Origin of the sequence: Streptomyces sp. CY-1, from assembly GCF_047218265.1 — a bacterium.
Lineage (GTDB): Bacteria > Actinomycetota > Actinomycetes > Streptomycetales > Streptomycetaceae > Streptomyces > Streptomyces niphimycinicus.
This window is the reverse complement of record NZ_CP178393.1, coordinates 8,286,029-8,342,478: the sequence shown is the minus strand read 5'-3', so window position 1 is coordinate 8,342,478 and position 56,450 is coordinate 8,286,029. Positions and strand designations below refer to the sequence as shown.

Sequence of the window (56,450 nt, the reverse complement as noted above, 5' to 3'; positions counted from 1 at the left end):
GAGCGTCGCCACGGTGACCACGAGGTCGGCGGCGGTGACATCGGACCGGATCGAGCCGTCGTCGATGCCCCGCTTCAGAACCGCGGCCAGCGACCGGGAGATCCGCGGACCGAGGGGGTCGGCCCCGTTGTGCGGATACGGGCCGAAGGGGTCGGCTCCATCCTGCGGATACGGGCCGAAGGGATCGGCTCCGTTTCGCGGGCGCGGGCCGGGGGCGCTGAGCAACGGCAGGGCGAGATGGCGGCGTTCGGCGAGGAGCCGGTCCAGGAAACCGGCCAGCGCGTCCAGCGGTGGCGCCGGGCTGGCCTCGGCCTCCTGGGCGAGGTCGGCCACGAGCTGGTGGGCGCGGTGGACGACGGCCGCGTATAACTCGTCGCGGTCGGCGAAGTTCCGGTACAGCGTGGCGATGCCGACCCCGGCCTCGCGCGCCACCACGTCCAGCGGCACGGCGGGCCCGTCGCGGAGCAGGACCCGCTCGGCGGCGTCGAGGAGGGCGGCGCGGTTGGCGACGGCGTCCGAGCGGCGGCGCACGGGCTGGGCGGGACTCATGGGGCCATCTTCCCGCTCTGGGCGCCGTGGGAGGGCGACGGACGCGAGAGTCCTACCGCGATGCCCAGATTTTCAGCCGTCGGTCGTCCGTCGCCGCCGCACCGCCTCATCCGCCTCTCACGCCTTCATCGCCTCACCGCTTCACCGCTTCATCCATTCATCCTCGTACTTCTTGTACGTACCGTCGTGGGTGGCCAGATGGACCCACTGGTCGACGTACTCCTTGAACTGCGCATCGCCGCGCGGCAGGGCGTACGCCTTCTCGGAGAAGGAGAACGGCTCGTCGGGGTGGACCGCGCACAACTCCGGGTGGATCGCCGACTGGTAGCGGGTCTCGCTGGCGTCCGTCATCATCACATCGGCGCGGCCCGCGATGATCTCGTCGAAGATCGTGGTGTTGTCCGGATGGACGGTGAGAGTGGCCCGTTTGACATGGGCCCGGGCGAACTCCTCGTTGGTGCCACCCGGATTGACCACCACTCGCACGCCCGGCCGGTCGATGTCCTCCAGCGTGCGGTACCTGTCCTTGTCCGCGCAGCGCACGATCGGCGTCTTGCCGTCGGTGAGATACGGCTCGCTGAACCACGCCTTACGGGCGCGGGCCAGGGTCACCGACACCCCGCCCATGCCCACGTCACAGCGTCCGGCGGCGAGGTCGTCCACCAAAGTGGCCCAGGTGGTGGGCACGAACGCCGGTTTGGCGTCCAGGCTCTTGGCGAGGTCCCCGGCCATCTTGATGTCGATGCCGGTGTAGGCGCCGGACTTGGGGTCGCGATGGCTGAAAGGCCGGTAGTCGCCCGTGGTGCACACCCGTAGCACCCCGCGCTCGGGCACCCGGTCGAGCAGGGTGCCGCGCTGCTGCCGGGTGTGGTCGGCGGCGGACGCCCGCGGCGGCTCGGACTTGGCCGTGGAACCGACGGCCAGCGCCGAACCGGCGGCGGTCGCGGCGAGCACGGCGGCGAGGGCGGACAGCGTGACGGTACGTCTCACGGCACCTCCTGGGCGCGAACGGGCGGCCGGTACGAGCCGCATGATCACAGCGCGCTCAGGGTGGCAGAACTCCCGGCCCACGGGAAGCGGTTGACCGCCGACTGGGACAGGCGGACGTACGCTGGGATACGCGGACGTACGGCCCCACGCGCCGCCATTCGCACGGCCCGCGCACAGCGGTCAGTACGACCCGGGCCCCCGCCGTCCGCACAGCCCGCGCACAGCGGTTCAGTACAACTCTGGCGCCGAGTCCAGCGGTGGTGCCACATCCGCGAGGCGGGCCAGCAGCTCGGCGGCGCGCTTGCCCACGGTGTCCCGGTCGCCCTCGGAGAGCGCCGAGCCCATCCCGCAGGCGACGGCTCCGGCCGCGATCCAGTCCGGGGCCTCGGCCAGCGTCACCCCACCGGTGGGGACCACGGCGGCCTGCGGCAGCGCGGCCCGTACGTCGCTGACCCAGCGGGGCCCGTAGGCGGAGGCGGGGAAGAGCTTCAGGGCGTCCGCACCCAGCTCCATCGCGTGCACCGCCTCGGTGGGCGTGGCCACGCCGGGGAAGACCGGCAGACCGTAGCGGTGGCCGGTGCGGATGACCTCGGGGTCCAGGCTCGGCGAGACGAGGAAGCGGGCGCCCGCGTCCACGGCCATCCGGGCCGAGGCGGCGTCGAGCACCGTGCCCGCGCCGATCACCGCGTCATCGCCGACCTCCCGGATCAGTGTGGTGACCGCCTCCAGGGCGAAGGGCGTGGTCAGCGAGATCTCCAGGCTGGTGATACCGGCGGAGAGCAGACTGTCCGCCGTGGCATGGGCGTGGTCGTAGCTGTCGCTACGGACGATGGCGAGAACGCGCTGCGCGAGCGCGGCCCGGGTGATCTCCCAGCGGTACACGGCGGTCGCCGCCTTCCTCTCCCAAGTGCTGCTGGCGATGCCGCCCCGGATTGCCTCCGGGATATGCGGCGATTTCGGTGTGCGGTGGACGATGTGCGGTGCTGTGCTGCGCTTGGTGGATCGATATCTGGCTTGTCGGTGTTACCGGCGCTGTCCGCGCTTTCTGTACTGCCCCCGTTATCCGTGGTGCCTGTGTCGGCTCTGCCGCCTGTGCCGGCTCAGCGGTACACCGCGTCCCCGCCCTTGGACAGCTCGGCGAGCGCCCGGTCCCGCGCGGCGGCGGTGGGCAGCCCGTCCGTATCGGTGGCGGCCTGGACGACGAGGGCGGCCACGCACACCGCCTCGGCGAGCGCCTGGTGCTCGTGCAGCCCGCGCAGACGGGCCGACAGATACCCGGCCGCGAAGCCGTCACCGGCCCCGATCGGGTCGACGACCGGCACCGCGTGGGGCGCCTGGTCCCAGCCGCCGTCCGCGGTGAGGACGGTCGAGGAGTGGTCGGCGCGCTTGATCACGACCTCACCGGCCCCGCCGCGCAGCAGCTCCCGCGCGGCCTCGTCGGCGGGTTGGGCGGTCAGCAGCTCCAACTCGTCCTCGCCCGCGAGGACGATGTCGGCGTCGCGCAGCAACGGGCCCGCCGTCTGGGCCCACTGCGCCGCGCCGCCCAGCTTGTGGCGTACGTTCGGATCGAAGGACACCTTGGCCCCGGCGGCACGGGCCAGCTCCACCAGGCGCCGGCTGGCGGCCGCCGCGGTCGGCGAGAGCATCGGTGTGATCCCGGACAGATGCAGCAGCCGGGTGCCTTCGAGTGCCTCGGGGCGTATCTGCTCGGGCGTCAGCCGGGAGGCGGCCGATCCCATGCGGTAGTACTGCACATCGATGGCGCGGTGCGCATGGCTGTCCCGCATCAGCAGCCCGGTGGGGGCGTGGTCGTCCACGATCGCGTGGGCGACGTCCACACAGTCGGCGCGCAGCTCGCGCAGCACGGCCTCCCCCGCGGGGTCGGCGCCGACCCGGCCGAGCCAGCGCACCCCGTGGCCGAGCCGGGCGAGGCCCACGGCCACATTGGACTCGGCCCCCGCCACCGACCGGCGGAAATGCACGGCCCGGTCCAGCGGAACCCCGGGCTCGGCGAGCAGCAGGAGCATCGCCTCCCCGCACGTGACCACTTCCGGACCGTTCGCCACCATGCCTCCCCGCACGTCCGCTGCTAACCGAGACGGTATCGGGAAGCAACGACAATGACCCCCGCGGGGTTCCCGGGCGGTGACCGTCATCGGCGCGGCGGGGCGGAGGGCGGGTTGGACGGTGCGTCCGAGGACGGGCGCGGACAGCGCTGCGGCCGCTGCCCTGATGAGGGGCAGCGGCCGCGGTGCGGGGGGTGGCGGTCTTCGGTGGGGCCGCGTCAGCAGCCGCGGTCGACCAGGTCGAACGAGGCGTAGTGGTCCGAGGTGTAGTAGTCCTCGTCCGTCTGCTTACCGGTGACGATGCGCCGGGCGCCACGGTCGTCGGAGCCCGGGGTGATCACGGTGTACTCGTGGTAGTAACCGGAGGACTGGGACGGAAGGACGCCTTCACGGTTCTGGAAGACGGTGCCGTCCTGGGGGAACGGGTAGGGGCCACCCTGCTCGATCAGGTCCAGGGTGTCATGGGCCTGGGACGGCAGATCCGAGTAGCAGATGTCGCCGACGGCCGCGATGACCTGCGACGACACAACGGTCTGCGATGCCGACGGGGCGAGGGCGGTGGCCGCGGTGGCCGTACCGCCGATGATCAGCGTCGAAACGAGGGCGCCGAGGGCACCGATGCGAGCGATCCGTGGGGGGATTGTCATAGACATAGCATGACGCGCGTAGACGCTGTCGTGTCAATGCCAAGTGACCGCCGTTCGCCGGGAGTTCACAAGAACTGCGCGAAGCGCCAGAAGAGGTAACGAAAACGTAACCCCCCGCCCTCCTCGGCGCGCTTCTTGCCTCTCAGGCAAAACTTTTGCCCGAGAGGTCAAATCTGGCTATACCGGAGACATGCACCCGCTCCCCCACGGTCCCGACGAGGGGCCCACGGACGGACCGGCCGACGGTCACCCCGGCGGACCGTCCGCCGAGCTGCCCACCGTCGCCCCCCGCCTGCGTGACCTGCGGCGGCACAGTGGTCTGACGCTCGAGGCCGCCGCCCATCGCGTAGGGCTCTCACCCGCGCATCTGTCGCGGCTGGAGACGGGCCGCCGCCAGCCCTCGCTCCCGATGCTGCTGGCCCTGGCCCGTACCTACGGAACCACGGTATCCGACCTGCTCGGCGAGGGGACCTCGGAACGGGACCCGGTCGTACGGGCCGACCGCATGGAGGCGCAGGAGGCGGGCGGCTGGACCTACTGGCAGGCCGGCGGCTCCGGCCGGGCCATGCAGGCGCTCCGGCTGCATGTGCCGGAGCGCTCCGGCGCCCAGGAGGGCCTGGTGCGGGTCCACCCCGGCGAGGAGTGGCTCTACGTCCTGGCGGGCCGGCTGCGGCTGACCCTCGGCGAGACCGTGCACGCCCTCTCCCCGGGCGACGCGGCCCATTTCGACTCGCTCACCCCGCACCGCATCGCCGCCGCCTCGCCCGGCGGCGTGGATCTGCTCTTCGTCCACACGCTGCTGCAAAGCGGCGCGGCCGAGCTGTGCCTCGGCGACGCCGCTCGCCGAGGAAGGCCCGGTACGCCATGAAGGAGGACGGGAACGACATGACCACGAACCAGATGAGCCCGAGCGACACCCGGACGAACCCGCCGGCGCGCGCCAGGACCGGCCCGAACGAGGAGGACCGGGCACCGATGAGCTTCACGGTCCGGGTCTTCATCTACCTCGTGGGCGTCCACTTCATCGCCGCTTTCCTCTTCTTCCTCTTCTACGTCGCGGGCGGGTAAGCGAGGGGGCAGGACCCGGGGGCTCGTCACCCCGCGTGGGTGGAGAACATCCCGCCCGTCGGCCCCTGCTTGTCGCCGCCCTGCGCCTTCTTCAGGGCGTTCGCCAGGCCCTCGATGGTGAGCGACTGGAGGATCACCCGCCCATTGCCCTCCAGGGTGGCCAGCGACAGCCCCTCACCGCCGAAGACCGCGTTCATCAGCCCCTGGCGGTTGAGCCCGCCGATGCGCTCCACGCCGTACCGGATGCCTTCCTCGAAGGCCACGATGCAGCCCGTGTCGACCTCGATCCGGCCGCCGAAATCGGCCGGATTCAGGTCGATGAAGTTGCCCGCACCACAGATGATCACGGTGCCGTGCCCGGTGAACTTCTCCAGGATGAATCCCTCGCCGCCGCTGCGCCCGGTCTTCCCGCCCTGGAAGGCGATCCCGAACTCCACGGTGGACTCGGCCGCCACGAAGGCGTCCTTCTCCGCGAACCACGCCCGCGCCCCGTCCAGCTCCAGCGCCCGCATCTCACCGGGCAGCACCCCCGCGAAGCCGACGGTGCCCTCGCCGCCGGTGGCGGTGAAGTACTGGAACGCCAGCGACTCCCCGGCCAGCGCCCGCTGCCCCACCTGCATGGCGGTGCCCATGGCCTGGCGCAGCATCCCGCCCATCCCGCCGCCCCCGGCGCTCCCGCCGTTGCCCCCGGCGGCCTGACCGCCGCCCCCGCCGGGCCCGGACAGCCGGGTCTCCATCGTCACGTTCGCCGTCTTGAACAGGAACTTCCCGGCCTCGCAGTAGACGGTCTGCCCCGGCTGGAGGGTGCAGACCGCCATCTGCATGGCGTTGCCGACGATCTCTTGCCGCAGGGTCACAGCCGATCTCCTCGATGGTCGTATCAGGCGCCGGTGATGCCAGATGGTGTCAGTTGATGCCGTAATCGGACATCCGGGTCAACGTCCGACCCCGATGTCCGGGTTCCGGGAGCTTGGCACAATGCCGGTCGTGGTCCGACCCCGGGGGCGATGCTGAAGGGAGCATGACGATGAACACCAGTGCCGCGACGACGGCCCGCACGATGTGGGCCCTCTTCGAGCCGATCCACGCGGTCGCGTACTTCGCACCCGAGGCCGAGGCCGCGTACGAGGCCGTGGGGCTGCGCGGCTTCTGGCGCGGCTACTTCGCGGGCCGCGCCGCACCCCTCGGACCGGTCGGCCCGGAGCCCGTCGTGGCGGCCTTCTTCACCTTCGCGCCCGCCATGGTCGCCCGCGCCCTGCCCGACGTCTGGTCCCTGACCACGCCCGAGCGGGCCCTGGAGCTCCGCCGCACGGGCGCCGCGGCCGCCCTGGCCCGGCTGCTCGCAGGGCACGAGCGCGCGGTGGAGCGCGCCGCCGAGGCCCTGGTCCCCCGCGCGGCGGGCCTGGAGGGGTCCGGCCGGGTGCTGGCCGCCGCGAACGGCGCGCTGGACTTCCCCGACAAGCCGGTCGAGCGGCTGTGGCATGCGACGACCCTGCTGCGCGAGCACCGCGGCGACGGCCATGTCGCGGCCCTGGTCGCCGCCGGTCTCGACGGCTGCGAAGCCCTCGCCCTCCGTTCGGCCGTCGACCTCCCCCGCACCGAACTCCAGCCCCACCGCGGCTGGACCGACCAGGAGTGGGACGCCGCCGCCCGGCGCCTGACCGACCGCGCCCTCCTCACCCCGGACGGCACCGCGACACAGGCCGGACGCGACCTGCTCCAGGCGGCCGAGACCACGACCGACCGAGCGGCGGAACGCCCTTGGCGACCGCTGGGCCCTGCGGAGGTGGCAACCCTGGTCCGCCTCCTCACCCCACTGGCCACCGCCTGCGCCACCGCCCTGCGCTTCCCCAACCCGATCGGGGTCCCGAAGCCGACGGCCTGAGCGGTCACGGGTGGCGGCCCGCGCGTTCCGGGCGAGGGGCCCAGCAACCTGGGCGAGCCAGCCGGTTGGTCGCGTCGGCCAGCACGCCCGGGAGCTTCCGCAACACCGCCGACAGCTCGGTCCGGTGGCGGTGCTCGTTCAGCTCGGCCAGGCTGCGCGGAAGGTCCTCGGGGTGGGTCGGCGGTGTATCGGGGATGTCGAACCGTCGAATGACGTAATTCAGGGCGGCAAGGCTCTTCTCCTCGGTGCGCTCGACGGGGGCCATGCCCAGCAGCTCATCCAGCGTCAAGCCCATGGTCTGAGCGAGAGCGGCGGCAATGCCCGGGGTCAGTGCGCGGTCGCCCACCTCGATCTTGCTGAGCAGCGAAACCGACACGCCTGCACGCCGAGCAAGGGCAAGCCGGCTGAGGCCACGCGCCTTGCGGCAGACGGCCACGTTCGCACCGGGTCCGGGAATCCTGGTCGCGCTCATAGTGTGCGTCCTCCCCGCTCGACTGGCGTTACCTCTGATCCATCGTCTCACTCTCAGCACTCATGTGCTTGCTCCTTGTGCAAGGGGTGTGCAAGTCCGCTTTGCACGGCGGCAGTTCTCTTGTGTGAGACACGTACGCGCAGGTGGGACGAGGGATCATGACACAGACAGAAGAGAAGCCACCGACGGTGCTCAGCCACGGCGACCTGCCGTACCCAAAGGGCACACTCGTCGAAGACACCGCGACCGGATGCACAGGCGAGCTGCAAGGCGTAATTGAGGAGCGCGTCAAGGGCACCGGAAAGCTGTTCAGCCAAACGGCGTTCATGCGGCCGAGGGGAGGTGGCCTTGAGTGAAAAGCCCCTTTGGACCGCATCAGGCCCGCCGACGAGAACGGTTGAGCCACCCCACCAAGCGGGCTGCCCTGATCAGCCCGGTGGACGTGATCGGCTACGAGGGCGAGTGGCGCACGGTCAAGACAGCCAGGGTCGACCGGGGGCCGATGGGCGGGTTAGCCGTCGTGGTCACCTGGGAGGAAAACGGAGCCGCCCGCTTTCCGGCCGCTGATGAACTGCTGGTGCGAGAGCCCGACGCCGACTGACCAGAAACCGAGCCCCACCCCGAGCAGAACGAGGTGGGGCTAGGTACGTTCCAGCAGCATCCCGTCCCGCACTTGGTCCGGCTCGGCGCAGAAGCGGTCCGGCTCGGCGGTCAGGAACTTCGCAGTTCATCCGCCGAGTGGCCCTCATCGCTACCCTGTTCAGGGGGGCTCGAAGTCCGCCACTTTCTCTGTGGAGAGCCCAAGCAGGTTGGGAACCAGGAACCCGCCGGGCCGTCGGGCGGCGCCGGGCGGCCGGAACCGGGTCGGAGCCGGTGTGGTGCGGCCAGAAGGGGTGTGCGGAGTGAGTGCTGAGGCAGCTTCCATCAATCTCGGGCGGATGGTCGCAACCCGCGTCGTGCGGTTATGGCTCGAACCGCGTCGGCGCGAGCAGGAGAGCCGGATGGAGATGTCCGCTCTGGTCCGGCGGCGGGTGCCGGGGCTGCGGGCCCAGCGGGGCGTGGAGCGGCAGTTCGAGCAGATCGCGGACGCGGTCGCGGCGCGGCTTGAGCCCATGTGCGGACATGAGTTCCGCGGTCTGGAGGAGGGCGGACGGCAGGCGGCGCTCGACGCCGTGACGGCGGCGTTCGCCCACGCGGACCTGTCCGATGAGGCGATCCTCGGTTCCGACGCCAACCCCGCCGAGCTGGCCCGCCGGGTGCGGGCCTCCGCTCCCCCGCCCGCCGGGCTGGGCGAGGCGGCCATGCACTTCTACGAGCTGCTGCTGGCCGAGTGCTGCGACTGCTATGTGCGGATCCTGCAACGGCTCCCGGTCTTCACCGAGCGCGGGATCGCCGAACTGCTGGGGCGGGTGGGCGAGCTCGGCCCCGAGCTGAGCCGGGTTCTGGAGCGGCTTCCCGCCAGATCGCTGTACGCACCGCAGGGGGCGGATCAGGACGCCGCCTTCCGCAGGGAGTACCTGGAGTTCCTCAGCCGCACCCTGGACGAGGTGGAGCTGTTCAGCTTCACGGCCGGTCAGGCACCGCGCACCAGATTATCCGTCGCCTACATCAGTCTGCGGGTCAGCACGGACGGAGACGGCCGGGCGGCGTCGAGGTCGGCCGGTGGGCCGGACCATCTGCTGCGGACGGGCATCAGCTCCTGGAACGGCGCCGAACAGGAGTCGTCGGCGAGCGTACGGGTCGAGGCGGCGCTGAAGGAGTCGGCTCGCATTCTGCTGCGCGGGGAGGCGGGTTCCGGCAAGACGACGTTGCTCAACTGGCTGGCTGTCACGGCGGCGCGCGGCGCCTTCAGCGGGGATCTGGCCGAGTGGAACGGCCTGGTCCCCGTCCTGGTCAAACTGCGGCATCACGCCTCGCGCGAGCTGCCACGCCCGGAGGAACTGCTGGACGCCACGGCAGGGCCGCTGACCGGCCATATGCCCCGGGCATGGATGGACCGTGAGTTCCAGGCGGGGCGGGTGCTGCTGCTCGTCGACGGCGTGGACGAACTCGTCGCGAGCGAACGGCGCAAGGTCCGGGAGTGGCTGCGGCTCCTGCTCAACGCCTACCCGCAGACCCGTACGGTGGTGACGTCCCGGCCGACCGCCGCGCGCGGCGACTGGCTGCGCGCGGAGGGCTTCGCCCCGGTGGGGCTGGAGCGGATGACGCCCGCGGATCTGCGGGCGTTCGTACGACAATGGCATCAGGCGGTGGGAGTTCAGGGCGGTGATCTGCCGTGCGCCCTGGAGGAGTTGCCGCACTACGAGCGGGCATTGCTGGCGGCACTCCAGGATCGCCCTCATCTGCGGACGCTCGCAGCGAGCCCCCTGCTGGCCGCGCTGCTGTGCGTGTTGCACCTGGGGCGGCGCCGGCGGCTGCCGCGCAACCGCATGGAGCTGTATCGCATAGCTCTGGAACTGCTGGTGCAGCGCCGTGACGCGGAGCGCGGGGTGCCCAGCGCGCTGGACATACAGCTCAGCCTGACCGACAAGCTGTGCGTGCTACGGGATCTGGCGTGGCGGCTTTCGGACAACAACCGCAGTGAGATTTCTACGGAGAAGGCGCTGGTCCATGTCACCGTCAAGGTGGCGTCGATGCGCCACCTGGACGCCCAGGGCGAGGCAGTGCTGGATCACCTGGTGTCGCGTTCGGGGGTGCTGCGCGTCCCCGCCGAGGACCGCATCGACTTCCTGCACCGCAGCTTCCAGGAGTACCTGGCGGCAGAGGAGGCGGCGGCGGAGGACCGCATCGGCAATCTGGTCGAGCGGGCCCATCTGGACACCTGGCGGGAGACCATCATCATGGCCGCCGGACATGCCAACCGCAGTCAGCGGCAGGAACTCGTCACCGGCATCCTCGACCGTGCGGAGGCCGAACGCCGCCATGCGCGGAACTTGCGGCTGCTGGCGGCGTCCTGCCTGGAGACGATGGAGTCCGTGCCGGAGGGGCTCGCGGCACGACTGGACGAGAACCTCGGGGTGCTGGTGCCGCCGAGGCGCCGGAAGGACGCCGTGTCACTCGCGGCTGTGGGGGATCCGGTCCTCAGCCGGCTGCCGCGCTCTCTGGACGGTCTGACGGACGCGGCCGCCAAGGCGGCCGTGCGGACCGCCGCGCTCATCGGTGGCGAGAGTGCGCTCGATGTGCTGGATGCTTACGCGGCGGCGCAACGAGACGGTGCGTACCAAGAACTCGCCGACGCCTGGGAGTATTTCGACCCGGACGATTACGCCCAGCGCGTGCTCGCCCGGTTTCCCTTGGAACGCGTCACGCTGAGGCTCTCCCACCCCAGCCAGTGGGCCGCGGTCAGGAAGCTACGATCCGTACGGAAGATATTGATCAGCCATCCGCTCACTTCCGGCCTCGCGACGCTCACAGATCTCCCCGGACTCTCCTCGCTGTGGATCTCACGGCTGGTGGGCGACAACGACCTGAGTCCGCTCGCCGCCCATCCCCGGCTCAGCGCGCTTTCGATCAACGGAGACGCTGCACTGGAGGACGCCTCACCGTTGAACGCGCTCACACACCTTCAGGAATTGAGCCTCACCGGCTGGTCTTCTCTCCCTCCCGTGAGCGAGATCCCCATGCCGGGGACCTTGACAACACTGAACTTGGGAAATCTGCCTCGTGATCCTGACCTGGGGTTTCTTCACGATCTGCCGTCACTCGACAAGCTGTATCTGGCGGGCTCGGGGACTCCGCGCAGCCTCGCGAGCCTTTCAGCGGTGCCCATCTTCAAACAACTTTGGCTGGGCGGCTTCGGCTTCACCGCATGCCTCCCCGTCTTGTTATCCTCCCTGCGTATCCCGGATCTGAGCTTCTACCGCTGCGCCCTTCCGGCGGACCTCAGCCCGCTCAACGCCGTCCGCTCCCTCGAAATCGTGTTCTTCGGCGCATGCCAGGGCCCGAACCCCGGCCCCTTGGACCTCTCATCCCTGGCCGGGCGCACGGCCCCGACACGGCTCACCGTCCTGGTGGGCAGGACACAGACCGTCACCGGGACCGAACACCTCGGCCCCGGCATCCGAGTCCGCTACCGGTGAGGGGAGACAACGCTCAGACGTCGCTCAGCTCCGTATGGCGGGCGGCCAGCCCCTGCGCGCCGTGTTCGGTCAGGGTGCCGTGCAGACGCAGGCGGGCGACGCCGCCGTCCGGGTAGATGTCGATGCGGACGTGGGTCACCGGCGGGGCCGCCTCGAGGACGAAGCGGTGGACCGTGTCGGGCTGGAGGCGGGTGCGGGGCAGGAGTTCGGTCCAGGACGGGGAGGTGTGGTCGGCCGGGTCCGCGCCGGAGGTGGCGTCGAGGCCGTACAGCGCCGCCCAGCCCGGTGCGTTGCCCTTGTAGCAGCCGGTGTCGATCTCCACGGCGCGCAGCGACGCCTGGGCGGTGAGGCGGTAGCGGACCCAGTCGTGGCCGGTGTCGCGGCGGCGGCGGGTCTCCCAGCCCTCGTCCATCTTGTGGGAGCGGCCGGGCTGGATGGAGTTGGCGGGCGGGGAGTAGAAGCGGTCGGAGGCGTCCTCGGCCGCGCCGCCGTGCTCCAGCGCCACCACGTCGAAGGTGCCGAGTGCGGTGAGCCACGCCGGGTCGGGGGCGACCTCGCCGTGGACGCGGAGGCGGGCGATGCCGCCGTCGGGGTGCTGCTTGAGGCGGAGGTGGGTGAAGCGGCGGGCCACGGAGACGGGGAAGCCGTTGGCCGCGTGGCCGCCGATCCGCGTATGGGGGACGAGTTCGGTCCATACGACGTCGTCGGCGAGGAGTTCCTCGGGGGACGGGGTGCCGTCCACCGCCGTCGCCTCGACGCTCACCGCCCGCGGGTAGTTGCCGCGGAAGTGGGCGGTGTCGACGACGATGCCGTGGACGACCCCGGGCGCGCCGAGGCGGATCAGGGCCCAGTCGTGGTCGTCCTCGGCCGGATGCGGGGTGTCGGCGGAGGCTCCGCGCCGCCGCCGGGTCTCCCAGCCGTCCATGACCTTGCCCTTGTGGCCGAAGGCGGCGGGGTCGAAGTGCGGGGGCTCGGGCCTCAGCAGATTCTCGCGCTCGGCGAAGAACTCGTCGTTGGCCGCGACCACGCTGCCGCCGAGCCGCCGGTCGGCCAGGTCCACGAGGTGGGTGAAGGGGAGGTCGGCGGTCCGGTAGTCGGCGTACGGATCGCCACCGCCGTACGGGGCGGCGTCACCGGTGAAGCGGGGGGTCGGCGCGGTCATGTGCGGGGCTGCCTTTCCAGGAGTCGGCCGGTGGGTTCGCTCGTCGCGCCGCGGTCGGCGATCGCGCCACGGTCGGTGGTCGCGCCACGGTCGGTGGTCGCGCCACGGTCGGTGGTCGCGCCATGGTCGGCGATCTTCCGGCCGCGCAGCCAGGTGGACCGTACGACGCCGTACAGCGTTCTGCCCGCGTAGGCGGTGACCTGGTTGCGGTGGTGGAGGGCGGCGGGGTCGACGGTGAAGGTCTCGTCGGGGGCGAGGACCGCGAAGTCGGCGTCCCGGCCGACCTCGATGGCGCCCTTACGGTCGAGACCGACGAGCGCGGCGGGGCCGGTGGACATCCAGCGGGCCACGTCGTGAAGGGTGTGGCCGCGCCGCCGGGCCGCCGTCCAGACGGCGGGGAGGCCGAGCTGGAGCGAGGAGATGCCGCCCCAGGCCCGCCCGAAGTCGTCCACCTTGAGGTCGGCCGTGCAGGGCGAGTGGTCGGAGACGACGCAGTCGATCTCCCCGGCCGCCAGGCCCGCCCACAGCGCGTCCTGGTTGGCGGCCTCCCTTATGGGCGGACAGCACTTGAACTCCGTGGCGCCGTCCGGGACTTCCTCGGCGGTGAGGGTCAGGAAGTGCGGGCAGGTCTCCACGGTGATCCGGACGCCCTTACGGCGGGCGTCGGCGATCAGCGGCAGCGCGTCGGCGGACGAGAGGTGCAGGACGTGGACGCGGGCGTCCAGCTCGTGGGCGAGGGCGATGAGGCCCGCGATGGCCTCGTTCTCGGCGGCGCGCGGGCGGGAGGCGAGGAAGTCGGTGTAGCGCGGTCCGGTGGGCGGTGGGGCGTCGTCGATGAGGCGGGCGTCCTCGGCGTGGACGATCAGCAGTCCGCCGAAGCCCGCGATCTCGCGGAGGGCGGTCCGGAGCTGGTCGGGGGCGAGCGGCGGAAACTCGTCCACACCGGAGGGGAGCAGGAACGCCTTGAAGCCGAGGACGCCCGCGTCGTGCAGCGGCCGCAGATCCGGGGCGTTCCCGGGCACTGCGCCGCCCCAGAACCCGATGTCGACATGGGCCGACCGCCGGGCGACGGCCCGTTTGACCTCCAGGGCCGGGACGGTGGTGGTCGGCGGGATGCTGTTGAGCGGCATGTCGACAAGGGTGGTGACGCCGCCGGCCGCGGCGGCGCGGGTGGCCGGGCCGAACCCCTCCCAGGCGGTGCGGCCGGGGTCGTTGACATGGACGTGGGTGTCGACGAGGCCGGGGAGGAGGACGTCGTCGCCGAGATCCTCGACCCTCGCGCCATCCGGGTCCGGGGTGTCGTACGGCCCGATAGCCACGATGCGGCCGTCGGCGACGGACACGGAAGCCGCGCGCGGGCCGTCCGGGGTCATGACGCGTCGTGAGCGCAGCACCAGGTCCGGTTCCGGCACCACGCCCGGCTCCGAACGCTCTTCCCGATCCAGGTCGAACACCGTCACCAACCTATCGCTATACGGAATTAGCTTTCCATTGGGCGTTGAGCACGGCAAGTCTTTACTCCGCCACCGGGCGGGTCAAGACTCCACCCGTCGTGACCTGCGAGGTGACCTGCGAGGTGATCAGCGCCTGGGCCATCGCGCCGCCGACCCTGGCCTTCGCGGACCTCAGACCGTAGATGCCCCCGGCGATGACCAGCCCGAAGCACCAGGAGAACGGGGCGACGTCCGCGAAGAACCTGACCAGCGCGAGCACCGCGGAGACGGCGGCCGCGGGCACGAAGGCGATGACGGCATCGGGGTTGAAGCCCCGGCGGTAGTAGTACGCCCCCGCCTCGTCCGCGCTGAACAGGGCGTCGACATCGATCCGGCCGCGCCGCACCAGGTAGTAGTCGACCAGCAGGATCGCGACGAGCGGGCCGAGGAAGGCGCCGAGGCCACCCAGGAAGTACTGGATGACGACCGGGCTGGAGTACAGCTTCCACGGCAATACGACGATCGCGAGCACCGCCGTGACCATGCCGCCGCGCCGGAAGTCCAGGTGCCTGGGGGCGAGGTTGGCGAAGTCGTACGCGGGTGAGACGAAGTTCGCCACGACGTTGATCCCGATCGTGGCGATCATGAAGGACAGCGCGCCGACCACCGTGACCACCGGGTTGTCGATCCGCGCGATGACATGGACCGGATCGGCGATCGCGGTGCCGAAGACCGAGATCGTGCCCGCCGTCATCAGTACGGAGACGACGGCGAAGGCGGTGAAATTCACCGGCAGCCCCAGCAGATTGCCGCGCCGGTAGGAACGGTGGTCCGGGGTGAAGCGGGCGAAGTCGGCGTAGTTGAGCACCAGGGTGAGGAAGGTGGCCACGGTCAGACTGACCGCGATCACGCTCTGGTGGAGCTGTTCGCCGCCGCTCAGCCCGGTCAGACTGCGGGTGAGCGAGATGTCGCCGCCCGCCTTGACCACCAGCCATACGGCGAGCGCGAGCATGACCAGCCAGACCACCGGGCCGGTGGCGAAGTCCTGCACCTTGCGGATGAACTCCATGCCCCGGGTCAGCAGCACCGCCTGGAGCAGCCACATCACCAGGAACGCGACCCAGCCCAGGGTGGACAGGCCAAGGATGGAGTTGTGGTCGTACGCCGCGAGCCCCGGCGCGAGCTGGACGCCGAGCAGGATGAGCGCCTCGGAGGCCAGCCAGGTCTGGATGCCGTACCAGGCGACCGCCATCACCGCCCGGATCAGCGCCGGGATATTGGCCCCGTACACCCCCCAACTGGCCCGCGCCAGGACCGGGAAGGGCACTCCGGTGCGGTGGCCCGCGTGGCCCATGCGGTTCATGAGCCAGTAGACGATGGTGATGCCGGCGAGCAGGGACAGGAACACCTCCCAGGTGGGCAGCCCGAGGACGAACAGGCTTGCCGCGAAGGCGTAGTTGCTGATCGCGTGGGTGTCCGACATCCACAGGGCGAAGATGCTGTACGTCCCCCAACTCCGCTTCTCCGCGGGCGCGAGGTCCTCGTTGTAAAGGCGGGGGTCGGGCGATTGGGGTGCTGCCATGGTGCCCTCCGAAGGGGTGGTGCGGAACTGCCGTCACGCGGCCCGTCTCTTCCGCATGACGGTGACGTGCGGGCGTTGCCGATCGATGACACCGGCGTTTCCCACGGCGTCGGGGCACCGGCGCCGGCGTGCGTCGGCTCCGATCCCGGGCCGGGTCACGGGGCGCTTGGGCGGCCCTCGCCGATCGGCCAACCGACGATGGTCTTGGGCCGCGGCGGGGCGAAGGCCCGCACCTTGCTGGTGGACAGGCCCAGCCCGACGAGCGCCTCGGCGAACTTCACGGCGGCGGCGACCCCGTCGACGACGGGCAGACCGCCCAGCGCCTCCGAGACCCGCTCCCGCAGCCCGGCCATGCCCCCGCAGCCCAGGCAGATCACCTCGGCGCCGTCCCGCTCCACCACCTCCCGCGCCCTCGCCACGATCACCTCGACCGTCCGCTCCCGGTCCGCCTCCAGCTCCAGTACGCCAAGACCGGTGCCGCGCACCCCCGCGCAGCGCCCCAGCAGACCGGCCGTGAGCAGCCGGTCCCGGATTTGCGGCACGGCCCGGTCGAGGGTGGTGACGACGCCGTAGGAATGGCCGAGCATCATGGCCATCTGGGCGGCGGACTCGGCGATGTCGAGGACCGGAACGTCGAGCAGTTCCTGCGCCCCCTCCCGTCCCGGCTCGCCGAACCCGGCCATGACCAGCGCGTCGAAGGGTTCGTCGAACGTCGTCAGCCGGTCCAGTACGGCGGCGGCGCTCAGATACCCGTCGAAGTGACCCTCGATCGATTCGGGGCCCCACAGCGGCTCGGTGGCCACGATGGTGGTGCCGGGGCTCGCACTGGCCTCGGCGAGCTCCCGGATGGTGGCGGTCATGGCGGCTGTGGTGTTGGGATTCAGCACAAGGATGCGCATAGCACTCCCGCGACGACTTTATCTTCCATAAGATGGAAGTAACTTTTCGGGATGCAGAAATTAGTCAGCGTGGTCACCCCCGTCAATGGATCGGACCGAGATCGTTGACAAGCGGCTACAGGGAGGTCGCCGCGGACGGGTAGGCTGCCCGTGGCCGGTCGGCCGCGGCGTCCTACGCGTGTGCGAGGCCGGCGCCGCCACCGTGAAAGGAAGTCGCCGACGTGCCGTCCGCTGAGTCCAAGACCGCCGCCACCACCGCCGGATCCGGTGGCGTCCAGTCCCTGGAGCGCGCCTTCGACCTGCTGGAGCGGATGGCCGACGCCGGGGGCGAGGTCGGGCTGAGCGAGCTGTCCACCAGCAGCGGGCTGCCGCTGCCCACCATTCACCGGCTGATGCGCACGCTGGTGGCCTGCGGCTATGTCCGTCAGCAGCCCAACCGCCGCTATGCCCTCGGGCCCCGGCTGATCCGGCTCGGCGAGAGCTCGGCCCGGCTGCTGGGCACCTGGGCGCGGCCGTATCTGGCGCGGCTGGTGGAGGAGACCGGCGAGACCGCGAACATGGCGCTGCTGGACGGCGATGAGGTGGTGTACGTGGCGCAGGTGCCCTCGCGCCACTCGATGCGGATGTTCACCGAGGTCGGGCGGCGGGTGCTGCCCCACACCACGGGCGTCGGCAAGGCGCTGCTGGCGAGCACGCCGCCCGAGGAGGTGCGCGCCCTGCTGGCCCGTACCGGCATGCCCGCGGTGACCGAGAAGACGATCACCTCGCCGGACGGGTTCCTCGACGCGCTGCGGCAGGTCCTTGAGCTGGGCTACGCGGTGGACGACAACGAGCAGGAGATGGGGGTGCGCTGCCTCGCGGTGCCGGTGCCCGACTCCCCCGCACCGGCGGCCATCTCCATCTCGGGCCCGGCGGGCCGGGTGACGGACGAGGCCACCCAGCGGATCGTGCCGATCCTCAAGGAGGTCGCGGTCGAGCTGTCGGGGGCGCTGGCCAGCACGGGTTCCGCCTGACGGCGGAGCGCCACCGGCGGCGGGCGCGGCACGGGGCCGCCGCCCGGCTCGGTGGGGCCACCCGGCTCAGTCCCTCCCTATGCCCGTCCGGGGCGCGCTGCTGAACTGGTCGATCGCCGCGCGGACGCCCGTCAGGGCGGAGCCCAGTGCGCTGACCGAGCCCAGCGCGCCCGCGATGAGCAGCAGCGAGCGGCGCAGGCGGTGCAGCTCCGGCGCGCCGGTGCGGGCCATGGCGTCGAGCGCGGCCAGCTCGTCGTCGGCGATCGCCCGGTCCGGTAATTCCGCCGGGTGGGCGGCCAGGTCACGCCTGAGCCGGGCCACGGCACGGCGCAGCTCGGCCGCCCTCGGATCGTCATCGGTGCCCGCCACTCGCCTGGCTTCCACGACTGCGGCGCCCTCCACTGACAAGGCACCGGGATCACCCCAGAGCCTCGCGCCATCGTTGGCCAACACTGCCCTTCGCCCCCTCGCGCCCTCTCGCACAGCCTGCCCCCTTCCCGCATGGCCGCCCCAACCCTCCACCTCAGGTGGATTCGGACACAAGGGGCCGCGGATCAGTTAACGCCACTCAGTGCACGACGCGCTATACGGAGAGCGAAAATCAGACCGGCTGGGATGAAGCCCCCGCACGGCCCCCAGGTGCGGTAAGCAGGGCGCATGGATCGCACAACGGATGACTCCGCGCAGGTCGCCGGGATCGTGCTGGCGGCCGGGGGCGGCCGGCGGCTGGGCGGGCGGCCGAAAGCCCTTTTGACGCATCGGGGGCGGCCGCTGGTGGAGCACGCCGCGCGGGCGCTGCGCGAGGGCGGCTGCGCGCCCGTGCACATCGTGCTGGGCGCCGCGGCCGGGACCGTACGGGCACGGGCCCATCTGCCCGGGTACGTCCTGGTCGACAACCCCGACTGGGAGCAGGGCATGGGCTCCTCGCTGCGGGCCGGGCTCGGCTCACTGGCCGGTACGGGGGCGCGGGCGGCGCTGATCGCGCTGGTGGACCAGCCGGGGATCGGCGCCGAGGCGGTGGCGCGGGTGGTGGCCGCGTATCGCTCGCCGTCGACCCTGGCGGCCGCCGCGTACGGCGGGGAGCGGGGGCATCCGGTGCTGTTCGGCGCGGACCGGTGGGCGGATATCACGGCGAGTGCGGAGGGCGACCGGGGGGCACGCGCCTATCTGCGGGCGCATCGGTCCGCGATCACGCTCGTCGACTGCTCGGATATCGCCCGTACGGACGACATCGACACCCCCGAGGACTTGACGCTGCTGGAATGAGACGTCGAGGGGGCCATGGACGCGACCTTCAACAGAAGATTGAACTTCCACCATGAGAAACTTATTATCCACTAGACAAAATGACTGCGAGCGTCCAGCCAGGACTCGTCTAAGGAGTGACGGCCCATGTCCGCACCAGCGCCTTCCCCGCTGGCCATCGTCGACGCCGAACCGCTGGAGCGTCAGGGGGAGGTGCTGACCGACGCGGCCCTGGCCTTCCTGGCCGAGCTCCACCACCGCTTCACCCCGCGCCGGGACGAGCTGCTCGCGCGCCGCGCGGAGCGCCGCGCCGAGATCGCCCGCACCAGCACCCTGGACTTCCTCCCGGAGACCGCCCATATCCGGGAGGACCCCGACTGGCGCGTCGCCCCCGCCCCGCCCGCCCTCGAGGACCGCCGGGTGGAGATCACCGGCCCCACCGACCGCAAGATGACCATCAACGCCCTCAACTCCGGCGCCAAGGTCTGGCTCGCCGACTTCGAGGACGCCTCCGCCCCCACCTGGGCGAATGTGATCGGCGGCCAGCTCAATCTGATCGACGCCTATGAGCGCCGGATCGACTTCACCTCCCCCGAGGGCAAGAGCTACGCACTGCGTCCCGACGACGCGCTGGCCACCGTCGTCACCCGGCCGCGCGGCTGGCATCTCGACGAGCGCCATCTGCGGGCCGCCGACGGCCGCCCCGTCCCCGGCGCCCTGGTCGACTTCGGGCTGTACTTCTTCCACAACGCCCGCCGGCTGCTCGCCCAGGGCAAGGGGCCGTACTTCTACCTCCCCAAGACCGAGTCGCATCTCGAGGCCCGCCTGTGGAACGACGTCTTCGTCTTCGCACAGGACCATCTCTCGGTTCCGCAAGGGACGATCCGCGCCACCGTTCTGATCGAGACGATCACGGCGGCGTACGAGATGGACGAGATCCTCTACGAGCTCCGCGACCATGCCTCCGGGCTCAACGCGGGCCGCTGGGACTATCTCTTCTCCATCGTCAAGAACTTCCGCGACGGCGGCCCCGGCTTCGTCCTGCCGGACCGCAACGCGGTCACGATGACCGCCCCGTTCATGCGCGCCTACACCGAACTGCTCGTCCGCACCTGCCACAAGCGCGGCGCGCACGCGATCGGCGGCATGGCGGCCTTCATCCCCTCGCGCCGTGACCCCGAGGTCAACGCGGTCGCGTTCGACAAGGTCAAGGCCGACAAGGACCGTGAGGCAGGCGACGGTTTCGACGGCTCCTGGGTCGCCCATCCGGATCTGGTCCCGGTCGCCCGGGCCTCCTTCGACGCGGTCCTCGGCGACCGGCCGCACCAGAAGGACCGGCTGCGCGAGGACGTCCGGGTCACCGCGGCCGAGCTGATCGACGTCGCGTCGCTCGACGCCAGGCCCACCCATGACGGCCTGCGCAACGCCGTGCAGGTCGGCACCCGCTATATCGAGGCATGGCTGCGCGGCCTCGGCGCCGTCGCGATCTTCAACCTGATGGAGGACGCGGCCACCGCCGAGATCTCCCGCTCCCAGATCTGGCAGTGGGTCAACGCGGGAGTGGTCTTCGAGAACGGCGAGAAGGTCACGGCCGATCTTGTCCGTAAGGTCGCCGCCGAGGAGCTGGCGGCGATCCGCGAGGAGGTCGGCGAGGACGCCTTCGCCGCGGGCAGGTGGAGCCAGGCGCACGATCTGCTGCTGAGGGTCGCGCTGGACGCGGACTACACGGAGTTCCTGACGCTGCCCGCGTACGAACTGCTGGGCTGATCGGGCCCGTTCGGCCGCGAGGGCCCCGGACCGTACGGATACGGTCCGGGGCCCCGGCCGGCGCTACGGCGTGTAGAGCTGGGAGCGCGGCACGATCCGCTGGGGCACGCTGGGGCTGGACCACAGCAGCTTCATATGGGCCTCACCGGTCTGCTCGGTGTACTCGATCTTGATGGCGTGCTTGGTTCCGGCGCGCAGCGCGACGGTCGCCTTGTCGACCTGTGGTTCATGCGGGGTGGTGTTGTCGATGACCAGACGGCCGTCGATCCACACCCGCGCGGTGTCGTCGGAGACGGTCGTGAGCGTGTAGGTCTCGCTGTGCCGGGGCTGGAGGAAGCCGGTCCAGCGGACGCCGAAGTGGTCGGTGGGGACAACGGCGGCCGGGGAGCCGGCGAACCTCCAGATGTGGTTGACGGCCGGGTCGGTCCGGGTGACCGCCGGGGGCCCGGTGAAGGTCTCATTGGCGAAGACCTCCTCCCGCAGCCCCTGACCCCGGCCCTCGGGCGCCGCCGGGGCCGGTTTCACCGTCAGCTCGATCACCGAGGCGGTGGGGTCGGCCGGTCCGCCGGAGGGGGTGAGATCGAAGCCGTCGCCCGCCTTCGCCACCTCGACCCGCTGTGTGCTGCCCAGCACCCGGGCGCCGGTCACCGTGAACGGCGCCCTGGCGGTGAGGTGGAGGGGCCGCCCCGCGGCGGGCCAGGCGGTGACGGACGCGTACAGCCGGTCGCCCGACCGGCTGACCGCGCCCCAGGACGGCTCGTCGACCAGCCCGGTGGCCCCGGCCCCGTACACCGCGCGGCCCTGGCCCGAGGTCCGCAGCCAGGAGCCGATCTCGCGAAGGCGGTCGACGGAGGGCTGGGGAACACGGCCCAGTTTGTCGGGGCCGACATTGAGGAGGTAATTGCCGCCGCGGCTCGCGATATCGAGGAGATTGCGGGTGAGGGTGGCGGGCGACTTCCAGTCCTGGTCGTATTTGGCGAAGCCCCAGTGGCCGTTGAGGGTCATACAGCTCTCCCACAACTGCCCGGCCACGGGCGCGTCCGGGATTTCCTGCTCGGGCGTTCCGTAGTCGCCGTCGACCACGCGGCGCTTGCCGACCCGGTTGTTGGTGATCAGATCGGGGTCGAGCCCGTGCAGATAGGTCTGAAGCCGCTCGCCGTCCTGGGCGGACCAGGTGTTGGCGGGGTTGTCCGCGTCCCATTCCCCGTCGAACCAGAGCAGTGCCGGATGGTAGCCGTCGATCAGCTCCTTGAGCTGGGCGTACATCCGCTTCTCATAGCGGGGGAAGGTGGCGGGGTCGGCGAAGTCGGGGTCGTGCCAGTCCCAGATCGAGTAGTAGAAGCCGAGTTTGATCCCGGCGGCGTCCGCGGCGGACTTCAACTCGGCCAGAATGTCGCGCCGTTGGTCGAATGAGGAGTGGTCGCGCAGATTCCAGGTGTTCTGCTTGGTCGGCCACATCGCGTATCCGTCGTGATGCTTGGAGGTGATGACGATATAGCGCTGCCCGGCGTCCTTGGCCGCCTTGACGACGGCCTTGGCGTCGAAGGACGCGGGATCGAAGTCCTGGGCGGCGTCCTCGTACTCGCTCATCGGGATCTGGCAGCTTCGCTTGATCCACTCCGCGTCGCGGCAGACGGTCCCGTCCGCCCGCTGGTATTCGCCCTCCAACTGGGAGTAGGCGCCGAAGTGGATGAACATCCCGAAGCGGTCCTGCCGCCACCAGCCGGTGCGGTCGGAGGTGAACGGATCGTCGGTCGCGTAGTCGGTGCCGGGTCCGGGCTCCCGCGCCGCGGTCGGCGCCGCCGGCGCCGCGGTGGCGGCGGAAGGGCCGCTGAGGATCGTCGCCAGCACCATGCCGAGCAGAAGGCTGAGCGCTCGGAGAGGGATGACGGCCCGTCGTCTGGACGTGCGCATGGCGGCTCCTGTGCTCATGGGTGGTCGGACAGGAGGGCTGGCCAGCCGCGTACGGGAACCTAGAGGCGTAAAGATGGGATGTCAACGGGGCCCGAACGCACCGATGGGCCGCCGCGCAGCCGCGAGGAGCGGCTCGCCATGGCGACCCATCCGATGAATCGGCGCGGTGTTCAGTCGTCCGCGGCGATACGGGCCAGACGTCGCGCCTCGCTGCGCGCCTCCCGTGCGATCTCGTCCTCGTCCACGGTGAGCAGCCGGCCCGACTCCACCACCGGAGCGCCGTTCACCAGCGACAGGGTGACCGGGGCGGGGGCGCCGAGGACGAGGGCGGCGACCGGGTCGGCGATCGACGAATGGCCGAGGCCGTCCAGCTTCCACAGCACCAGGTCGGCCAGTTTGCCCGGCTCCAGCGAGCCGATCTCGCCCTGGCGGCCGAGCACCCGCGCACCGCCGTAGGTGCCCAGGCGCAGCGCCTGACGGACGTTCAGCGCCTTCTCGCGGTGCCCGCCGAGCCGGTTGACCAGCAGCGCGTTGCGCAGCTCGGTGTGCAGCTCACCGGATTCGTTGGAGGCGGTGCCGTCCACGCCGAGGCCGACCGGTACGTCCGCGGCCAGCAGATCGGGGACCCGGGCGATCCCGGCGGCGAGCCGGGCGTTGGACGAGGGACAGTGGGCCACCCCGGTGCCGGTCCGGGCGAACGCCTGGATGTCGGTGTCGCTCATGTGCACGCAGTGGGCCATCCACACGTCCTCGCCCAGCCAGCCGGTGGACTCGAAGTAGTCGGTCGGTCCCATCCCGAACCGCTCCTGGCAGAACTTCTCCTCCTCCACCGTCTCCGAGCCGTGGGTGTGCAGCCGTACGCCCTTGCGGCGGGCCAGCACCGCGGACTCGCGGAGCAGTTCGGTGGAGACGGAGAACGGCGAGCAGGGCGCGACCGCGATCCGCAGCATCGCGTCGGACTCCGGGTCGTGGTGGGCGTTGATGGCCCTCTCGGTGGCGGCCAGCGCGTCCTCGGTGGACTCCACGGCGAAGTCCGGCGGCAGCCCGCCGGCGGAGGCGCCGAGGTCCATGGAGCCGCGGGCGGCGGTGAACCGCACGCCCAGCTCGCCCGCCGCGCGGATCTCGGCGCCCAGCAGATCGCCGCTGCCGCGCGGGAAGACGTAGTGGTGGTCCATGGCGGTGGTGACCCCGCCGCGCACCATCATCGCCAGCGAGCCGCGGGCCGCCGCGTGGACCATCGGCTCGTCGATCCGCGCCCAGACGGGATAGAGCGCGACCAGCCAGTCGAAGAGGTTGCTGTCCTGGGCCAGGCCGCGGGTGAGCCACTGGTAGAAGTGGTGATGGGTGTTGACCAGGCCCGGGGTGACCAGGTGTCCGGTGCCGTCGATCCGGCGGGCCACGTCCTCCAGGCCCCGCGGCGCGCGGCCCTCGCCCACCGACTCGATGCGGTTGCCTGCGACGACGACATGGCCGGACGCGTACTCGGTGTCCTGCGCGTCCACGGTGGCGACGGCGCAGTTCTCGATGACGATGCGGTGCACGGAGCGTGGCCCTTCCGTCGGATGAGTCAAGGGGGATCCGGTCAGTCGGTGGGGAGCCGGTCAGTCGGTGGGGAGCCGGTCAGTCGGCCGGGATCCGGGGCTCGGCGCCGTCCCGCAGCACGGTGGCCTCGATGAGCCCGTACGGCCGGTCGGCGGCGAAGTAGACCTCGTTGTCGTTGGTGAGGCCGAAGGGTTCCAGATCGACCAGGAAGTGGTGCTTGTTGGGCAGCGAGAGCCGTATCTCCTCGACCTCGGGGCGGCGCTCGATCACCCGCGCGCCCATCTCGTAGAGCGTCTGCTGGAGCGAGCGGGAGTAGGTCTCGGCGAACGCGCTCAGCAGATGGCCGCGCGCCTCCTCGTGGCCGTGGTCCCAGTCCGGCATCGGCCGGGTGTCATCGCTCCAGCCGTAGCGCCAGCGGGCGTGCACATCGGTGGCCAGGACGCGGTCACGCGTCTCCGGCAGCGTGGTGTACCGGTCCTTGACATAGCCCCGGAACTCGGAGTCCGTGGTGTTCAGGACGGTGAGGCCGGTGAGCCCGGAGACCACCTCCCAGCGCTCGCCGTCGTAGGCGATCTGCGCGGTGCGCACCTCCTGGCCGCGGCGGACGAAGGAGTGCGCCGCGCTCCCGGCCGCCTGGATCCGCTCCCAGGCGTACTCCTCGACGCGGATGCGGGCGCGGTGGATGGGCTCCTGGCTGGTGACGAAGTGGCGGGCCAGCCGGATGCCGAACTCCTCGGCCGTATCGATGCCGTGCTCCTTGGCGAAGGCGTACACGGTGTTCTTGGTGGCGTCGGTCGTCAGGACGTTGGCATTGCTGCCGGAGAGGTGGACCGCCTCCATCTCCCCCGACAGCGCCACCGAGACATTGAGGTCCTTGAGGTGGTGCACGGCGCCGTCGCGCACCACCCGCACAACGCGGGTTTCGGCTTTGCCGTAACTGTTCGGGCCGAGCGTGGGCATGGGTGCTAGCTCCCTCGGTAGACGGAGTAGCCGAACGGGGTGAGCAGCAGCGGTACGTGGTAGTGCTCGCCCGGCTCGACGGCGAAGGCGACCGCGACCTCCGGGAAGAAGGCATGGGTCAGATACGGCCCGGTCTCGAAGCGCAGCCGGGCGTGGGTGGTGCCCTCGGGGAGGTCGGGCAGATCCTTGCAGCGCCCGTCGGCGTCGGTGAGGGAGTCGGCGTGCGCCGTCCACTCCGCGCCGGGCCCGGAGCGGACGGCCAGCTCGACGACCACGCCCACGGCGGGGCGGCCGATGCTGGTGTCCAGGATGTGGGTGGACACGGAGGTGGCGCCGGCGGCCATCACCGCTCTCCTTCCGCCGGGGCCCGCGGGGCCCGAAGGGTTTCCGCCAGCCGGGTCAGCCGGATGCGGTTGATCTTTCCCAGTTCGGTGCGGATGATCTCGCGCTCGGTGTCGGCGTCATGGTGGATCCGCTCGCGCAGCGCCGCCAGCATCTCCTCGCCGGTGCGGCCGGTGGCGCAGATCAGGAAGACCTGGCCGTGGCGCTCCTGGTACGCGAGGTTCAGCTCCAGCAGCTCCGCGCGCTCCGCGTCCCGTACCCCGCTCTGCTCGCGGGCCGAGGCGGCGTCGCCCGGCGTCGGCCGCCCTATGGGCGGATGCGCGGCCATCGCCTCGGCCAGGTCGGCGGCGGTCAGCCCGGCCATGGCCGCGTCGGCGGCCTCGAGCAGCTCCCCGACGGTGGCGTACGGCCGCCCGCGAGCGACCGCCGCGCCCCAGGACCGGCTGGCGCACACCTCGTGCAGCAGCCCGGCGGCGTCGCGGTCGGCCGCCGCGTTGAACCGGGCCAGCCCCGGCGGAGCACTGGAAGTCACTCTCGCAAGCTAGGAGGCACCCTCGCCGGGCGTCAACACTTTGTTGAAAAATGCGCGTAACGAGGGGCTCGGTCAGTCCCCGTTCTTCTCGCGGTTGAGGTAGTTGTAGACGGTGAAGCGGCTCACCCCGAGGGCTCCGGCGACCGTCTCGACGCCATGGCGCACCGAGAAGGCGCCGCGCTGTTCGAGCTGGCGGACGACGGACTGCTTGGTCTTGCGGTCGAGGGCCGAGAGCGGCACGCCGTGGCGGCGCTGGAGGTCGGCGAGGATGTGATCGAGCGAGTCCGAGATATGCGGCAGCCTTACGGCGACCACCGGGCGGCCCTCCCAGGAGAGCACCACATCGTCGCCCCCGGCCCGGTCCGGGGCGATCATCTCGCCGCCCATGGCATCCACGAGCGGCCGCACCGCGGCGGTGAAGGGGTGGTCGGCCGGTACGCTCACGCCTCGCCCTCCCCGACCACGTTGACCTGGAGCGAAATCCGGGTGGCACCGGCTTCGAGGGAGCTGCGCAGCAGCCGGTCGACGGCCGCCAGCACCGCCTCCGCCCCGCCTTCCGCGGTGTTGCCGAAGGGGCCGACGTCGACGGCGTCCAGCGGGGCGGCCTGGACGGTCTCGCGGGCCGCGACGGCGTGCGGTGGCACCTCGTCGAGGTCGAACGGTTCGGTGGTGAATTCAACCCTCAATCTCACGCCGTAAACCTACTGCGTCAGCCGTAACACGGCGCCCCCGTCGCGGGGGACAGAACGCCCAAGTACCTCGCCGCGGCCGCCCGCTTCGGGGAGCATGGACGCATATCGCATCCGCCCCCGTCCACGGAGCGCCCCGATGACAGACAACGTGCCGGTGCGTTGTCCCGCGTGCCGTCGCGAGCAGTCGTTCACACCGCCCACCTTCCCCTGTTCCTGCGGCGCGCCGGTCACCCTGCCCGTCCTCCGTGACGGCACCCCGGAGGAGGTCGGCCACCGCACCTGGGAGAACCTGTGGGTGGCGGTGAACTGCCCGTCCTGCGGCCACCGGGGCCACTGGCCGCAGCCGGAACTGGGCTGCGACTGCGGCGCGGTGATCCGCGTGCCCGTAGCCGCCGCGCCACCTCCGGCCGACCCGGGCGCGGTGGCCGGGGGCGGCGGCCCGGTCGTGCGGCGCCCCGCCTTCCGGCCGGTGACGATCCGTACGGCGCGGGACGCGGTCACCGCCGCCGCGCTGTATCTGAAGTGGCTCGGCTTCCACAGCCTGCGGCCCTCGGAGGACCGGGCCGCGTCCGGGGTGGATCTCTACGGGACGGGCGTGGTCGCCCAGGTCGATCCGACCACCCGCCCCACCGGGCTGCGGGACATCGAATGCCTGTGGCTCAACGGGCTCCAGAAGTCGGCCATGAGCGTCTTCTTCTCGCTCGCGGGCTATGCGCGGGAGGCGCGGGCGCGCGCCGACGCCCTCCATCTGCCGCTGTTCATCATGGACCTCACCGGCACCCCGCAGCCCGTCAACGACCCGGCGGACGCCCTGATCCGGATGGGGCCGCCGGACGGCTGACCCCGGTCGGCCCTTGCGCTCATGACGGGGGAACGCTTCCGTTGAGGCGCCGCCCTCCACCGTTTCACCGTCCCATCCGCTCGACCGGCCGGAGGCCGAAACGATGGCTGTTCCGTGGTACCCGAGATCATGGGCTCCGCTCTCCGCCGCCCTGACCCTGCTTCTGGTGACCGGCTGCGGGGGCGGCGATGTGCCGCCGCCCACGGTGGAGAGCTCCTCGGCCGCACCCGGGCCCCCGTCCGGCGCCACACCGGGCACGCCCACCCCGCTCACCAGCTCTGATGCCACCGACGGCGGAACAGGTGTGGAGGAGGACATCAACGCGGCGGTCTCCGTCACCACCACCTACTGGCAGACCCACTGGCCCGAGCTGTTCACCGGCGGCTACAACCCGCCCCGGATCCTGGGGGTCTACGACGGCGACACCCCCGGTACGCCGGTGTGCGGCAGTGAGCCGCTCCCCGATGACAACGCCGTCTACTGCCCCGACGGCGACTACATAGCGTGGGACATGGACCTGATGCGCTTCGGCCATGCGCGGGGCGACGCCTGGGTCTATCTGGTGATCGCCCATGAATGGGGCCACGCCGTCCAGAACCGTCTGGACGCGGGCCTGGTCGACCTCGCCCGTGAGCTTCAGGCCGACTGCCTGGCCGGGGCGGTCCTCTTCGGAGCCGCCCAGGACGGGACGCTGACCTTCGAGGAGGGTGACACCCAGGAGCTGGCGGACGCCCTGACCGCACTCGCCGACAGGACCCCGTGGACCGACGTCTCCGACCACGGCGACGCCTCCCAGCGGGTCTCCTACTTCAGCCGCGGCGCGCGATCCGGGGTGAAGTCGTGCCTGCCGAACGTCGTCCGGTGACGGGCGGGGTGTGGGCCCCTGCTGTGGCGGGAGTGTAGTGGGGGTGTGGGCCCCTGCTGTAGTAGAGGGGCCCGCGGCTCATCAGCTCGGCGCGGTCTGCGGCTCGGCCCGCCCGACCAGCGCTTCCGATCCGGCCGGACCGGCCTCGGACCGGGTTTCGGGCAGCAGCTCCCGGGCGGCCGCCTCGCGCAGCTCGACCTTGCGGACCTTGCCGCTGACCGTCATCGGGAAGGCGTCCATGAGACGCAGATAGCGGGGGACCTTGTAGTGGGCGAGGCGGCCCCGGCAGAAGCGGGCCAGCTCATCGCGGGTGAGGGTCCTGGCGCCCTCGCGCAGGATGACGCAGGCCAGCACCTCCTCGCCGTACTTCTCGTCCGGTACGCCGACGACCTGCACATCCGCCACCTTGGGGTGGGTGTGCAGAAACTCCTCGATCTCCCGCGGATAGACGTTCTCCCCACCGCGAATGATCATGTCCTTGATCCGGCCGACGATCTGGACGTATCCCTCGCCGTCCATCACCGCGAGGTCGCCGGTGTGCATCCAGCGCGCCGAGTCGATCGCCTCGGCGGTCCGCTCGGGCTCCTGCCAGTAGCCGAGCATCACCGAGTAGCCGCGGGTGCACAGCTCGCCGCGGGTGCCCCGGGGCACGGTCGCCCCGGTCACCGGGTCGACGATCTTGACCTCGATATGCGGCAGCACCCGGCCGACCGTCGAGGTGCGGCGGACCAGGTCGTCGTCGGGCCGGGTCTGGGCGGAGACCGGTGAGGTCTCGGTCATGCCGTAGCAGATGGACACCTCGGTCATATGCATCTCGGCGACCACCCGCCGCATCACCTCCACCGGGCAGGGCGATCCGGCCATGATCCCGGTGCGCAGCGAGCTGAGGTCGAAGGTGGCGAAGTCCGGCAGGGCCAGCTCGGCGATGAACATGGTGGGGACGCCGTACAGCGAGGTGCAGCGCTCCCGTTCGACGGCGGCCAGGGTGGCGACGGGGTCGAAGGTGGCGGCGGGGATGACCACGCAGGCGCCGTGGCTGGTGGCCGCGAGGTTGCCCATCACCATGCCGAAGCAGTGGTAGAAGGGCACCGGCACGCAGATCCGGTCCTCGGCGGTGTAGCGGACCGTCTCCCCGACGAAGAAGCCGTTGTTGAGGATGTTGTGGTGGGAGAGGGTGGCGCCCTTGGGGAAGCCGGTGGTGCCGGAGGTGTACTGGATGTTGACCGCGTCGTCGCAACTGATCCGGGCCTCGCGCTCGGCGAGCCGCTCGGGGGCCACCCCGGCCCCCGCGCGCACCAGCCCGTCCCAGGTCCGGTCGCCGATGTAGATCACATCGCGCAGCGAGGAGCAGGCCGATCGCACCTGCTCGACCATCCGCCGGTAGTCGCTGGTCTTGTGCTCGATGGAGGAGACCAGGACCGAGATTCCGGCCTGCTGGAGTACGTACCGCAACTCGTGGACGCGGTATGCGGGGTTGATATTGACCATGATGGCGCCGATGCGGGCGGTGGCGTACTGCAACAGCACCCATTCGGGGCAGTTGATGGCCCAGATGCCGACCCGGTCGCCCTTGGCGACCCCCTTGGCCATCAGCCCGAGCGCGGCCTCCTCGACCGACCTGCCGAACTCGGCATAGGTCCAGCGGCGGCCGGAGGGGACGTCGACGAGCGCCTCGCGGTCGCCGTACAGCTCGACGGCCCGGGCCAGATTGGCGCCGATGGTCTCGCCGAGCAGCGGGAGGTCCCCGGCCCCGCTGGTGTAGGAGAGCCCCGCTGGGCTTGGTGGGTCAGACGTGAGGTCGGTCATGGGAGCTCCTTGGGTTCACGTTCACGTACGTCTTCACGTTCGTGCGGGTGGGTCATCATATGAGCGTCAGTCATCAGATCTCCTCATAAAACTCGATACCGCCACCCTGTGCCGTGCGTTCGCGCAGCTCGATCCGGCGAATCTTGCCGGAAACCGTCTTCGGGAGGTCGGCGAACTCCAACCGGCGGATCCGCTTGTACGGCGCGAGCACCGCCCGCGAGTGCGCGAACAGCGCCTTCGCGGTGTCCGGGCCGGGCTCCCAGCCCTCCGCGAGCACGATGTACGCCTTCGGCACGGCCAGCCGCAGCGGATCGGGGGCCGGGACGACGGCGGCCTCGGCGACCGCCTCGTGCTCCAGCAGCGCGCTCTCCAGCTCGAACGGCGAGATCTTGTAGTCGGATGCCTTGAAGACGTCGTCGGCGCGGCCGATGTAGGTGATGTAGCCGTCCGCGTCGCGCGATCCGATGTCCCCGGTGTGGTAGTAACCGCCCGCGGTGGCCTCGGCGGTGCGCTCCCCGTCGCCCTCGTAGCCGGTCATCAGGCCGACGGGACGGCCCTCGGGGCCGGTGAGGTCGAGGCAGATCTCGCCCTCCGCACCGGGCCGGCCGGTGACCGGATCCAGCAGGACGACCCGGAAGCCGGGGGTCGGCCGTCCCATCGAGCCGGGCTTGAGCGGCTGTCCGGGGGTGTTGGCCACCTGAACGGCGGTCTCGGTCTGGCCGAAGCCGTCCCGGATGGTCACCCCCCAGGCGCCCCGCACATGCTCGATGACCTCGGGGTTGAGCGGCTCGCCCGCGGCGAGGGCCTCCCGGGGCGGGGTGCGCAACTGGGTGAGATCGGCCTGGATGAGCATCCGCCAGACGGTGGGCGGGGCGCAGAAGGTGGTGATGGAACAGCGGTCCATCTCGGCCATCAGGCGGGTGGCGTCGAACCGCGTGTAGTTGAAGACGAAGACGGTGGCCTCGGCGTTCCAGGGGGCGAAGAGATTGGACCAGGCGTGCTTGGCCCATCCGGGCGAGGAGATGTTGAGGTGGACATCGCCCGGCCCGACCCCGATCCAGTACATCGTCGCCAGATGCCCGATGGGATACGAGACATGGGTGTGCTCGACCAGCTTGGGGCGGGCGGTGGTGCCGGAGGTGAAGTACAGCATCAGGGGGTCGGTGGCGAGGGTCGGCCCGTCGGGGACGAAGGGCTCGTCGTCCCCCGCGTCCTCCGCCGTGATCCGGGCGGTCCCCGCGTCCTCGTAGGCGAGCCAGCCCTCGGGCGCGCCGCCGACCGCGATCCGGGTGTAGTCGCCCGGCACCTCCGCGAACTTCTCCGTGTCCGCGCCCCGCACCACCACATGCGCCGCCCGGCCGCGCTCGATGCGGTCGGCGAGGTCGAGCGGGCCGAGCAGCGGGGTGGCGGGGATGACGACCGCGCGCAGCTTCATCGCGGCCAGCGCGGTCTCCCACAGCTCGACCTGGTTGCCGAGCATGACCACGATGCGGTCACCGGCCCGGACGCCGCGCTCGCGCAGCCAGTTCGCGGCCCGGTCGGAGCGGCGGCGCAGCTCCTCGAAGGTCAGCCGGATCTCGCTGCCGTCCTCCTCGACGATATGCAGGGCGGTACGGTCGCCGCCGCGCCCGGCGATCCCGTCGAACCAGTCCAGGGCCCAGTTGAACCGCTCCGGGCGTGGCCAGCCGAACCCCTCGTACGCCGCCGCGTAGTCCTCCCGGTGGTCGAGCAGGAAGTCCCGTGCCTCGCGGAAGTCGTGAGCCGGATTCATTGCTGTCACTTGTCCTCCTGAATGGCGTACCGCTCGCTAGCATCGTGCGACGGGTGATCTGAGTCTCACTACCCCCGGACGGGGGTGGCGCTGGATGCGGGAGGTGGCCGTGACGGGATCGGACGGGGCAGTCGACGTACAAAGCACGCTTCAGCGGATGCGCCGGCGTGGTGGCCTGCCCGTCGCCTTCGGCGGGCTGTTCTCGGGCTCGCGGCAGTTCCGGATCTCGGAACTCACCGGCACCACGACCAACTCCCTGCGGGATCTGGCGATCACACCCGGCAACGGCCTCGGCGGCAAGGTCCTCACCATGTCCCGGCCGATCTCGGTTGCGGACTACCCCACCTCACGGGCGATCAGTCATGAGTACGACGCGGCGGTGGGCGCGGAGGGGCTGCGCTCGATGCTCGCGGTGCCGGTGGTGGTGCGCGGGCGGGTGCGCGGGGTGCTGTACGGCGCGCTGCGCCAGCCGCTGGTGCTCGGCGACCGGGCGCTGACCGCGGCCGTGGAGTCGGCGCGCGAACTGGAACGCGTGCTGGAGAGCGAACTGGCGCAGGAGCTGGCGGTGCGGGAGGAGACGCAGCGGCTGCTGACGGAGGCGCGCCAGCGGCGAGGACAGCCGCCGGGACCGCGGTGGGAGCCGTCGGCGGAGGAGACCGATCCGGCGGTGTGGGAGGAGGTGCGCGAGGCCCATGGCGATCTGCGGGCCCTCGCGCACCGGGTGCCCGACCGCAAGCTGCGCGAGGAGATACTCACCGTCTGCTCCCGGCTGGCCAGGGCCTCCTCGGGGCGCGGCAGACAGCGGGAGCACCGGAGCGGGGGGAGCGGGGTGGAGCTGTCGCCACGCGAGGTGGACGTACTGGCGTGTGTGGCCTCGGGGGCGACGAATTCGATGGCGGCGGAGCGGCTGGGGCTGCGGCCGGAGACCGTCAAGAGCTATCTGCGGTCCTCGATGCGGAAGTTGGGGGCCCATACCCGTCTCCACGCGGTGGTCGAGGCACGCCGCGCGGGGCTCTTGCCGTAGCGGACGGCGGGTGCGGGCGCCGGAGGCGGCTTCCGTGGCCCGGGGCCGGGGCTCCCGCAAAAAACGCTTGACCTGAAGCAACTATTGCCTCGCCCACCGCTCCCCCGGGACGCACCTCGGTCATATAGGGCGATATCCTGCACTGAGGTCAGTGCTCGCGACAGGAAGGTGAGGACCCTCTATGTCCGAGCGCCGTCGCGGCCCGCGTCCCCCGAAGCGGTGGCTGCGCCCCGGCGGGGTGAACCGGGCCGACGCCGCCCCGCGCCCCGCCCCGGCGCCCCCGGGTCCGCCGCGCGACGAGCGGCGGACCGCCACCGCCGATGGGACCCCGCGGGAGCCGGACGAGCGCAGTGTGGTGGACGCCGCCGTGTACCGCGACGGCCGCCGGGTCGGCACCCCCGGCACGCTGGCCGCCACCTACCGGCGGCTGCGCGAGGAGACGGGCGCGATGGCGTGGATCGGGCTGTACCGGCCGAGCGAGGCGGAGCTGCTCTCGCTGGCCGAGGAGTTCGATCTGCACAAGCTGGCCATCGAGGACGCGCTGGAGGCCCATCAGCGGCCCAAGCTGGAGCGCTACGGCGAGACGCTCTTCGTGGTGCTGCGCGCCGCCCGCTATCTCGACGCGCTCGAGGAGGTCGACTTCGGCGAGCTGCATGTCTTCGTGGGCCCCGACTTCGTCATCACCGTCCGGCACGGCGCCGCCCCGGACCTGTCCGCGGTGCGCGGCCGGATGGAGTCCACCCCCGAGCTGCTGGCGCTGGGCCCCGAGGCCGTGCTGTACGCGATCCTCGACGCGGCCGTGGACGGCTATGCCCCGGTGGTGGCGGGGGTGCAGAACGACATCGACGAGATCGAGACCGAGGTGTTCCGCGGCGACCCCGAGGTGTCTCGGCGCATCTATGAACTCTCCCGCGAAATGGTCGAGTTCCAGCGCGCCACCCGCCCGCTGGTCGGGATGTTGCACGGGCTGATGGCGGGTTTCGACAAATACGGCACCGATGAGGAGCTTCAGCGCTATCTGCGGGACGTCGCCGACCATGTCACCCACACCAGCGAGCGCGTGGACGGCTTCCGCTCGGCCCTCACCGACATCCTCGCGGTCAACGCCACCCTGGTGACCCAGCAGCAGAACGCCGAGATGCGGGCGCTGGCCGAGGCGGGATTCGAGCAGAACGAGGAGGTCAAGAAGATCTCCGCATGGGCGGCGATTCTGTTCGCGCCCACCCTGGTCGGAACCATCTACGGGATGAACTTCACCCATATGCCCGAGCTGGGCTGGGTGTGGGGATACCCGTTCGCGATCGTGCTGATGGCGGTGGTCTGCGTCAGTCTGTATGTCATCTTCAAGCGCCGCGGCTGGCTCTGACGGCGCCACAACTCCCCGGCCGGATCGGCGATTCAAGGGAATTCCTCGATTGAATCGATGATTCAGCCGCTGTCCGTAGCCCCTCCCCCTCGTTTGTGCTTCGATGCCGTGCGGCACGGCACGGGCAGGCGAGCGACGGGAGTACGCGTATGGACCGGCGAGGGTTCCTCAGGGGTGCGGCCGCGCTGTCCACCGCGGGGCTGGTCACCGCCGTCGGCGGCACCGCGACGGCCACGGCCACCGCGCCGCCCCGGCTGCCGGCCGCCCAGGACTGGCTCTCCGCCATCGCCGACGCCACCCCGGTCCAGCGGCTGACCCTGCCCGGCACCCATGACTCCGGCGCCCGCTTCGGCGGCCCGTGGACCGAGTGCCAGAACACCACCATCGCCGACCAGCTCAGCAGCGGCATCCGCTTCCTGGACGTCCGCTGCCGCGCGTTCGAGAACGCCTTCCCCATCCACCACGGCGCCTTCTACCAGCACCTCAACTTCGACGATGTGCTCGGCGCCTGCCGCTCCTTCCTCTCCGCGCATCCGTCGGAGACCGTGCTGATGCGGGTCAAGCAGGAGTACTCGGAGGAGAGCGCCGCGGAGTTCCGCCGGATCTTCGACATCTATCTGGACGACAAGGGCTGGCGCTCGCTGTTCCGCCTGGACAACACCCTCCCCACCCTGGGCCAGGCCCGGGGCAGGGTGGTGCTGCTCGCCGACTCGGACAATATGCCGGGGGTGCGGTACGGCGACGGGGGGCTCTTCGACATCCAGGACGACTACATGGCGGAGCCGTTCGGCAAGTACCCCAAGATCGAGGCGCAGTTCCGCAAGGCGGCGGCCCAGCCCGGCAAGCTCTTCATGAACTATGTGTCCACCGCCGCCCTGCTGCCGCCCCGCTCCAACGCGGACCGGCTCAACCCGCAGGTGAAGTCGTTCCTGGAGGGCGCCGAGGCACAGGGCTGGACCGGGCTCGGGATCGTTCCGATGGACTTCCCGAACACCGCGTCCGGCCTGGTCGACGCCCTCGTCCGGCACAATCCGGCGGGCTGACCGCGGAGTGTCAGCGGCCGCGGAGTGTCAGCGGCCGGGGAGTGTCAGCGGCCGGGGAACCGGCGGAAGACCTTGACCGACGGTTCCGCGTAGCGCACCAGCTCCAGCGCCTGCTCGGGGAACCACTCCCCCGCGTCGGGGTTGACGGTGCCCCGCACCGGGTCCAGGGGCCCGTCGGTGCCGCGCAGGCACCGCCCGTCCGACTCGCCCGGCGTCTTCACCCACAGCGCGGCGTCCAGCAGCGCGTCGCCGGTGCGGGTGGTGGGGCGCCTGCCCAGGCCCCGCTCCGGGGGGTTGCACCATGACTGCACGTCGTTGTGCTGATGCGTCGCGGCCCTCGGGGTCCAGGGGCCCTGGCCGTTGCGGCTGGTGTCGGTGACGAAGTGCTTCATACGGCCCGGGTCGTCCGGTACATGGGCGTGCAGCCAGCGGCGGGCGTGCCGCCGTGACCAGCTCTGGTCGGCGCAGTCCTCGGGGTCCCCGCCGTCGTCGGCGTAGGCGAGGCAGGAGGAGATCAGCCGGCCGTACCAGGCGCTGTCGGGGTCGGTCTGGTAGTGGGAGACGTTGAGGGCGAAGCCGGTGGCGCGGTCGATCCCGGCCTTGATGAGGCGGGGCACGATGCCGCTGACGGAGTGCCAGCCGGCGTGGCCCGCGTCCAGGTAGACCGAGGTGTTGCCGAGCGCGGTAAGGGTGTCGACCGCGTAATTGATCTCGGAGTAGCGGGCGGCGGTCTCCTGGTCCTCGACCACCGGGGTGTCCAGGTCGCCCATGTTCTCGAGGTCGGGGGTCGCCGGGTCGGGCGTGGGGAGCGGGGGCAGCTCGGGGAGGGTGCCGGGCTGCTCGGCGGAGGGATCGGGGGCGGGGCTCTGGGACGCGGAGGGCTCCTGGCCGGAGGGCTCCTGGCCGGAGGGCTCCTGAGCCTCGGCGGGCTTGGGGGCCGGATTCTCGGAGGCGGGGAGCCGCGGGTCCGCGGACTGCGCGTCCGGGGACTGGGCCTCCGGGGGCCGCGCGGCGTCCTGGCCGGTGCCCTGGGCGTCCGATGCGGCGGGCGGGGCCGTTGACGCGCCGGGGTCGGGCAGCGGGGGCAGATCGGTGGGCGGTGCCTCGGCGGCGGGCGGCTGCTCGACGGCCGTCTGCTGCTCGGCGGGCTGCCCGGCAGCGGGCTGCTCCTCGACGGGCCGTTCCTCTGCGGGCCGTTCCTCTGCGGGCCGTTCCTCTGCGGGCCGTTCCTCTGCGGGCCGTTCCTCGACGGCGGTCTGATCGGCGTTCGATTCGTCGGCGCAGTCGGAGGGCAGCAGCGCCAGCGAATCGGGTTCGAGGACGATGAGCACCTTACGGTCGCCGATGCCCTCGGCGACGGCGTCGATCCACGCCTCGTACGCGGCGAGGTCGTCCGCGCCCCCGCTCGAGTAGCTGCCGCAGTCACGGCCAGGGATGTTGTAGAGGGCGAGGACCGGCAGCTTCCCCTGCACATCGGCGCTCCGCGTCGTCCTGCGGACCAGCCGCTGGATCCGCTCCGGGCTCTCGTCGCCGTACCAGACCGCCTGCGGCGTCCGCACCATGGCGAGGAGCCCGGCGGAGTCGCGGAAGTCGCCCCGCCAGGCGAGCCGGGCCACCTGGCGGTAGGAGTCCCGGTCGGGGGGCGGGGCGTAGAGGCGGGCGATGCGGGAGGAATCGTCGTCGTCCTCCCGCGCGGCCGCGCTCACCACGGGGCTGATCAACAGGGGCAGGGTGGCGGCGGCCACGACGGCCGTCGACACGGTGAGAATCTTGCGTCTCTTACGCACGTGCGCACTCCAGGGGGGCGGCAGGACCAAGGTCGATTTCTGACTCTCACTCAGAAACCGGCGCCCGGCAAAGGAAGCCTCCGCCAGGTGGCGGAGGGTTTGTCCCGCTCAGGAGTGGCCTAATGTCAGACGATCCTTCTGTGATCTGATCCGATGTCAGGTGATCCGAGGTGACGTCAGGTCACATCAGGTCACGCCAGGTCCGGTCAGGCGACCGAGTCGATCCGGTCCGAGGCCGCCCGGGTGTCATGGTGGATCGGGGTCCGGGCACCCGTCAGCGGCGTTCCGCTGCCGCCCCGCCGGTTGGCGACGATCTCGCCCGCGATGGACAGCGCGGTCTCCTCGGGCGTACGGGCGCCGAGGTCGAGCCCGATCGGGGAGCGCAGCAGGGCCAGCTCCGGCTCGCCCACCCCGGCCTCGCGCAGCCGCCGCAGCCGGTCCCGGTGGGTGCGGGCGGAGCCCATCGCGCCGACGTACGCCACCGGCAGCCGCAGCGCCCGCTCCAGCAGCGGCACATCGAACTTCGGGTCGTGGGTGAGCACGCACAGCACCGTGCGGGCGTCCACCTCGGTCTTCTCCAGATAGCGGTGCGGCCAGTCGACGACCACCTCGTCGGCGTCCGGGAAGCGCGGCGCGGTCGCGAAGACCGGACGGGCGTCGCAGACCGTGACGTGGTAGTTCAGGAACTTCCCGATCCGTACGAGCGCGCTCGCGAAGTCCACCGCCCCGAAGACGATCATGCGCGGCGGCGGCACGCTGGCCTCGGCGAGCAGGGTGACGGGCCGCCCGCAGCGGCTTCCCTCGGCGCCGATGACCACGGTCGCGGTGCGCCCGGCGTCCAGCAGGGCGCGGGCCTCCGCCGCCGCCGTACGGTCCAGCTCGGGGTGGCCGCCCAGGGTGCCGTCCCAGTCGCCGTCCGGGCGGACGAGCAGGGCGCGGCCCAGCAGCTCGGGCGGGCCGTCCACGATCCGGGCCAGCGCCGTCGTCCGGCCGTCGGCGGCGGCGGACGCGGCGGCGGCCAGCACCGGGCGCACCCGGCGGTCGGCCGCCGGGGCCGGGCTGACCAGCACATCGATGACTCCGCCGCAGGTCAGGCCGACCGCGAAGGCGTCCTCATCGGAGTAGCCGAAGGTCTCCCGTACGGTCTCGCCGGTGCGCAGCGCCTCCTGGCACAGCTCGTACACCGCGCCCTCGACACAGCCGCCGGACACGCTGCCGATCGCCGTGCCCTCGGCGTCCACGGCGAGCGCGGCCCCGGGCTGCCGGGGCGCGCTGCCGCCCACGGAGACCACGGTGGCCACGGCGAAATCCCGGCGCTCCGCACACCAGCGGTTCAGCTCGGCGGCGATGTCCAGCATGGTGATCAGCTCCTTGGGCGGCGCATCGATACGCGGCGCATCGATATCCGGAACAACGCACTCGGCTCCCGATATCTGCCCTCAGGTGCCCGTCAGGTGCTCCGGGCGCACGGGCACGCGCTTCAGGGGCAGGCCCGTCGCCGCGCGGATGGCGGCGACGACGGCCGGGGTCGAGGAGAGCGTGGGCGCCTCGCCGACGCCGCGCAGCCCGTACGGGGCGTTGTCGTCGGCCAGCTCCAGCACGTCCACCGGCATGGCCGGGGTGTCCAGAATGGTGGGGATCAGATAGTCCGTGAAGGACGGATTGCGCACCCGCGCCCCGTCCGCCGAGACGACGATCTCCTCCATCACCGCGAGCCCGAGCCCCTGTGTGGAACCGCCCTGGATCTGCCCGACCACCGACAGCGGGTTGATCGCCTTGCCCACGTCCTGCGCGGCCGCCAGCTCGACCACCTTGACCAGACCCAGCTCGGTGTCGACCTCGACGACCGCGCGATGGGCGCAGAAGGAGTACTGCACATGGCCGAAGCCCTGGCCGGTGCGGAGATCGAACGGCTCGGTCGGCCGGTGCCGGAACTCCCGCTCCAGGTCGATCGCCTCCTCGCCCAGGATCCCGGCGAGGTCGCCGATCACCTCGCCGCCGTCGGTGACCACCTTGCCGTCCGCCAGCCGCAGCCGGGCGGGCTCCGCCCAGGCGGGGTGGGAGGCGCCGAACCGCTCCCGGCCGCGCCGCAGCACCTCCTCCCGGACCGCCTCGCAGGTGTGCTTGACGGCGCCGCCCGTCATATACGTCTGGCGGGAGGCGGAGGTCGAGCCGGCCGAGCCGACCCGGGTGTCCGCGGGGTGGATGGTGACCCGGTCGACGCCCAGCTCGGTGCGGGCGATCTGGGCGTGCACGGTGACCCCGCCCTGGCCGACCTCGGCCATCGCGGTGTGCACCAGGGCGACCGGCTCGCCACCGATCACTTCCAGCCGGATCCGGGCGGTGGAGTAGTCGTCGAAGCCCTCGGAGAAGCCGACGTTCTTGATGCCGACCGCATAGCCCACCCCGCGCACCACGGACTCGCCGTGGGTGGTGTTGGACAGCCCGCCCGGCAGGGCCCGTACGTCCACCGGGCCGCCCGCCGCCTCCCAGGCGCGCTCGGGCGGCATCGGCAGCGCCTTGACCCGGCGCAGCAGCTCGGCGACCGGTGCCGGGGAGTCGACAAGCTGCCCGGTGGGCATGGTGGCGCCCTGGGACATGGCGTTGCGCTGCCGGAACTCCACCGGGTCCAGGCCGAGTTCGGCCGCCACCGCGTCCATCTGCGCCTCGTAGGCGAAGCACGCCTGGACGGCGCCGAAGCCGCGCATCGCACCGCAGGGCGGGTTGTTGGAGTAGAGCGCGATGGCCTCGACGTCGACGTTCTCGACGACGTAGGGGCCGATCGACAGGGAGGCGGCGTTGCCGACGACCGCCGGGGAGGAGGAGGCGTACGCCCCGCCGTCCAGGACGATGCGGCACTGGACGTAGAGCAGGGTGCCGTCGCGGCTGGCGCCGTGTTCATAGGTGAGCTTGGCGGGGTGGCGGTGGACATGGCCGAAGAAGGATTCGTACCGGTTGTAGACGATCTTGACGGGCTTTCCGGTGCGCAGCGCCAGCAGACAGGCGTGCGCCTGCATGGACAGGTCCTCGCGCGCGCCGAACGCCCCGCCCACCCCGGACAGCGTCAGCCGCACCTTGTCGGCGGGCAGCCCGAGGACCGGGGCGAGCTGATCGCGGTCGACATGCAGCCACTGGGTGGCGATGTAGAGGTCCACCCCGCCGTCCTCGGCGGGCACCGCGAGCCCCGACTCCGGGCCGAGGAACGCCTGGTCCTGCATGCCCACCTCGTAGTCGCGGCGGACCACCACATCGGCGCGGGCCCGGGCGGCGGCGACATCGCCGCGCAGGACGGGCTGGCGGTGCACGATGTTCGGATGCGGGGCGTGGGCGGCGTGGTGGTCCCGGCGGCCGGGGTGGAGCAGCGGCGCGCCCGGCGCGGTGGCGGTGGCCTCGTCGACGACCAGCGGCAGCTCCTCGTACTCCACCGCGATCCGGGCGGCGGCGCGGCGGGCGGTCTCGGGGTGGTCGGCGGCGACGATCGCCACGGGCTCGCCGTGGTAGCGGACCCGGTCCTTCGCGAGCACGGGCTGGTCGTGGATCTCCAGGCCGTAGTGGGTCTCGGCGGGCAGATCGTCATGGGTCATCACGGCGTGCACCCCGGGCAGGGCGAGCGCCGCGGCGGTGTCGATGGACCTGATCGCGGCGTGGGCGTGCGGGCTGCGGAGGGTGAAGCCCCACAGCATGTCCTCGTGCCACAGATCCGAGGAGTACGCGAACTCGCCGGTCACCTTGAGGGTGCCGTCGGGGCGCAGGGTGGACTCGCCGATCGTCCCCCTGGTGGCGCCGGTGGCCTGGGTGAGGGCGGTGGGGGCGCTGGCGGAGCGGTCGGCTGCCATGGTCAGACCGCCTTCCCGGTGCGGGCGGCCGCGAGCCGGACCGCGTCGAGGATCTTCTCGTAGCCGGTGCAGCGGCAGAGGTTGCCGGAGAGCGCCTCGCGGATATCGGCGTCGGAGGGGTCGGGGGTGCGCTCCAGCAGCTCATCGGCGGCCACGAGCAGTCCGGGGGTGCAGAAGCCGCACTGGACGGCCCCGGCGTCGATGAACGCCTGCTGGACCGGGGCCAGCGGGGCGACCTGCCCGGGGCGGGATGGCTCGGACCGCTGCCGGGCGTGGTCCGCGAGTCCCTCGACGGTGACCACCTCGCGGCCCTCGGCCTGTCCCGCCGCCACCAGACAGGCGCATACCGGCACCCCGTCGAGGCGGACCGTGCAGGAACCGCATTCGCCCTGCTCACAGGCGTTCTTCGAACCGGGAAGCCCCATCCGCTCGCGCAGCACGTACAGCAGGGACTCGCCCTCCCAGACGTCATCGGCCTCGTACGGCCGCCCGTTGACCGTGATGTTCACGCGCACTGTGCGGTCCTCCCGTCTCCCTCGCGATACGCCTCCCAGGTCCAGCCGAGCGTGCGGCGCGCCATGACCCCCACCGCGTGGCGGCGGTAGGCGGCGCTGCCGCGTACGTCGTCGATCGGGCGGCACGCCCCGGCGCACAGCTCGGCGAACCGCCGAGCGGTCGACGGGTCGAGGGGCGCGCCGCTGTCCCAGAAGCCGCCCTCCTCGAGCGCCGCGCCCAGGAACTCCTCGGCCTCACGGGCCCGTACGGGCGTGGGCGCGGCCGATCCGATGCCGGTGCGCACGGTGCGGGTGCGCGGATGGAGCGCGACGGCGAAGGCGCAGACCGCGATCACCATGGCGTTCCGGGTGCCGACCTTGGAGAACTGCTGTGGACCGTCCGCCTTCTGGATGTGCACCGCCCGGATCAGCTCATCGGGCTCCAGGGCATGGCGCTTGACCCCGGTGAAGAACTCCTCGATGGGGATGCGCCGGGTGCCGCGCACCGAGGCCGCCTCCACCTCGGCCCCGGCCGCCAGCAGCGCGGGATGCGCGTCCCCGGCGGGGGAGGCGGCGCCGAGGTTGCCGCCGACGGTGCCGCGGTTGCGGATCTGCGGTGAGCCGACGGTGTGCGCGGCGAGCGCCAGCCCCGGCAGCTCGGCCCGCAGCTCCTCGATGATCCGGGTGTACGAAACGCCCGCGCCCAGCCGGACCGTACGGTCGGTGGCCTCCCATTCGGCCAGTTCGGCGACGCGGGTCAGATCGAGCAGATACTCGGGCCGCCGGTGATCGAAGTTGATCTCGACCATCACATCGGTGCCGCCCGCGATGGGCACGGCGGTGGGGTGCTCGGCCTTCGCGGCGAGCGCCTCCTCCCAGCCGGCGGGGCGCAGGAAGTCCATGGGTCTCTCTTCTCGAATCGTCGGCGTCGCCGTCGGCAGGCGGGAGCCCCCTCCCAGAACTCTGCACGCGACTCAACGCCAGTAGACCGAGGTGTGGGCCACATGGTGCAGTCACCGAAGACATGAAGCAATTGGCTGGCCAGGGGGCGGGTCTTGTAGATTCGAACGAACGGCGGGGACCCGAAACCTCGCGGTATTCGACCGGCAACACGGAACAAGATCGGCTGGCCTCCCATGCGGCTGCGCGCACTGCTGGAGAACGACACCCTGGGCCTGCGCCTGCTCGGCGGCGAGAGCGAGCTGGACCGTACCGTACGCGGCGTCATGACCACCGATCTGCGCGACCCCAGCCGCTATCTCTCGGGCGGTGAACTCGTGCTGACCGGGCTCGCCTGGCGGCGTGAGCCGGAGGACTCCGAGCGGTTCGTCCGCATCCTCGCGGCGGCCGGGGTGGCGGGGCTGGCGGCGGGCGAGGCGGAGCTGGGCGCCGTGCCGGAGGATCTGGTGCTGGCCTGCGGACGGCATCGGCTGCCGCTGTTCTCCGTGGTCGAGGACGTCGCGTTCGCCACCATCACCGAGCATGTGGTGCGCCAGGTCTCCGGTGAGCGGGCCGGGGATCTGGCGGCGGTCGTCGACCGGCACCGGCGGCTGATGACGTCCGGGCCTGCGGGCGGCGGCCCCGAGGTGGCCCTGGACCTGCTCCGCTCGGACCTGGACCTGACCGCGTGGGTGCTCTCCCCCACCGGCCGCCGGATCGCCGGGCCCACTTCCGCCGGGGCGGCCGCGGAGCCGCCCGCGGCGGTCCGCGCCCAGTTGGCGGGCGAGCATCTGGCCGCCCGGCGCGAGGGGCGGCGCGGCCCGCAGCGGCTGACCGCCGCGGACGGCATGACGTACTCCCTCTTCCCCATCCACAGCGGGGAGACGGGCGACGAGGTGCGCGCGACCGTGCTGTCCGACTGGCTGCTGGTGGTCGGCGCGGACGCCGACGAATGGCCGGAGGAACGGCTGGATCTGCTCTACGGGGTCACCCAGCTCATCGCGGTCGAGCGCGACCGGCGGAACGCGTCGCGCACCGTGCGGCGCAGGCTCGCCCAGGAGGTGCTGGAGCTGGTCCAGACGGGCGCGCCGCCCGCCGAGATCGCGGCCCGGCTGCGGGTGGCCGCCCCGGTGCTGCTGCCGGGGCTCGGCACGGCGCCACACTGGCAGGTGGTGGTGGCCCGGGTGGAGTGGGGCGTCACCGCGGAGGCGGAGCACGGCACGGACGGCGGGGCGCGCGAGCGCGGTGTGCGGGACGGCGCCGCGCGTGTGGGCTTCACGCATGAGGGCCTGGCGCGGGACGGCGGGGCCGTCCTCGGCGCCCGGGTGGCCCAGTCGCTGCTGGAGGAGATCCTGGTCGACCCGGATGCGCCCGGGCCGGAGCTGTCGGACCGGATCGCGGTGGCGCACACCGGCGACGAGGCGGTGGCGCTCGTCCCCCTCCCTGCGCTCACCGACGGCCCGTCGGAGGGCGGCATGGCGGGGCTCCAGGCCGACGCGCTGCTCACCGCCGTCCGGGAGCCGCTCTCCCGCGGTCTGGACGGCGACGGCCGGCTGACCCTCGGCGTCAGCGCCGCCGTCCACTCCGCCGACGGGCTGCGCGGCGCCCTGGAGGAGGCCCGGCACGCCCGGCGGGTGGCCGCGGCGCGCCCCGGGCGGGTCTGCGCGGCCGGGCACCAGGAGCTGGCCTCGCACGTACTGCTGCTCCCCTTCGTCCCGGACGATGTGCGGCGCGCCTTCACCGCCCGGCTGCTGGACCCGCTGCGCGAGTACGACCGGCGCCACCGGGCCGAGCTGATCCCGACCCTGGAGGCGTTCCTGGACTGCGACGGCTCCTGGACGCGCTGTGCCGCCCGGCTGCATCTGCACGTCAACACGCTGCGCTACCGGATCGGCAGGATCGAGCAACTGACCGGGCGCGAGCTGTCGCGCCTGGAGGACAAGCTGGACTTCTTCCTCGCGCTGCGCATGAGCTGACGCCCGGCGGGGCGTGACCGTGGCCCGGGGACACGCCCGGGCGCGTGACAACGCGTCATCACTCTTGCCAGGGGTTTGTGAATTGATTCACACCAACCTCTTGGCCGGGCGCGCGCATTCATGCTGAGATTCGCCCACGGCTTCCGGCTCGATGGCGCGCTTGGGGAGGGCAATGTGGCGGACACCGCCATGTCACCACCTGGATCGTCCGATCCTCACTCCGAGGTACAGGCGGGGCGCGGGCTCGACCCGCTCGTGGACGACCCACTCGACACGGCGGTATGGCGGCTGCGTTCGCGCGGCTGCTGGAAGGACGCCGCCGAACTGCTCACCCCGCATGCGGTGGACGACGCCGCCGCCGCGCTCAAGCGCAGCGCCGTCCTGATCGAACGGTGCATGTACACCTCCGCGGGCTGGGACGCGGCCGATGACGCCCTGCGGGCGGCGGAGGCGCTCGCGCTCACCGACACCGAGCGGGGCGCCACCGCGTGCGAACGCGGCTATCTGGCGTACGCGTCCACGCTGCTCGGGGTGCGGGACCGGGCCGACGAGGCGCGGACCGCGCTCGGCCGCGCCGCCGCGCTGCTCTCACCGGGCTCCCCGATCCGGCCACTGCTGGACTTCCGGCGCGGGCTGATCTCCCAGCACCTCGCCCACAACCCGACCGGCGCCCTGGCCGCCTTCCAGCGCGCCCACGCGGGCGCGGCGGCCCACGGCGACACCCTGCTGCGCTCGTTCACCTGGCGCCACCTGGCCGCCATGGCGGAGGGGGACGGCGATCTGACCGAAGCGCGCCACGGCTTCGCCGAGTCGCTGCGGATCCGTGAGGAGCTGGGCTACCTGGTCGGTATCGCCCCGGCCCTGGCCGCCCTGGCCGATGTCGAACCCGAGCCCGACGAGGCCACCCGGCTGCGCACCGAGGCGGCCCGCCTGGTCCGCCTGCTGGGCGGTGTCCCCGTCTGGCTCGCGGAACAACTGGCCACCGAGGAAACCGCCGACTGACCGGCCCCGGCTCGCCCCTGGGGAAGCACAGCATGCCCCGGGGCGAACCCCGCCGGGGGGTGTGGGACGGCTCGTGCGCCCCCGCCCCTTCCCGCTCGCAGCATCGATATGCGGCTCCGCCGCGTGGCAGGGGCTCCGCCCCAGACCCCAGGGTCTGGGGCGGAGCCCCAGTTGTGGGAAGGGGCGGGGAGAGGATCAGCCCGCCGCAGGCGCCGAGAACCGTCGGACGCCCCCTATTAGCCCCCAGCCCTCAGACCTCTGCCCCCAGCCCCCAGCCCTCAGACCGTCGGGGCGAAGTGGGCCCTGGTGAGGGATTCGACCGTGTCGAGGTCGCGGGCGACCAGTGCGTCGAGGAGGGCCATATGCTCCTCCGCGTCGGCGACGAGGTCGGCGGTGCGGGTCGCCCGGCCGCAGGCCAGCGGCCACTGGGCACGGCGGTGCAGATCGTCGGCGACGATCACGAGCTGCTGGTTTCCGGCCAACCCGAGCACGGTCTGGTGGAAGGTGCGGTCCGACTCCAGATAGGCGGCGCGGTCGCCCGTCATGGCGGCAGCCGCCGTCGCCTCCGCGAAGGGCCGCAGCCCGGCCCAGCGCTCGGGCGCGATCGCCTCCGCCAGGCTGAGCATCACCGGGACCTCCAGCAGCGCCCGCACCTCGGCCAGCTCCGCGAGATCGCGCTCGCTGCGGCGGGAGACCCGGAAGCCCCGGTTGGGCACCACCTCGACGGCACCCTCGCCCGCGAGCTGCTGCATGGCCTCCCGTACGGGGGTGGGAGAGACGCCGAAGCGCTCGGCGAGGACCGGGGCCGAGTACACCTCGCCCGGGATCAGCTCACCGCCGGCCAGCGCCTCCCGCAGGGCGTCCAGGATCTGGCCGCGCACCGAGTGGCGGCGCGGAGACCTGCGTGCCGCGGGCGCGCCACAGGAGGGCGGCGGCACCATCGCCGCCTGTGCTTCGGACTGCTCCACTCCGGTCCTCCTGACATCCCATCGAACGATATGCGGAGGCCGCTCCCGGGCAAAGCCCGTAAACATCATTTAAGGTCGCAGTAACGTTACGCCGCGTACACGGACAGTACGCCGACGGCAAGCCGATCGGTCGGATTACCCGCGATCGGGTTCCGTGAATAGAATCAAGCCGCTTGCACAGCGCGAGTGTTCGGATCGCATCGCACCTATTCGCGTGTCCCCCCGCCTACTTGGCGGCCTCTTGTCCCAAAACCGCTCGAGGCCCGGCAGGATTCCGCCAGGATGTCGCGCGCGGTAGGGCCGCACTGCGGCCGGAACTTCATGGAAGCCAATCAAGGGGCACCGGATGAGACTGACCGACATATCGCTGGTTCTGCCAGTCGTCGTGGCGCTCGCCGGCGTCGTGGGGGCGGCGGTTGTCCTCGCGCGCGGCCGACGGAAGAAGGACGAGAGCGTCATCACCGACTCCTGGGAGCGCAGCGAAGAGCGTCGGCGCCGTAAGGAGGCCATCTACGGGATGGCCGCCTATGTCCTGCTGTTCTGCTGCGCCGGGGTGGCCGCGGCACTCTCCTTCCAGGGCCTGGTGGGCTTCGGGCGGGAGAACCTCGCGCTGACCAACGGCTGGGAGTACCTGGTGCCGTTCGGCCTCGACGGCGCGGCGATGTTCTGCTCGGTGCTGGCGGTGCGGGAGGCCAGCCATGGTGACGCGGCGCTCGGCTCGCGGATGCTGGTGTGGCTGTTCGCGGGTGCGGCGGCCTGGTTCAACTGGGTGCACGCGCCGCGCGGCATGGGCCACGCGGGCGCCCCGCAGTTCTTCGCGGGCATGTCGCTCTCGGCGGCGGTCCTCTTCGACCGGGCCCTGAAGCAGACCCGCCGGGCGGCGCTGCGCGAGCAGGGCCTGGTGCCCCGGCCGCTGCCGCAGATCCGCGTCGTCCGCTGGCTGCGCGCTCCGCGGGAGACCTTCGCCGCATGGTCGCTGATGCTGCTCGAGGGCGTGCGGACGCTGGACGAGGCGGTCGAGGAGGTCCGCGAGGACCGGCGCGAGAAGGAGCACAACCGCACTCGCCGGCGGGACCAGGAGAAGCTGGACCGGGCCCGGATCCGGGCGATCAACCGGCAGCACCGGATGTGGGGCCGTCGTGGCGGCCGTCAGGTGGAGGTCACCGCCGCCGCCCAGCCCGCGCAGCTCAGTTCGGAGCCTGCCATAGGCGAGAAGGTGCTGGAGACCGCCGGGGCCCCGGACCAGGGTCAGCTCTCCGCCGCCTCCGCCCGGCCCGCCCTGCGGTCCGCGGGTGGCGCCGAGGCCGGGCTCGGCGACCTGGACCGCGACCGGAGCAAGGACCGCGAACGGGATTTCAGCTTCGGCTTCGGTGAGAAGGACAAGGACTCCGAGGCCGGCCGTCCCCACACCATCGACCTCACGGCCGAGGACGACACGCTCACCATCCCGCGGCTGGACTCCCTCGAGGAGAAGCTGGCGCAGATCGAGCGCGCCTTCGGCTGAGCGGGCGGCCGGGGCGGGGACGCGTGTCCCCGCCCGCCGCTCGGCGGCTCCGTGACCAGATGCGCGACGCGCCGGGCGTCCGGCACATCCCACGCCCAACGCGCCGTGGAGCGCGGCTACGGAACGCCTTCCGCTTCGAGTTCGAACCACAAGACCTTGCCCACCCCGTGCGCCCGCACGCCCCAGGCGTCCGCGAGCGTATGCACCAGCAGCAGTCCGCGCCCGGATGTGCTGTCCTCCGCGGGCCGGTCGCGCAGCGTCGGGTGCCGGGACACGAAATCCCGCACCTCCACCCGTAATCGTCCGGTGACGCGCGCGCCCGGCCCGTCCCCCAGCGAGGCCGTGATCTGTGCGCCTCGGCCGGTGTGCACCAGTGCGTTGGTCACCAGCTCGCTGGTGAGCAGCTCGGCGAGGTCGGCCCGGCCAGGCCCGCCCCAGTGCCGCAGCATCTCGCGCAGCTCCGCGCGGACCCGCGCCACCACCGCCAGATCGTCGTGCGCCAATCGTTTGGTCAGGACCGGGCCACGCTCCGCCGGAACAGCCTCCGCGGCCTCCGCGGCCTTCGGCCTCGCATCCGGCCGCCCGTGTCCGGGCATCCGGCCCGGCCGTACAGGCTGACGCTTCATCCTCCCCCGCCCCGGCCGCCCCGAGGCGGCGGCCAGCGTCGAATGTCGTCGAACACGCTCACGGAAATGCATGCCCGGGTGTTGCCATCCACACACCGAGGGAAATGCTGGGAGTGATCCGCTGAGTGATCCACCGAGCTCGAGCCGAGGAGCCGTGATGCACGACGACCGACCATTGGTGGAGGGCCGCCTGGACCGCGCGCTGCGCCAGTTCATCAGGCCCGCCCAGTACACGGCCCGGGTGCCGCTGACCCTCTCCGCGTGGCGCACCCCCGGTGAGCCGGTGCCGGTCGCGGAGGCGCTGGCCGGCACCTACGAGCCGTTCACCACCGGCACGGACTGGGGCGGTCCGTGGTCGACCTGGTGGTTCCGGCTGGAGGGCAGCGTGCCCCAGGAGTGGGCGGGGCGGCGGGTGGAGGCCGTCATCGACCCGGGCTTCACCGACGACGCCCCGGGGTTCCAGGCCGAGGGGCTGGTGTACGACGCGGAGGGCGTGCCGATCAAGGGCATCCATCCGCGCAACCGCCATATCGCGGTCGCGGCCCCGGCGGCGGGCGGCGAGCCCGTACGGCTGCTGCTGGAGGCCGCCGCCAACCCGTCCGTGCTGCGCGACGGCTTCATCCCGACCCGGCTCGGCGATGTGCTGACAGCCGGGGACGAGCCGCTGTACCGGTTCGCCTCGGCGGAGCTGGCCGTCCTCGACGAGACCGTCTGGCATCTGGTCCTGGACATCGAGGTGCTGTCGGAGCTGATGCGCGAGCTGCCGGCGGACCGGCCGCGCCGCCATGAGATCCTGCGCGCCCTGGAGAACGCGCTGGACGCGCTCGATCTGCACGATGTCCCAGGCACCGCGGCCGCCGCCCGCGCCGAGCTGACCGACGCGCTCGGCCGTCCCGCACACTCCAGCGCGCACCGGGTCTCGGCGGCCGGGCACGCCCATATCGACTCGGCGTGGCTGTGGCCGCTGCGCGAGACGGTGCGCAAGGCGTCCCGCACCTTCGCCAATGTCACCGCGCTCGCGGACGAGTACCCGGAGCTGGTCTTCGCCTGCTCACAGGCGCAGCAGTACGCCTGGGTCAAGGAGCACCAGCCGCATATCTGGGAGCGGATCAAGAAGGCGGTGGCGGACGGCACCTGGGCGCCGGTGGGCTCGATGTGGGTCGAGTCGGACGCCAATATGCCCGGCGGCGAGGCGCTGGCCCGGCAGATCGTGCACGGCAAGCGGTTCTTCCTGGAGGAGCTGGGGGTGGACACCGAGGAGATCTGGCTGCCGGACTCCTTCGGCTACACGGCCGCCTTCCCGCAGCTCGCCAAGCTGGCGGGGGTGAAGTGGTTCCTCACCCAGAAGCTGTCGTGGAACCAGGTCAACAAGATGCCGCACCACACCTTCTGGTGGGAGGGCATCGACGGCACCCGGGTCTTCACCCACTTCCCGCCGGTGGACACCTACAACGCCCAGTTCAGCGCCTCCGAACTCGCCCACGCCGAGCGGAACTTCGCCGACAAGGGGCTGGCGACGCGCTCGCTGGTGCCGTTCGGCTACGGCGACGGCGGTGGCGGCCCGACCCGCGAGATGATGGAGAAGGCGCGGCGGCTCGCCTCCCTGGAGGGCTCGCCGACCGTCGAGATCCAGCCACCTTCGGCGTTCTTCACCGAGGCCGAGCGGGAGTACGGGGCCAAGGCGCCGGTGTGGTCGGGCGAGCTGTATCTGGAGCTGCACCGGGCCACGTACACCACCCAGGCCAAGACCAAGCAGGGCAACCGGCGCAGTGAGCATCTGCTGCGGGAGGCCGAGCTGTGGGCCACGGCCGCCGCGCTGCACGCGCCCGGCTACGCCTATCCGTACGACGACCTGGACCGGATCTGGAAGACGGTGCTGCTGCACCAGTTCCACGACATCCTGCCCGGCTCGTCGATCGCCTGGGTGCACCGCGAGGCCCGGGACAGCTATGAGCGGGCGCGGGCCGAACTGGAGGGGATCGTCACGGCGGCGGTGGCGGCGCTGGGCGGCGACGGGCCCGCCGTGCTCAACGCCTCGCCGTACGAGCGCGAGGAGATCGCCGTCCTGGACGCGGAGACGGCGGCCGCCCTGCCCTCCGGCGCCTCGGTCCAGCCGCTGGGCGACGGCCGTACGGCGGTCGCGGTGCGGGTCGCCGGGCTGGGCGCGGCACCGCTCGGCGCCGCCCCGCGGGCGGCGAACGCCACCACCACCGGCGCACCCCATGGGGCACCGCCGGTGACCGCGCTGAGCGACGGCCGGTCCATCGTCCTCGACAACGACCGGCTGCGGGTGACCATCGACGCCGAGGGGCTGCTCACCTCGGTGCTGGACCTGGACGCGAGCCGCGAGGTGCTGGCCCCGGGCGCCCGCGGCAACCTCCTCCAGCTCCACCCCGACCACCCCAACCACTGGGACGCCTGGGACATCGACCGGCACTACCGCCGCAGCCACACCGATCTGACCGGCGCCGAGTCCGTCGAGCTGATCGAATCCGGTCCGCTGCGCGCCACGGTCCGGGTCATACGGTCCTTCGGCGCCTCCCGCATCAGCCAGGAGCTGACGCTGGCCGCGGGCGACCGGCGCCTGGACATCGCCACGGAGGTGGACTGGCAGGAGTCGGAGAAGGTCCTCAAGGCGGCGTTCCCGCTGGACATCCATGCCCAGGTGTCCACCGCGGAGATCCAGTTCGGCCATGTGGACCGCGCCACCCACACCAACACCAGTTGGGACGCGGCCCGGTTCGAGATCTGCGCGCACCGCTGGCTGCGGGTCGCCGAGCCCGGCTACGGGGCGGCGGTGCTCAACGACTCGACGTACGGCCACGATGTGACCCGTACGGCACACGACACCGACGACGGCGAGGTGCTGGGCACCACCGTGCGGCTCACCCTGCTGCGCGCCCCGCACAGCCCCGACCCGGAGACCGACCTGGGCGTCCACCGCTTCCGCTACGCCCTGCTGCCGGGCGCGGGCGTCGCCGAGGCGGTGGCCGAGGGGCTGGCCCTCAACCTGCCGCTGCGCGCCCTGTCCGCCGGACCGGCCGAGCGGGCGCCGCTGGTGTCGGTGGACAACCCCGCGATCACGGTCGAGTCGGTCAAGCTCGCCGAGGACCGCAGCGGGGATGTGGTGGTGCGGCTGTACGAGTCCCAGGGCGGCCGGGCGGCGGGCACGCTGGTCACCGGCTTCCCGGTGCTCGGGGCGGATGTGACGGATCTGCTGGAGCGTCCGCTGCACGAGGCGGCCACCGGTCCGGGCGGGCTGACCCTGGCACTGCGCCCGCACCAGATCCTGACGTTGCGGCTGCGGCCGGTGCGGTGAGCGGCTGAGGCGAGGGCCGGGGGCGGCTTACCGCCCCCGGCCACGCGATCCGGTTTCACACAACTCCCAGTGCGGGCCCTGTCCGTGCTGGGAGTTCTTCGCTTTCCGACGGGGCCCTGGTCAGGGAGAACCTGGCACGTGAGGTGAAGGCCAGCCGACACCAGCGGCCGGCAGCCGTCCCGCCCCGGACGGCTGAGTCGCGCTAAGGCGTCGTCCGGTGCGGTGGCTCGTCGAGGGGGTGCACGGCGATGGCGATCTTGCCACGTGGGCGTCCGCGGCCCTCACCGGCAGAGCCGCCTTCCAAGAGTGTGTGCGCCTGTGCGATGTCGGCCAGCGGGAGCACGGCGCCGATCACCGGCCGGAGTCTGCCCTGGTCGACCAGTCGGCCGAGGGCCTGGAGCTTCGCCCGGCCGGGGCTGACGAAGAGGAAGTGGTAGGTCGCGTTCACGCCCCACGCGGCGAGCAGGTTCTGCGGTTCGGGGATGTCCACGATGGACACCACGCGGCCTCGGTCGGCGAGGACCTCCGGGCTGCGGGCGAGGGTGTCCCCACCCACCGTGTCCAGCACGACGTCCACCCCACCCAGCGCGCGGACCTGCGGCACGTAGTCACCGGCCGAGAAGTCGATCGCGACGTCGGCTCCCAGTCCGGTGACGAACTCGTGATCCCTCTCCCGCGCGGTGGTCACCACCTCGGCTCCCAGCGCGCTCGCGACCTGGATGGCGGCCGAGCCGACCCCGCCCGCTCCGCCGTGCACCAGGACCCGTTCCCCGACCCGCAGCCCGGCGCGTTCGACCAGCGCCTCCCACGCCGTCACGCCCACGAGCGCGAGACCGGCGGCCTCGACGTGCGACAACCGTGCGGGCTTGCGGGCGACCAGGGCCTGGTCGACCACGTGGAACTCGGCGTACGTTCCCTGCCCGGCGAACACCGGCGCCAGGTACCAGACCTCGTCGCCCGGCTGGAAGTCGCCTGCCCCGGGGCCGGTCTCGACCACCACGCCGGACACGTCGTTGCCGATCACGGCGGGCAGCGCCACCTGGTCGCGGTAGTCGCCGCGCCGGGTCTGAAAGTCGAGCGGGTTCACGGACGTGGCCAGCACACGCACCAGCACCTGGCCGGGCCCGGGAGTGGGTCTTGGCAGCTCTCGGGTGGCGAACGCGGCGTCCGCGGCACCGAAGCGGACGAGTTCCACCACACGCATCGAAGTCGACATGCGATGACCTTAGATCGTCATATCGCGAATCGTCAATATGTGCCCTGGGTTACGATCACCGCGTGTTCTCGGAGGCGGAGTTGCTGACTGTGTTCCGGGCCCTGTCCAACCCGGCCCGCCGCCAGATGCTGGTGTGGCTCAAGGAGCCGATGAGCTTCCCCGGCCAGGAGCCCGACGACGTCGAGATCGGCGTCTGCGTGACCGACATCCAGCGGCGGGCAGGTCTGGGGCAGTCAACGACCTCGCAGTACCTCGCGATGCTGCGGCAGGCAGGGCTGGTGGTCGCCACCCGGCGGGGCAAGTGGACCTACTACCGCCGCGACGAGGCGAACATCGCCCGCCTCCTGGAGACCCTCCGCGACGTGTTCTAGATCCCAACGCGGCTCCGGGCAAGCCACCGTCGCGGAGCCAGGGGCCCTACGGTGGATCCCGCCGGCCCGGCCAGTGAGGCCACGGGCCGGGCGGCGGTGAGAGGCTGACTGCCGCCCGGCCAAAGGCCACTGAGCCACTCAGGGGCGCGGCACATTGCGGAGGTTCGAGCGGGCCATCTGGACCATCCTGCCGACGCCCCCTTCCAGCACCATCTTGCTGGCCGAGAGCGCGAAGCCGGTCACCATCTCCGCCTTGATCTTGGGCGGGATGGACAGCGCGTTGGGGTCGGTGACGATGTCCAGGAGCGCGGGCCCCTTGTGGCGCAGTGCGGCGCGCAGCGCGGACCGCAGATGCTTGGGCTTCTCCACCCGCTCGCCGTACGCCCCGGCGGCGCGGGCGATCTGGGCGAAGTCGGGGTTGTGGTAGCCGGTGCCGTGCGCGGGCAGGCCCGAGACCAGCATCTCCAACTCGACCATGCCGAGCGCCGAGTTGTTGAAGAGGATCACCTTCACCGGCAGGTCGTACTGGACGAGGGTGAGGAAGTCGCCCATCAGCATGGTGAATCCGCCGTCGCCGGACATCGAGACCACCTGGCGGCGGCGGTCCAGGAACTGGGCGCCGATCGCCTGCGGCAGCGCGTTTGCCATCGAGCCATGGGTGAAGGAGCCGATCACCCGGCGGCGGCCGTTGGGGGACAGATAGCGCGCGGCCCACACATTGCACATCCCGGTGTCCACGGTGAAGATCGTGTCGTCGGCGGCCTCCTCGTCCAGCACCGAGGCCACGTACTCCGGGTGGATCGGGATGTGCTTGTCGACCCTGCGGGTGTACGCCTTGACCACGCCCTCCAGCGCGTCGGCGTGCTTCTTCAGCATGCGGTCCAGGAAGCGGCGGTCGGTCTTCGGGCGCACCTTCGGGGTCAGACAGCTCAGCGTCTCGCGGACGTCGCCCCAGACGGCCAGGTCCAGCTTGGAGCGGCGGCCCAGATGTTCGGCGCGGACGTCCACCTGCACGGTCCGCACATCGTCGGGCAGGAAGGCGCCGTACGGGAAGTCGGTGCCCAGCAGGATCAGCAGATCGCATTCGTGGGTGGCCTCGTACGCCGCGCCGTAGCCGAGCAGACCGCTCATGCCGACGTCGTACGGGTTGTCGTACTGGATCCACTCCTTGCCGCGCAGGGCGTGCCCCACCGGCGCCTTCACCAGCTCGGCGAAGGCCATCACCTCATCGTGCGCCCCGGCGCAGCCCCGGCCGCAGAAGAGCGTCACCCGCTGGGCCTCGTTGACCATACGGGCGAGCCGGTCGATCTCCGCGTCGCCCGGGCGCACGGTGGGCCGGGAGGTCACCAGGGCGTGCTCCTCGGCCCGCTCGGGCGCCGGGCGGGCGGCGATGTCGCCGGGGAGGGCGACCACGCTGACCCCGCTGCGGCCGATCGCGTGCTGGACGGCGGTCTGGAGCACACGCGGCATCTGCTGGGGGTTGGAGATCATCTCGCAGTAATGGCTGCACTCCTGGAACAGCCGCTCGGGATGGGTCTCCTGGAAGTAGCTGGTGCCGATCTCGCTGCTGGGGATGTGCGAGGCGAGGGCGATGACCGGGGCCATCGAGCGGTGGGCGTCGTAGAGCCCGTTGAGCAGATGGACATGGCCGGGGCCGCAGGAGCCCGCGCAGGCGGCGAGCGACCCGGTGAGCTGCGCCTCGGCACCGGCGGCGAAGGCGGCGGTCTCCTCGTGCCGCACCTGGATCCACTCGATCGCGGCATTGCGGCGGATCGCGTCCACCACGGGGTTGAGACTGTCGCCGACCACCCCGTACATCCGCCGCACGCCGGCGCGCACCAGGATGTCCACGTATTGCTCCGCCACGGTCTGCTTGGCCATCGCGCGCCCTCATCCCTTTCGTCCCGGGTCGGCGGGATCGGTGACGCTCGTCCGGTCACCTCTCGTCCATCAACCCATGGACGGCGCGCTTACGCCTCCCAGACGGCGGCCGCCGTACGGTCGTCGGCGTAGCCCTTCACCCCGGTCTGGGCGTCGGCGAGGAACGCGGCGAGGCCCGGCGCCTCCGCGGTGTCCCAGCGTTCGGCCAGGCGATCGGCGAGGGCTGCCTCGCCGCGCAGGGGTTCGGCGAGGCCCGCGCTGCACAGCAGAAGGGTGTCGCCCGGTCGGGCGACGGAGGCGCGGAAACGGAAGGGGGCGTGGGCGGGGGCGGGATCGGGGTCGGGGTCGGGGTCGGTGGGTGCGGCGGATGAGGGGTCGGCCTGCGCATAAGGCGGTTGGGGCGGGGCGGGTGGACGGCCGCCGCCGTAGCCGAGGACGGGGCCGCCCACGGTGTCCCGCTCGCCCCCGGCCGGTTCCAGGTCCTGCCAGACGCCGTCCCGCAGCCGGAACAGCCCGCCGTCGCCGACGCCGAAGAACACCCGGGTACGGCAGGCCGGATGCGCCGGGAGCAGCAGACAGCGCACCGACGCCGTGTGGTCGGCGGGAGCGAGGCCGCGCACGGTCGCACCGGCGCGCAGCCGCCCGTAGGCACGGTCGGTGAGCCGGTGCAGCCCGGAGCTGAGCGCGCCGCGGTTGGCGGTGTGGATGTCCTCCGTCAGCCGGGCCTGATTGCGGCCGACCGCCGCGGCGATCCACTCGCACAGCTCGCGTGCCACCCGATCCGCCCCCGGCGCCGCGGGCTGCCCGCTCGCCACGGCGACCAGGACGAGCGCGCTGTCCCCGATCCCGAACCGCACGGCGAGCAGCGCGTCCCGCCGCGGCTCACCCCGGTAACGGGCCGAGTCGCCGCGCAACGAGGCGGCCCGGAGCGTCAGCGTGCCGTAGCGGGCCCCCTCCAGCACGGTGTCGGGGACCA

At 71.9% G+C, this 56,450-nt stretch carries 50 protein-coding genes (2 of these 50 running past the window's edge); 19 read left to right on the top strand and 31 right to left on the bottom strand.

Translation table 11 applies throughout. The features are described from left to right. From ACK1X7_RS35880 to ACK1X7_RS35860, 5 genes are all read right to left on the bottom strand, one after another. Window positions 1–549: the 5' portion of a TetR/AcrR family transcriptional regulator gene (locus ACK1X7_RS35880; protein ID WP_385137955.1), read on the bottom strand. 174 nt of this gene lie to the left of the window's left edge; the window shows 549 of its 723 coding nt (coding positions 1–549); it begins with the start codon at window positions 547–549; its stop codon lies off the left edge, out of view. A gap of 141 nt (window positions 550–690) precedes the next feature. Continuing rightward, window positions 691–1,539 carry a transporter substrate-binding domain-containing protein gene (locus ACK1X7_RS35875; RefSeq protein WP_413116146.1) on the bottom strand — a complete coding sequence of 283 codons (849 nt, stop codon included), beginning with the start codon at window positions 1,537–1,539 and terminating at the stop codon, window positions 691–693. A 228-nt stretch (window positions 1,540–1,767) separates the two neighbouring features. Continuing rightward, window positions 1,768–2,421, bottom strand: a complete 654-nt coding sequence (locus ACK1X7_RS35870) for a bifunctional 4-hydroxy-2-oxoglutarate aldolase/2-dehydro-3-deoxy-phosphogluconate aldolase (protein WP_059141809.1) — start codon at window positions 2,419–2,421, stop codon at window positions 1,768–1,770. 218 nt (window positions 2,422–2,639) lie between these two features. Further along, a complete protein-coding gene (locus tag ACK1X7_RS35865) occupies window positions 2,640–3,608 on the bottom strand; it encodes a sugar kinase (RefSeq protein ID WP_385137957.1) in 969 nt (322 codons plus the stop codon). 215 nt (window positions 3,609–3,823) lie between these two features. Then, entirely contained in the window at window positions 3,824–4,252 is a 429-nt protein-coding gene (locus ACK1X7_RS35860) for a ribonuclease (RefSeq protein ID WP_385137958.1), read from the bottom strand. A 190-nt stretch (window positions 4,253–4,442) separates the two neighbouring features. Here ACK1X7_RS35860 and ACK1X7_RS35855 point away from each other — a divergent pair, with 190 nt between their 5' ends. After that, window positions 4,443–5,120: a helix-turn-helix domain-containing protein gene (locus ACK1X7_RS35855; RefSeq protein WP_413116145.1), complete on the top strand. Its 678-nt coding sequence runs from the start codon at window positions 4,443–4,445 to the stop codon at window positions 5,118–5,120. Between the two features lie 17 nt (window positions 5,121–5,137). Then, complete coding sequence (locus ACK1X7_RS35850; RefSeq protein ID WP_385137962.1) at window positions 5,138–5,320, top strand: DUF6126 family protein; 183 nt, start codon at window positions 5,138–5,140, stop codon at window positions 5,318–5,320. Between the two features lie 26 nt (window positions 5,321–5,346). Here the strand turns inward: ACK1X7_RS35850 and ACK1X7_RS35845 are convergent, their stop codons facing one another. Then, window positions 5,347–6,177 carry an AIM24 family protein gene (locus tag ACK1X7_RS35845; RefSeq protein ID WP_078644583.1) on the bottom strand — a complete coding sequence of 277 codons (831 nt, stop codon included), beginning with the start codon at window positions 6,175–6,177 and terminating at the stop codon, window positions 5,347–5,349. Between the two features lie 170 nt (window positions 6,178–6,347). Between ACK1X7_RS35845 and ACK1X7_RS35840 the strand changes: the two genes are divergently transcribed. Continuing rightward, window positions 6,348–7,205: an SCO6745 family protein gene (locus ACK1X7_RS35840; RefSeq protein WP_385137964.1), complete on the top strand. Its 858-nt coding sequence runs from the start codon at window positions 6,348–6,350 to the stop codon at window positions 7,203–7,205. Window positions 7,206–7,209: 4 nt separating this feature from the next. Here the strand turns inward: ACK1X7_RS35840 and ACK1X7_RS35835 are convergent, their stop codons facing one another. Then, window positions 7,210–7,677, bottom strand: a complete 468-nt coding sequence (locus tag ACK1X7_RS35835) for a helix-turn-helix domain-containing protein (RefSeq protein WP_390792821.1) — start codon at window positions 7,675–7,677, stop codon at window positions 7,210–7,212. Between the two features lie 158 nt (window positions 7,678–7,835). Between ACK1X7_RS35835 and ACK1X7_RS35830 the strand changes: the two genes are divergently transcribed. From ACK1X7_RS35830 to ACK1X7_RS35820, 3 genes are all read left to right on the top strand, one after another. Continuing rightward, complete coding sequence (locus tag ACK1X7_RS35830) at window positions 7,836–8,033, top strand: hypothetical protein (protein WP_390792820.1); 198 nt, start codon at window positions 7,836–7,838, stop codon at window positions 8,031–8,033. A gap of 41 nt (window positions 8,034–8,074) precedes the next feature. Then, window positions 8,075–8,278, top strand: coding sequence for a hypothetical protein (locus ACK1X7_RS35825; protein ID WP_390792819.1), 204 nt, complete (start codon window positions 8,075–8,077; stop codon window positions 8,276–8,278). A 274-nt stretch (window positions 8,279–8,552) separates the two neighbouring features. Further along, on the top strand, window positions 8,553–11,756 hold the full coding sequence (locus ACK1X7_RS35820; RefSeq protein WP_390792818.1) for an NACHT domain-containing protein: 3,204 nt from the start codon (window positions 8,553–8,555) through the stop codon (window positions 11,754–11,756). Between the two features lie 13 nt (window positions 11,757–11,769). Here ACK1X7_RS35820 and alc read toward each other — a convergent pair whose 3' ends face one another. From alc to ACK1X7_RS35800, 4 genes are all read right to left on the bottom strand, one after another. Continuing rightward, window positions 11,770–12,918: an allantoicase gene (gene alc / locus ACK1X7_RS35815; RefSeq protein ID WP_390792817.1), complete on the bottom strand. Its 1,149-nt coding sequence runs from the start codon at window positions 12,916–12,918 to the stop codon at window positions 11,770–11,772. After that, the gene (allB, locus tag ACK1X7_RS35810; protein WP_413116936.1) at window positions 12,915–14,291 is read right to left on the bottom strand and encodes an allantoinase AllB; all 1,377 of its coding nucleotides are present in this window, start codon (window positions 14,289–14,291) and stop codon (window positions 12,915–12,917) included. The genes alc and allB overlap by 4 nt, the downstream gene beginning before the upstream one ends. Window positions 14,292–14,433: 142 nt before the next feature. Further along, complete coding sequence (locus ACK1X7_RS35805; protein WP_390792816.1) at window positions 14,434–15,933, bottom strand: NCS1 family nucleobase:cation symporter-1; 1,500 nt, start codon at window positions 15,931–15,933, stop codon at window positions 14,434–14,436. A 155-nt stretch (window positions 15,934–16,088) separates the two neighbouring features. Further along, on the bottom strand, window positions 16,089–16,832 hold the full coding sequence (locus ACK1X7_RS35800) for an aspartate/glutamate racemase family protein (RefSeq protein ID WP_385137976.1): 744 nt from the start codon (window positions 16,830–16,832) through the stop codon (window positions 16,089–16,091). Window positions 16,833–17,053: 221 nt separating this feature from the next. On the opposite strand from ACK1X7_RS35800, the gene ACK1X7_RS35795 reads away from it, so the two are divergent. Further along, entirely contained in the window at window positions 17,054–17,845 is a 792-nt protein-coding gene (locus ACK1X7_RS35795; protein WP_385137978.1) for an IclR family transcriptional regulator, read from the top strand. A gap of 66 nt (window positions 17,846–17,911) precedes the next feature. Here ACK1X7_RS35795 and ACK1X7_RS35790 read toward each other — a convergent pair whose 3' ends face one another. Next, the gene (locus ACK1X7_RS35790; protein ID WP_361501354.1) at window positions 17,912–18,229 is read right to left on the bottom strand and encodes a DUF5955 family protein; all 318 of its coding nucleotides are present in this window, start codon (window positions 18,227–18,229) and stop codon (window positions 17,912–17,914) included. 273 nt (window positions 18,230–18,502) lie between these two features. Here ACK1X7_RS35790 and ACK1X7_RS35785 point away from each other — a divergent pair, with 273 nt between their 5' ends. Further along, entirely contained in the window at window positions 18,503–19,111 is a 609-nt protein-coding gene (locus ACK1X7_RS35785; protein WP_385137980.1) for a nucleotidyltransferase family protein, read from the top strand. A 126-nt stretch (window positions 19,112–19,237) separates the two neighbouring features. Further along, a complete protein-coding gene (gene aceB, locus ACK1X7_RS35780; RefSeq protein WP_385137982.1) occupies window positions 19,238–20,857 on the top strand; it encodes a malate synthase A in 1,620 nt (539 codons plus the stop codon). A gap of 63 nt (window positions 20,858–20,920) precedes the next feature. Here aceB and ACK1X7_RS35775 read toward each other — a convergent pair whose 3' ends face one another. The 7 genes from ACK1X7_RS35775 to ACK1X7_RS35745 form a co-directional block, all read right to left on the bottom strand. Then, complete coding sequence (locus tag ACK1X7_RS35775; protein ID WP_413116144.1) at window positions 20,921–22,771, bottom strand: alpha-L-fucosidase; 1,851 nt, start codon at window positions 22,769–22,771, stop codon at window positions 20,921–20,923. Window positions 22,772–22,941: 170 nt separating this feature from the next. Continuing rightward, window positions 22,942–24,312, bottom strand: a complete 1,371-nt coding sequence (locus tag ACK1X7_RS35770; RefSeq protein WP_398158585.1) for an 8-oxoguanine deaminase — start codon at window positions 24,310–24,312, stop codon at window positions 22,942–22,944. Between the two features lie 79 nt (window positions 24,313–24,391). Continuing rightward, window positions 24,392–25,273: a factor-independent urate hydroxylase gene (pucL, locus tag ACK1X7_RS35765; protein ID WP_390792813.1), complete on the bottom strand. Its 882-nt coding sequence runs from the start codon at window positions 25,271–25,273 to the stop codon at window positions 24,392–24,394. 5 nt (window positions 25,274–25,278) lie between these two features. Continuing rightward, entirely contained in the window at window positions 25,279–25,617 is a 339-nt protein-coding gene (uraH, locus tag ACK1X7_RS35760; protein WP_390792812.1) for a hydroxyisourate hydrolase, read from the bottom strand. Further along, window positions 25,617–26,147: a 2-oxo-4-hydroxy-4-carboxy-5-ureidoimidazoline decarboxylase gene (gene uraD / locus ACK1X7_RS35755; RefSeq protein WP_413116143.1), complete on the bottom strand. Its 531-nt coding sequence runs from the start codon at window positions 26,145–26,147 to the stop codon at window positions 25,617–25,619. Before uraD ends, uraH begins: the two co-directional genes overlap by 1 nt. A gap of 72 nt (window positions 26,148–26,219) precedes the next feature. Beyond that, the gene (locus ACK1X7_RS35750) at window positions 26,220–26,591 is read right to left on the bottom strand and encodes a helix-turn-helix domain-containing protein (RefSeq protein WP_385137993.1); all 372 of its coding nucleotides are present in this window, start codon (window positions 26,589–26,591) and stop codon (window positions 26,220–26,222) included. Next, window positions 26,588–26,839: a hypothetical protein gene (locus ACK1X7_RS35745; RefSeq protein WP_361500804.1), complete on the bottom strand. Its 252-nt coding sequence runs from the start codon at window positions 26,837–26,839 to the stop codon at window positions 26,588–26,590. The genes ACK1X7_RS35750 and ACK1X7_RS35745 overlap by 4 nt, the downstream gene beginning before the upstream one ends. 136 nt (window positions 26,840–26,975) lie before the next feature. Here ACK1X7_RS35745 and ACK1X7_RS35740 point away from each other — a divergent pair, with 136 nt between their 5' ends. After that, window positions 26,976–27,680 carry a hypothetical protein gene (locus ACK1X7_RS35740; RefSeq protein WP_390792810.1) on the top strand — a complete coding sequence of 235 codons (705 nt, stop codon included), beginning with the start codon at window positions 26,976–26,978 and terminating at the stop codon, window positions 27,678–27,680. A gap of 166 nt (window positions 27,681–27,846) precedes the next feature. Next, window positions 27,847–28,545: a neutral zinc metallopeptidase gene (locus tag ACK1X7_RS35735; protein ID WP_413116142.1), complete on the top strand. Its 699-nt coding sequence runs from the start codon at window positions 27,847–27,849 to the stop codon at window positions 28,543–28,545. Between the two features lie 81 nt (window positions 28,546–28,626). Here ACK1X7_RS35735 and ACK1X7_RS35730 read toward each other — a convergent pair whose 3' ends face one another. Beyond that, a complete protein-coding gene (locus ACK1X7_RS35730) occupies window positions 28,627–30,351 on the bottom strand; it encodes an AMP-binding protein (RefSeq protein WP_413116141.1) in 1,725 nt (574 codons plus the stop codon). Between the two features lie 73 nt (window positions 30,352–30,424). After that, window positions 30,425–32,122, bottom strand: coding sequence for an AMP-binding protein (locus ACK1X7_RS35725; RefSeq protein ID WP_385138069.1), 1,698 nt, complete (start codon window positions 32,120–32,122; stop codon window positions 30,425–30,427). Between the two features lie 157 nt (window positions 32,123–32,279). Here ACK1X7_RS35725 and ACK1X7_RS35720 point away from each other — a divergent pair, with 157 nt between their 5' ends. The 3 genes from ACK1X7_RS35720 to ACK1X7_RS35710 all read left to right on the top strand — a co-directional run bounded on the left by ACK1X7_RS35720 (window position 32,280) and on the right by ACK1X7_RS35710 (window position 35,555). After that, entirely contained in the window at window positions 32,280–33,146 is an 867-nt protein-coding gene (locus tag ACK1X7_RS35720) for a helix-turn-helix transcriptional regulator (RefSeq protein ID WP_385137999.1), read from the top strand. A gap of 181 nt (window positions 33,147–33,327) precedes the next feature. Further along, a complete protein-coding gene (locus ACK1X7_RS35715) occupies window positions 33,328–34,512 on the top strand; it encodes a magnesium and cobalt transport protein CorA (RefSeq protein ID WP_413116140.1) in 1,185 nt (394 codons plus the stop codon). Window positions 34,513–34,661: 149 nt separating this feature from the next. Continuing rightward, window positions 34,662–35,555 carry a phosphatidylinositol-specific phospholipase C gene (locus ACK1X7_RS35710; protein WP_385138003.1) on the top strand — a complete coding sequence of 298 codons (894 nt, stop codon included), beginning with the start codon at window positions 34,662–34,664 and terminating at the stop codon, window positions 35,553–35,555. A 44-nt stretch (window positions 35,556–35,599) separates the two neighbouring features. Here ACK1X7_RS35710 and ACK1X7_RS35705 read toward each other — a convergent pair whose 3' ends face one another. The 5 genes from ACK1X7_RS35705 to ACK1X7_RS35685 all read right to left on the bottom strand — a co-directional run bounded on the left by ACK1X7_RS35705 (window position 35,600) and on the right by ACK1X7_RS35685 (window position 42,574). After that, window positions 35,600–37,342, bottom strand: coding sequence for a glycoside hydrolase family 6 protein (locus tag ACK1X7_RS35705; protein WP_413116139.1), 1,743 nt, complete (start codon window positions 37,340–37,342; stop codon window positions 35,600–35,602). Between the two features lie 206 nt (window positions 37,343–37,548). Beyond that, window positions 37,549–38,700: an XdhC family protein gene (locus ACK1X7_RS35700; protein ID WP_385138006.1), complete on the bottom strand. Its 1,152-nt coding sequence runs from the start codon at window positions 38,698–38,700 to the stop codon at window positions 37,549–37,551. Window positions 38,701–38,781: 81 nt separating this feature from the next. Further along, window positions 38,782–41,178: a xanthine dehydrogenase subunit D gene (gene pucD / locus ACK1X7_RS35695; RefSeq protein WP_413116138.1), complete on the bottom strand. Its 2,397-nt coding sequence runs from the start codon at window positions 41,176–41,178 to the stop codon at window positions 38,782–38,784. Window positions 41,179–41,180: 2 nt separating this feature from the next. Beyond that, on the bottom strand, window positions 41,181–41,693 hold the full coding sequence (locus ACK1X7_RS35690) for a (2Fe-2S)-binding protein (protein WP_385138009.1): 513 nt from the start codon (window positions 41,691–41,693) through the stop codon (window positions 41,181–41,183). Continuing rightward, on the bottom strand, window positions 41,684–42,574 hold the full coding sequence (locus ACK1X7_RS35685) for an FAD binding domain-containing protein (protein WP_385138011.1): 891 nt from the start codon (window positions 42,572–42,574) through the stop codon (window positions 41,684–41,686). The genes ACK1X7_RS35690 and ACK1X7_RS35685 overlap by 10 nt, the downstream gene beginning before the upstream one ends. A 234-nt stretch (window positions 42,575–42,808) precedes the next feature. Between ACK1X7_RS35685 and ACK1X7_RS35680 the strand changes: the two genes are divergently transcribed. Continuing rightward, entirely contained in the window at window positions 42,809–44,587 is a 1,779-nt protein-coding gene (locus ACK1X7_RS35680; RefSeq protein WP_385138012.1) for a PucR family transcriptional regulator, read from the top strand. Between the two features lie 120 nt (window positions 44,588–44,707). Beyond that, on the top strand, window positions 44,708–45,589 hold the full coding sequence (locus ACK1X7_RS35675; RefSeq protein ID WP_385138014.1) for a hypothetical protein: 882 nt from the start codon (window positions 44,708–44,710) through the stop codon (window positions 45,587–45,589). A gap of 278 nt (window positions 45,590–45,867) precedes the next feature. Here ACK1X7_RS35675 and ACK1X7_RS35670 read toward each other — a convergent pair whose 3' ends face one another. Next, entirely contained in the window at window positions 45,868–46,530 is a 663-nt protein-coding gene (locus tag ACK1X7_RS35670) for a GntR family transcriptional regulator (RefSeq protein WP_385138071.1), read from the bottom strand. Window positions 46,531–46,903: 373 nt separating this feature from the next. Here ACK1X7_RS35670 and ACK1X7_RS35665 point away from each other — a divergent pair, with 373 nt between their 5' ends. After that, complete coding sequence (locus ACK1X7_RS35665) at window positions 46,904–48,061, top strand: DUF2637 domain-containing protein (protein WP_385138015.1); 1,158 nt, start codon at window positions 46,904–46,906, stop codon at window positions 48,059–48,061. A gap of 116 nt (window positions 48,062–48,177) precedes the next feature. Here the strand turns inward: ACK1X7_RS35665 and ACK1X7_RS35660 are convergent, their stop codons facing one another. Next, the gene (locus tag ACK1X7_RS35660; protein ID WP_385138073.1) at window positions 48,178–48,657 is read right to left on the bottom strand and encodes an ATP-binding protein; all 480 of its coding nucleotides are present in this window, start codon (window positions 48,655–48,657) and stop codon (window positions 48,178–48,180) included. A gap of 187 nt (window positions 48,658–48,844) precedes the next feature. Between ACK1X7_RS35660 and ACK1X7_RS35655 the strand changes: the two genes are divergently transcribed. Further along, window positions 48,845–52,006, top strand: a complete 3,162-nt coding sequence (locus tag ACK1X7_RS35655; protein WP_413116137.1) for an alpha-mannosidase — start codon at window positions 48,845–48,847, stop codon at window positions 52,004–52,006. Between the two features lie 202 nt (window positions 52,007–52,208). Here ACK1X7_RS35655 and ACK1X7_RS35650 read toward each other — a convergent pair whose 3' ends face one another. After that, window positions 52,209–53,222: a zinc-binding dehydrogenase gene (locus tag ACK1X7_RS35650; RefSeq protein ID WP_398158579.1), complete on the bottom strand. Its 1,014-nt coding sequence runs from the start codon at window positions 53,220–53,222 to the stop codon at window positions 52,209–52,211. Between the two features lie 62 nt (window positions 53,223–53,284). On the opposite strand from ACK1X7_RS35650, the gene ACK1X7_RS35645 reads away from it, so the two are divergent. After that, window positions 53,285–53,593 carry an ArsR/SmtB family transcription factor gene (locus ACK1X7_RS35645; protein WP_216347529.1) on the top strand — a complete coding sequence of 103 codons (309 nt, stop codon included), beginning with the start codon at window positions 53,285–53,287 and terminating at the stop codon, window positions 53,591–53,593. 138 nt (window positions 53,594–53,731) lie between these two features. On the opposite strand, the gene ACK1X7_RS35640 is transcribed toward ACK1X7_RS35645, so the two are convergent. Together ACK1X7_RS35640 and ACK1X7_RS35635 are read right to left on the bottom strand one after the other, a co-directional pair. Then, the gene (locus ACK1X7_RS35640) at window positions 53,732–55,474 is read right to left on the bottom strand and encodes a pyruvate dehydrogenase (protein ID WP_385138023.1); all 1,743 of its coding nucleotides are present in this window, start codon (window positions 55,472–55,474) and stop codon (window positions 53,732–53,734) included. 89 nt (window positions 55,475–55,563) lie between these two features. After that, a protein-coding gene (locus tag ACK1X7_RS35635; RefSeq protein ID WP_413116136.1) for a protein phosphatase 2C domain-containing protein crosses the window boundary here: on the bottom strand, window positions 55,564–56,450 show its 3' portion. Its footprint extends 76 nt past the window's final position; the window shows 887 of its 963 coding nt (coding positions 77–963); its start codon lies beyond the right edge, outside the window — the gene reads right to left on this strand; its stop codon occupies window positions 55,564–55,566.

What these genes read in the sequence shown, in the direction of transcription:
- ACK1X7_RS35660 (WP_385138073.1), bottom strand. Translation starts at nt 48,657, where the DNA reads ATGCCCGGACACGGGCGGCCGGATGCGAGGCCGAAGGCCGCGGAGGCC.
- pucD (WP_413116138.1), bottom strand. Translation starts at nt 41,178, where the DNA reads ATGGCAGCCGACCGCTCCGCCAGCGCCCCCACCGCCCTCACCCAGGCC.
- ACK1X7_RS35840 (WP_385137964.1), top strand. Translation starts at nt 6,348, where the DNA reads ATGAACACCAGTGCCGCGACGACGGCCCGCACGATGTGGGCCCTCTTC.
- ACK1X7_RS35670 (WP_385138071.1), bottom strand. Translation starts at nt 46,530, where the DNA reads ATGGTGCCGCCGCCCTCCTGTGGCGCGCCCGCGGCACGCAGGTCTCCG.
- ACK1X7_RS35805 (WP_390792816.1), bottom strand. Translation starts at nt 15,933, where the DNA reads ATGGCAGCACCCCAATCGCCCGACCCCCGCCTTTACAACGAGGACCTC.
- alc (WP_390792817.1), bottom strand. Translation starts at nt 12,918, where the DNA reads ATGACCGCGCCGACCCCCCGCTTCACCGGTGACGCCGCCCCGTACGGC.
- ACK1X7_RS35720 (WP_385137999.1), top strand. Translation starts at nt 32,280, where the DNA reads ATGCGCCGGCGTGGTGGCCTGCCCGTCGCCTTCGGCGGGCTGTTCTCG.
- ACK1X7_RS35830 (WP_390792820.1), top strand. Translation starts at nt 7,836, where the DNA reads ATGACACAGACAGAAGAGAAGCCACCGACGGTGCTCAGCCACGGCGAC.
- ACK1X7_RS35860 (WP_385137958.1), bottom strand. Translation starts at nt 4,252, where the DNA reads ATGACAATCCCCCCACGGATCGCTCGCATCGGTGCCCTCGGCGCCCTC.
- ACK1X7_RS35685 (WP_385138011.1), bottom strand. Translation starts at nt 42,574, where the DNA reads ATGGACTTCCTGCGCCCCGCCGGCTGGGAGGAGGCGCTCGCCGCGAAG.
- ACK1X7_RS35800 (WP_385137976.1), bottom strand. Translation starts at nt 16,832, where the DNA reads ATGCGCATCCTTGTGCTGAATCCCAACACCACAGCCGCCATGACCGCC.
- ACK1X7_RS35865 (WP_385137957.1), bottom strand. Translation starts at nt 3,608, where the DNA reads ATGGTGGCGAACGGTCCGGAAGTGGTCACGTGCGGGGAGGCGATGCTC.
- uraH (WP_390792812.1), bottom strand. Translation starts at nt 25,617, where the DNA reads ATGGCCGCCGGCGCCACCTCCGTGTCCACCCACATCCTGGACACCAGC.
- ACK1X7_RS35675 (WP_385138014.1), top strand. Translation starts at nt 44,708, where the DNA reads ATGCTGAGATTCGCCCACGGCTTCCGGCTCGATGGCGCGCTTGGGGAG.
- ACK1X7_RS35715 (WP_413116140.1), top strand. Translation starts at nt 33,328, where the DNA reads ATGTCCGAGCGCCGTCGCGGCCCGCGTCCCCCGAAGCGGTGGCTGCGC.
- aceB (WP_385137982.1), top strand. Translation starts at nt 19,238, where the DNA reads ATGTCCGCACCAGCGCCTTCCCCGCTGGCCATCGTCGACGCCGAACCG.
- ACK1X7_RS35700 (WP_385138006.1), bottom strand. Translation starts at nt 38,700, where the DNA reads ATGCTGGACATCGCCGCCGAGCTGAACCGCTGGTGTGCGGAGCGCCGG.
- ACK1X7_RS35785 (WP_385137980.1), top strand. Translation starts at nt 18,503, where the DNA reads ATGGATCGCACAACGGATGACTCCGCGCAGGTCGCCGGGATCGTGCTG.
- ACK1X7_RS35655 (WP_413116137.1), top strand. Translation starts at nt 48,845, where the DNA reads ATGCACGACGACCGACCATTGGTGGAGGGCCGCCTGGACCGCGCGCTG.
- ACK1X7_RS35850 (WP_385137962.1), top strand. Translation starts at nt 5,138, where the DNA reads ATGACCACGAACCAGATGAGCCCGAGCGACACCCGGACGAACCCGCCG.
- ACK1X7_RS35665 (WP_385138015.1), top strand. Translation starts at nt 46,904, where the DNA reads ATGAGACTGACCGACATATCGCTGGTTCTGCCAGTCGTCGTGGCGCTC.
- ACK1X7_RS35725 (WP_385138069.1), bottom strand. Translation starts at nt 32,122, where the DNA reads ATGAATCCGGCTCACGACTTCCGCGAGGCACGGGACTTCCTGCTCGAC.
- allB (WP_413116936.1), bottom strand. Translation starts at nt 14,291, where the DNA reads ATGACCCCGGACGGCCCGCGCGCGGCTTCCGTGTCCGTCGCCGACGGC.
- ACK1X7_RS35710 (WP_385138003.1), top strand. Translation starts at nt 34,662, where the DNA reads ATGGACCGGCGAGGGTTCCTCAGGGGTGCGGCCGCGCTGTCCACCGCG.
- ACK1X7_RS35640 (WP_385138023.1), bottom strand. Translation starts at nt 55,474, where the DNA reads ATGGCCAAGCAGACCGTGGCGGAGCAATACGTGGACATCCTGGTGCGC.
- pucL (WP_390792813.1), bottom strand. Translation starts at nt 25,273, where the DNA reads ATGCCCACGCTCGGCCCGAACAGTTACGGCAAAGCCGAAACCCGCGTT.
- ACK1X7_RS35650 (WP_398158579.1), bottom strand. Translation starts at nt 53,222, where the DNA reads ATGTCGACTTCGATGCGTGTGGTGGAACTCGTCCGCTTCGGTGCCGCG.
- ACK1X7_RS35680 (WP_385138012.1), top strand. Translation starts at nt 42,809, where the DNA reads ATGCGGCTGCGCGCACTGCTGGAGAACGACACCCTGGGCCTGCGCCTG.
- ACK1X7_RS35835 (WP_390792821.1), bottom strand. Translation starts at nt 7,677, where the DNA reads ATGAGCGCGACCAGGATTCCCGGACCCGGTGCGAACGTGGCCGTCTGC.
- ACK1X7_RS35740 (WP_390792810.1), top strand. Translation starts at nt 26,976, where the DNA reads ATGACAGACAACGTGCCGGTGCGTTGTCCCGCGTGCCGTCGCGAGCAG.
- ACK1X7_RS35775 (WP_413116144.1), bottom strand. Translation starts at nt 22,771, where the DNA reads ATGCGCACGTCCAGACGACGGGCCGTCATCCCTCTCCGAGCGCTCAGC.
- ACK1X7_RS35855 (WP_413116145.1), top strand. Translation starts at nt 4,443, where the DNA reads ATGCACCCGCTCCCCCACGGTCCCGACGAGGGGCCCACGGACGGACCG.
- ACK1X7_RS35730 (WP_413116141.1), bottom strand. Translation starts at nt 30,351, where the DNA reads ATGACCGACCTCACGTCTGACCCACCAAGCCCAGCGGGGCTCTCCTAC.